The organism is Chromobacterium sp. S0633 (genome assembly GCF_024158805.1).
Lineage (GTDB): Bacteria > Pseudomonadota > Gammaproteobacteria > Burkholderiales > Chromobacteriaceae > Chromobacterium.
In genome coordinates this window covers 166288-221227 of the sequence record NZ_JAMZGH010000001.1, presented here as the reverse complement: position 1 = coordinate 221227, position 54940 = coordinate 166288, and the positions used below count along the sequence as shown (strand labels likewise).

Sequence of the window (54940 nt, the reverse complement as noted above, 5' to 3'; positions counted from 1 at the left end):
CCAGCTCCAGCTACGACACCTCCACCAGCGGCAGCGGCAACTGGGGCAACCCGGTGGCCACCATGTATTACGAGGGCTTGCGTTATCTGGCGGGCAAGAGCGGGCCCAAATTCATCACCGGCACCACCTCGATCGATACCAGTACTTTGGGCCTGCCCAAGATTACCAGCTGGACCAACCCCTATAACGGCAGGGCCTGGTGCACCAAGCCCTTTGTCACCGTGATCAGCGAGGCTTTGACCTCTTACGACAGTCAGATGCCGGGCTCGCCCTGGGGCTTCTCCTACAGCAACGATTTGAGCGGAATGAACGTCAGCCAGCTGGGCAACACCTTGTGGGGCTACCAGTTTGGCAGCGGTAGTAAGAACGTGATGATAGGCGAGGTGTCCGGCGGCACCGCCGACGGTTTGCCGACCAGCAAGCCCGCTTCCAATTTCGATGTCCGCGGCTTGTCGCCGGAGGAGCCGACGCGGCAGGGCAGCTTTTACGCGGCGATGGCCGCTTATTATGCGCGCACCAACATCCTGGTGACGCCGACCAGCCCGCCCAGCGGCGCCACCTTGGCGCCGGTGCGCACTTTCGCGGTGGGGCTGTCTTCGCCCCTGCCCAAGATCACCGTGCCCTTGACCGGCGGCTCGGTGACGCTGGTGCCTTTCGGCAAGGTGGTGATTGGCGCAAGCAATACCTTGACCATTACCAACTTCTTCCTGACCAGCGCGGCCAGCGACGGCAGTTCCTATTCCTTTCAGGTGAACTTCGACGATAGCGAGTTCGGCAGCGACTACGACCTGGATGCTATCGCGACTTATCAGATCAGCAAGGTGGGCAGCAATCAGGTGCAGGTGACGGTCAACTCCACCTATGCGGCCAGCGGCTACGCAAACCATCTGGGTTTCATCATCTCCGGCGTGCAACCCTTGGCCGGGGCCTCCACCGAGAACAAGGCCGGCGCCTACCTGGTGGTGCGCGAGAACGAGTCAAGCAGCGCTACTCAGTGCATAGGCACCAGCAGCGGGCAGTCAGGCTATAACCCGCTGAACTACGGCCTCAGCAGCGGCTCATGCCGTGTGCTGCCCTTGACCTTTACCGCCACCTTCACGCTGGATCCGACCAAGGGCTCGACTACGCTGTTCGAGAGCCCGTTGTGGTATATGGCCAAGTACGGCGGTTTCACCGACAACAAGACCAATCCCAGCAGCCCCAACTCCTTTGACCCGAACAATGTCTGGCAATGGGACGCGGACGGCGACGGCAACCCGGACAATTACTCGCTGGTCAGCAACCCGTCCAAACTGAACGCCCAGCTGGATCAGGCTTTCCAGAACATCAGCAATCAGAACGGCTCGGGTTCGGCCGGGGTGGGCAGCAAGTCCACGATCAGCGGCGACACCTATTACTACGAAGCCTCGGTCAACAGCGCGGACTGGTCCGGGGATTTGAGCGCCCGCAAGATTCTGGTCAGCGGCACCAGCCTATCCCTGAGCAACCCCTTGTGGAACGCCAAGCTGAAGGTGAGCAGCGACACCGGCCGTCAAATCATCACTTCCAGCGGCGGCATCGGCGGCGGGCAAGCCTTCCAGTGGTCCAGCCTGAACACCGTGCAGCAGCAGGCTCTGCGGGCGTCCTCGTCCGAGCTCAGCTCGGTGACGCAAAGCCGGCTGACTTATCTGCGCGGCAGCCCGGCGAACGAGGGCTACGGCAGCACCCAGTTCCGGCCGCGGCCAGCCACCAAGCTGGGAGACATCGTCAACTCCTCGCCGGCTTACATCCCGGCGCCGGCGAACGGCTCCAGCGATCCGAACTACAGCAGCACCAGCTACCAGTCCTTTGTGACGAGCAAGGGCAGCCGTTCCTCCATGGTGTATGTGGGCGCCAACGACGGTATGCTGCATGGCTTTCAGGCTACCACCGGCGCAGAACTGCTGGCCTACATCCCCTCGCCGGTGTTCGGCAACCTGAACCTGCTGGCCAGCAACTCCTATACCCATAACTTCTATGTCGACTCGACCCCGGTCGCCGTCGACGCCCAGATCGGCAGCACCTGGGGCAGCTATCTGGCCGGCGGCCTGGGCGCGGGCGGCAAGGGCTTGTATCTGCTGGATATCACCAATCCGGACGCCTTCAGCGAAAGCAGCGCCGCCTCCATCGCCAAATGGGAGTTCAACGCCACCAACGATCTGGACATGGGCTATGTGTTCGGCGCGCCGCAGATCATCAAACTCAATGACAACAAGTGGTATGTGGTCAGCCACAATGGCTACAACAGCACCAACGGCGACGCCGCCCTGCTGATTCTGTCGCTGGATTCCAGCGTCAGCTGGGTCCTGAACAGCAATTACTACAAGCTGTCCACCTTGTCCGGCACCGCGGTGTCGCCTAACGGCCTCTCCACCATCGAGCCGGTGGATCTGGACGGCAACGGCACGATAGACGTGGTCTACGCCGGGGATCTGAAGGGCAATATGTGGAAGTTCGACCTCAGCTCCGGCACGCCGTCCAACTGGAAGGTGGCCTTGAACCGCGTGCCCTTGTTCAGCGCCAAAGACAGCAGCGGCGTGGCCCAGCCCATCGTGCTGGCGCCGGTGACCGCGCCCATGCCGGTCAGCAACGGCGTCACCTCGGTGAGCAACACCAACCGGATTGTGATGTTCGGCACCGGCAAATACATAGAAAGCTGCGACAAGACCAGTAGCTGCACGCCGGAATCCAACAGCCACAGTGTGTATGGCATTTGGGACTGGGGCGCGCCGGTTTGCGATCGCCGCCTGTTGTTGCAACAAACCCTATCCACCAATGTAATCAGCGGCACCACTTACCGGCAGGCCACCAATACCTCGATCAGCTGGAAAGACTACACGCTGGCCAGCGCGACGGCGAACCAGAGCTGCTCGACGCAGTATGGCTCGATCAGCTCCACCGCCGGCAAGTTGGGCTGGTACGAGGATTTGAACATCAGCGGCGAGCGGGTGGTGGGGATGCTGAACTATTATTCGAAGACGCTGGAATATCAGACCTATATCCCTTCTTCGGATACCAGCGATATTTGCACGCCCAAGGACGCCGCCTATATTCTGCGGGTGCAGTACGATAACGGCGGCGCCGGGATCAAGCCCAAGCTGGCGGACACCGTGGCGCAGACGACGGACTCCTCCGGCAACTACAAGCCCATCATCGGCAAGCAGATGGGCGGCTCGTTGGGCACCACCGATTTTGTCCTGAGCGGCAAGGTCTACTCGCTGTCCAGCAGCACCACGGGCAGCACCTCGATCACGGGCTGGAACTTGGGGCGCAGCTGGAAGCGCGTCACCTGGCGCGAACTGACCAATAACTGAGGATGGGGAATGGGATATCGCAGCAAAGCGGCGCGGCGGACACATCGCGGCTTCACCTTGATAGAGCTGATTGTCGTAGTGGCCATTATCGGCATTTTGGTCAGCATCGCCTTGCCGTCGTACACCAACTACGTGCAACGCACCTATCGGGCCGAAGTGCAGACCGAGCTGCAAGCCATCGCCCAGGCGCAGGAAAAATACTTCACGCTGAATAATGTTTATGCGTCCTCGCTGACCGCGCTGAGCTACGCCTCCTCCAGCATCAGCAGCCAGGACAACCGCTACACCATCACCATGGGCGATCTGAGCGCCTCCGCCACATTGGCCAACGGCCAGGGCTATACCTTGCAGGCAGCCCCGGCCGGCGGGCAGGTGGGAGAGAGCTGCGGCACGCTGAGCCTTAATAGCCTGGGCAGCAAGAGCGCTGCCAGCGGCACCGTCAGCAATTGCTGGCGCTGAGGGCGAAACGAGACAGCCGCGGACCGGAGTCCGCGGCTTGGCTAGCGGCAGCGGTGGGGGGCTGTGGTATCCTTCGCAACTTGATGTCCATGGGGGCGTGGCCGCCCATGGACGATTGCCGAGTTTGAAGGAAGCCGATGTCCTACCCGACACCTTTGTTCGAAAATAAAATCTGCACTCAGGAACAGCTGGCGGACAAGCTGGCGGCCTTGCCGCGCCCCATCGTCTTCACCAATGGCTGCTTCGATATCCTGCACCGCGGGCATGTGACCTATCTCGCGCAGGCGCGCGCCTTGGGCGCCAGCCTGGTGCTGGGTTTGAACACCGACGCCTCGGTGCGCCGTCTGGGCAAGGGCGACGACCGGCCCATCAATCATCAGGACAACCGCGCGGCGGTATTGGCCGCCTTGGAAAGCGTCAGCCTGGTGATCTGTTTCGACGAAGACACCCCGGCGCAGCTGATAGAGCAGGTGCGTCCCGATGTGCTGGTCAAGGGCGGCGACTGGACGCCGGACAAGATCGTCGGCAGCGCCGAGACGCTGGCGCGCGGCGGCCAGGTGCACTCCATTCCCTTCCTGTTCGACACCTCCACCACCTCCACCTTGAATAAGATTCGGGCCAGCGAGGCCGGCCGGTGAGTGAACACGCTTTCGCGGTGCTGCGCCGTCTCGCCGACGGCCGTTTCCATTCCGGCGAAGACATCGCCGGCGAACTGGGCTGTTCCCGCACCCTGGTCTGGCAGGCGGTGCACGCCATCCAGCAAGACCTGGGCGTCACCGTATTCAGCGTGCGCGGGCAGGGCTATCGCTTGGAAGCGCCGTTTGAATGGCTGGACGTGTCGGCCATCCGCGACGGCCTGAGCGAGGCGGCGGCGGATACCTTCACGCTGGCGGTGGCGGAGCGCACCGACTCCACCAATTCCCAGCTGCTGGCGCGAGCCGCCAGCGGCGGCCTGCACGGCCTGGTATTGGCGACGGAGCTGCAAACCGCCGGCCGCGGGCGCTTGGGGCGGCGCTGGCAGGCGCGGCTGGGCTCGGGTCTGACGTTCTCCCTGCTGTGGCGCTTCGACCGCGGCCTGTCCCAATTGGCCGGCCTGTCCCTGGCGGTAGGGGTGGCCTTGGCGCGGACGCTGCGGCGGCTGGGCGCGCCGGTGGCCTTGAAGTGGCCGAACGATGTGTTGTTGAACGAGCGCAAGTTGGCCGGCATCCTGATAGAACTGTCCGGCGACGCGCTGGGCCCGACCGCGGTGGTGATCGGCATCGGCATGAATGTGGGCGAACCGGGCGAAGTGGATCAGCCGGTGGCCTGTTTGGCCGAGGCGGGCGTCAAGCTGGCGCGCAGCGCGTTGCTGGCGGAGCTGCTGAACGAACTGCACCGGGTGCTGAGCGATTTCGACCGTCATGGCTTCGTGCCCTTGCGGCAGGAGTGGATGAGCTTGTCCGCGCATCAGGACGCGCCGGTCTGCCTGAGTTTTTCCCATGGCGAGCCGGTGCAGGGCGTGGCGCGCGGCGTGGCCGAGAGCGGCGCCCTGCTGGTGGACACCGCCGACGGCGTGAAGACGTATCACGCCGGCGAGGTCAGTTTGAGGAAACTGGCATGAAGTTGTTGATCGACGCCGGTAATAGCCGGGTCAAATGGGCGGTGCATGATGGCCGTGACTGGCTGGTGCAGGGCGCGGTGGAGCACGGCGACATCGCCAGCCTGGCTGAAGTCTGGCGACAATGGCCGATCACGGCCGCCTGGGGCGCGTCGGTGGCGCGGGTGGAGGCGGCGCAAGCCTTGGAGGCGGCAACGCCCTGTCCCTTGCGATGGGTGCGGGCGGAAGCCGGTTTCGGCGATGTGCGCAACGCCTACCGCAACCCGGCCGAGCAGGGGGCCGACCGCTGGCTGGCGGTGCTGGCCGCGCGGCAACTGCACCGGGACGATGTGATCGTGGCCTGCGCCGGCACCGCGCTGACCGTGGAGGCCTTGACGGCCGAGGGTGATTATCTGGGCGGGCTGATCGTGCCCGGGCTGAAGCTGATGTTGAGCAGCCTGGCGCGCAACACCGCCAATCTGGACCGTTCCGCCGGCGTGGTGACGCCGTTCCCGCAAGGCACGGAAGACGCTTTGGCCAGCGGCGCGGTGTACGCGCTGACCGGCGCGGTGGAAACGCAACGTCGGCAATTGCAGGCGCATACCGGACGCGCTCCGGTGCGGGTGCTGTTGACCGGCGGCGACGCGGCGCGCTTGGCGCCTTGGCTCGCCGGGCCGGTCGAGATAGTGGATAATCTGGTGTTATTGGGCTTATTAAGAGTGGCCGACGAAAAATGAAGTGGTTTCTAGCCTTGGTCGTGGTGCTGAATTTGCTGGTGGCGATGTATGGCTCGTTCAAACAGCGTCCGCCGGCGGACGTGCGGGCGCAGGAAGTGAGCCCGGAACTGGTCAAGCTGCTGCCGACCAATTGGAAGCCGAACGCCTCCGCGCCGGCCGCGTCCGCCCCGGCGGCGGAGCCGCTGCGCGAATCTTCCGCGCCCAAAGCGGACAAGCCGGCCGCGGCCAAGCCTAAGGCCCAGGAAGCGTCCGCGCCGAAAACAGCGGCCGCCAAGGCGGAGGTCGCCAAAACGGAGACCGCCAAGCCGGAGCCCAAGGCCGAAACGGCCAAGCCGGCGGAAGCCGCCGCGGCCTGCCTGCAATGGGGACCGCTGGACGACAAGCTGCTGGCCAGGGTCAAGGGCGGCGTGCCGCAGCTCAAGCTCAAGGCCGGCCAGCTGAGCGAGGCCAGCAAGGAAGAAACCGCCGGAGGCGGGCGCTTCTGGGTCTATTATCCGCCGCTGGCCACCCAGGCGGAGACGTCGACGCTGTCGTCGGAACTGAAGGGCAAGGGCTTTGACAACTACATCGTCAAGAACGACGACTTCAAAGGCCATCTGTCGCTGGGCCTGTTCGGCAAGGAAGACGCGGCCAAGGGTCTGGCCGCGCGGCTGAAAGCGGCCGGCTACGACAAGGCGCTGGTGCAGCAGAAGGGGCAGAAGGCGAGCAAGACCACGCTCAGCTTCAAGACGCTGGACGCGCAGCAGGCCGACAAGCTTAAGGGGCTGCAAAAGCGGCTGACGCCGGGGATCGGCCTGAAATCCTGCGGATGAGACGGATAGTCTTGATCTGACTGCTTGCCAGCGCCGGCGCGGCGATGCACTATCAAGCATCGCCCCAAGCGGGCGCAGGCGCAGGTCTTCATTTCTCCGATGACGGCGGCCTCTGGCCGCCGTTGTTCATTCTGTCAGCAGGATATGTCCAGACGAAGCAACATCACCCGGCTGTTGGACCGGGGCCGTTTCAATGACCGCACCTTGCGGCATTTGGGATGGTCCATGGCCTTCATCGCCGGCGCGCTCAACGCCGGCGGCTTTCTCGCCGTGCACCGCTACACCTCGCACATGTCCGGCATCGTGTCCGGCATGGCCGACGAGTTCGCGCTGGGCGAGGTGACGCTGGGTCTGTCCTTGCTGGTGATGCTGCTGTGCTTCATCGCCGGCGCCATGCACAGTTCCTGGTTGATCCTGTGGGCGCGCCGGCAGCGTCTGCGCGGCGGTTACGGCGTGTCCATGATGGAAGAGGCCGGCCTGCTGCTGCTGTTTGGCCTGCTGGGGGCCGCGCTGTCCTTGCACAAGGGCTTTTTCACTCCGCTGACCGTGATGCTGCTCTGTTTCATCATGGGCATGCACAACACCATCGTCACCAAGCTGTCCGGCGGCCTGTTGCGCAGCACCCACATGACCGGCATCGCCACCGATATCGGCATCGAGCTGGCCAAGCTCAGCTACTACGGCCGGGAAAGCATGCCCAAGGTCAAGGACGTGCGCGCCAACCGCGTCAAGCTGCGCACCTATCTGCTGATCCTGCTGTCGTTTTTCGGCGGCGGCGTGGTGGGGGCGCTGGGCTTCAAGCATATGGGATACAGCTTCACCCTGCCGCTGGCGCTGCTCTTGTTTCTGCTGGGGCTGCGCCCGGTCTGGTACGACGTGAGACTGCGTTTTCGGCTGTGGCGCATCCAGCTGGAAAGCCATTGATTCGATTGGCTCTTGTGCGTGCGCGCGCATCGCGGCAAACTTCGGGGTTCCGCCCCAAGGGGGGCGGCAGCCTCAAGCCGTCGGCTGTGCAAGATGGACGGTAATCGTCGGGACGCCTGAGCCCGGCGTACTCTCTCGCGGAGAGTATTCATGAGCGAAACCATTTATGGCGACGGCGCGATCCGCCGTCAGGGCCTGTACGGCTCTTCCATTGAAAACACCTATGCCGGCGTGCTGTCCTTCATGCGCCGCAACTATAGCCGAGATCTGACCGGCGCCGACGTGGTGGTGTCCGGCATTCCGCTGGACCTGTCCACCACCTTCCGCTCCGGCGCGCGGCTGGGTCCGCAGGCGATCCGCGCCGCCAGCGTGCAGCTGGCCGAGTTGAGCCCCTTCCCCTGGGGCTTCAACCCCTTCGACGATCTGGCCGTGATCGACTACGGCGATTGCTGGTTCGACGCGCATAATCCGCTGACCATCAAGCCCTCCATCATCGAGCACGCGCGCACCATCCTGGCCTCCGGCGCCAAGATGCTGACCTTCGGCGGCGACCATTTCATCACCTACCCGCTGCTGATCGCGCACGCGGAGAAATACGGCAAGCCGCTGGCGCTGCTGCATTTCGACGCGCACTGCGACACCTGGCCGGACGACGAACCGGACAGCCTGAACCACGGCACCATGTTCTACAAGGCGGTGAAGGATGGCCTGATCGATCCGAAGAAGTCGGTGCAAGTGGGCATCCGCACCTGGAACGACGACTTCATGGGCATGAATGTGCTGAACGCGCCCTGGGTGCACGACAACGGCGTGGACGCCACCATCGCGCGCATCAAGGAAGTGATCGGCGACAGCCCGGTCTACCTGACCTTCGACATCGACTGTCTGGACCCGGCCTTCGCGCCGGGCACCGGCACCCCGGTGCCGGGCGGCCTCAGCAGCGCTCAGGCTTTGAAGATCGTCCGCAATCTGGGCGATCTGAACATCGTCGGCATGGACGTGGTGGAAGTAGCGCCCGCGTACGACAATAGCGAGGTGACCGCCCTCGCCGCCGCGCATCTGGCCTGTGACATGCTGTGCCTGATGCGCAATAAGAAGCTGGCCGGCACGCTTTAAATCGTTGACGCATGCAAGAACGCCGCTCTCATCAAGCGGCGTTTTTATTTGCGCGGAACCAGGACCAGGCGCGCGCCGGCTGTGCTGCCGGCTCGCGCCGCAGCTCCATATAGCGTTCGCTGTCGCGCAGTTCGGCAAAGCCCAGCCGGCGGTAGAACGGGCGCGCGTCGCGGGACACCAGCAGAAAGCGCCGCAGCTGCTGCAGCTCGGGGTGGGCCAGCGCCGCCTCCATCAAGGCGCGGCCGACGCCGAGGCGACGGACCTCGGCCAGCACGAACACATCGGACAAATAGGCGAAGCTGGCGTAGTCGGTGACGATGCGGGCAAAGCCCAGTTGCCGTTGTCCGCGGTAGGCGCCGAACACCAGCGAGTGCGCTATGGCCTTGTCCAGCTGCTCCGGCGTCAGGCCTTGCGCCCAGTGGGTTTGAGACAGGAAGCGCTGAATCATGTCGCGGTCCAGCCGGCCGCGCTCGCAGCTGATCTCCAGATGGGCCATGGCGGCTCCGTGCGATGACGACGCCGCCAGTATCCGCGCTCGGCATCACCGCGGGATGACGAGGAGATGGCGGTATCGTTGCAGCGCTGCTAGAGCGCCGGCCAGCGGACCGCCAAAAGCAGCAAGAGGCCGATTTCGCACAGCTCAATGCCCGCGCCCAGGCAGTCCCCGGTCATGCCGCCCAGCTTGCGCAGCAGGAAGCGCCGCCAGGCCAGCGCCGCCAAAGGCGCCAGCAGCAATGCCGGGGCCAGCCAGGCCGACAGCGCCGCCAGCAGCGCCGCGTTGACCGCCAGGCTGGGGCCGTGCCGCCGCCAGGCGAAGCGTTCGCCGCTGCCGGGCGCGATCGCCGGCAGGCTGGCCGACCAGTACACCGCGAAACAGCGGCACCAGGCGGGGATCAGCAGCAGGCCCCAGGGCGGCGCCGGCTGTTTGGCCAGCAACATCAGCAAGACCAGCTTGGCGATGACGGCCAGGATCAGCGCCAGCGCGCCGAAGCTGCCGACGTGAGGATCTTTCAGCACCTCGAAGAAACGTTCGCGCGAACGGTGGGCGGCGCCCAGCGCGTCGGCGAGATCGCCCAAGCCGTCCAGATGCAGGCCGCCGGTGACCCAGGTCCACATCAAGAGCGCCAGCAGCGCCGCCAGCCAAGGATCGCTCAGGCGGCCCAGGGTCAGCGCCGCCAGCAATAGCGCGCCGATGATCAAGCCCACCGCGGCGAACCAGCGCGCGCTGTCGGCCAACCACTCGGGCTTGAACTCGCGCAGCTGCGGCGTGGGCAGGCGGGTCAGGAACTGCAGCGCCAGAATCAGTCCGCGCACGGCGCTTCCAGCCGCATCAAATAGGCCGGGTGCCCGTCCAGGATGGATAATTGGGCAAAGCCGCCGCGCTGCACCGTCATCAGCTTGGCCACCGCAAAATCGGCGCCCAGCAACTCCGCCAGCAAGGTGGTGATGACGCCGCCGTGGGTGACCAGCACGCGGTGGCTGCCGCTGGCCGTGGTCATCCACTCGGACAGGCCGGCCAGCACTCGGGTGCGGAAGCCATCGTAAGCTTCGCCGCCCGGCGGCGTCAGCTCCCCGGCCGCCAGTTTGGCGCGCCAGTCCGGATAGCGCTGCGCCAGCACCTGCACGTCCATGCCGTCCCAGTCGCCAAAGTCCATTTCCGCGAAGCGCGGGTCCACTTTCAGCGTCAGCGAGCCGTGCAGAGCGTGCTGGACCGCGAACTCGCGGCAACGCTGCAAGGGCGAGCTGGCCATCGCCGTCACCGGCGCCAGCGCGCAAATGCGCTGCCAGCTTTGCGCCATCTGAATGTGTCCGGTGGCGTTCAGCGGCAGATCGCAACTGCCGATCAAGCGGCCCTCATGATCGATTTCGCCGTGACGCAACAGGGTCAGGGTATAGGGGTTCATTCCGCTTTTCCGGTGATGCCCGCCTCGGCGAAGGTGGCCATCTCGTTGTGCAGGCGGATGGCCATTTGCAGCAAGGGCACGCACAAGGCGGCGCCGGATCCCTCGCCCAGATGCATGCCCAGGTCCAGCACCGGCTCCAGCTTCAGCGCGTGCAGCGCCAGCAGGTGCCCTGTTTCTTCCGAGCGGTGGCTGGCCAGCAGCCAATCTCCCACGCGCGGCTCCAGCGCCAGCGCGCAGAGCGCGGCGGCGCTGGAAATGAAGCCGTCCACCAGCGCCGGCGCGCCTTGCGCGGCGCTTTCCAGATAGAAGCCGGCCATGGCGGCGATTTCCAGGCCGCCCAGCTCGGCCAGGATGTCCAGCGCGGACAAATCGCGTCCGGCGACGCGGGCCAGCGCGGTGCGCACCACTTGGCGCTTGGTGTCCAGGCCGGCCTCGTCCAGGCCGGTGCCGCGGCCGACGATGCGCTCCGGCGGCAAGTCCGCCAGCCGGCAGATCAGCGCGGCGGATGCGGTGGTGTTGCCTATGCCCATGTCGCCGGCGATCAGCAAATTGGCGCCGCCGTCCAGCGCGCGGCGCGCGGCCAGGCGGCCCACTTCCAGCGCGGCCTCCGCCTGTGCCGGCGTCATTGCGGCCTCCCTGGCCAGATTGCCGGTGCCGGCCCGTACTTTGGCGTGGACGATGGGCAGCGCGGAGACGTCGCTGAGCACGCCGGCGTCCACCACCTCCAGCCTGGCATCCAGGCTTTGCGCCAACACGCAGATGGCCGCGCCGCCATTGGCGAAATTGCGCACCATTTCGCCGGTCACCACCGAGGGATAGGCGGATACGCCTTCCGCCGTCACGCCGTGATCGCCGGCGAACACCGTGATCGCCGGCCGCAGCGCGTCCGGGCAGACCTTGCCCTGCCAAGCGGCGAAGCGGCAGGCCAGCTCTTCCAGCCTGCCCAGGCTGCCCGCCGGCTTGGTGAGTGTGGCCTGGCGGGCGCGGGCGGCCTGGTAGGCGGCGAAATCGGGTGAGCGAAAGGTATCGATGAATGTCATGAGATGGCCAACTCCAGCCTGGATGAGAGAGTGATTCAGCGGCGACTTTAAGCGATAGCCCGCCACCGGGGCAACCCGCAGCCGGTGGGCGATTTGATCCTAACTAAACATATTTCTTTTGGCGCCATCCCGTCGGGATGCTCTCCGGTATAATCCGGAACCTAGCAGGTGTCCGCGGCTCAAGCGCCGCGGATGAAACGGGAAGCCGGTGCAAGACCGGCGCTGCCCCCGCAACGGTAAGGCCTGGCGTGTGAAGCTGTTCAACCGAGTCGCGCTCGACGCGCGAGACGTTGAACCTCAACGCCCAGGCGATGCAAGGGCCACTGTCCATCGGATGGGAAGGCGCATCGCCGCAAGGCCGAGCCCGGAGACCGGCCTGCTGGCATGCGCGATCATGGAAACCACACTCGCGCCCGCCCAATGGCCGCCCGGAAGGCGGCCGCACTGGAGTATCGCGGGGAGGCGATCCGACAGACGGCCCGGCGCCCTGCCGCGGCGTCCCCCTTTTCATGCCTTCTTCGCACTCTTCCTAACCATGCCGCCCTGGCGGCCAGATTCCATGTGGAGTGTGTTTCATGTTCAAACCCCAACAATGCGCCTTGCTGGTCTCGCTGGCCTGCGCCGGCCAGGCCTATGCCGCCAATGTGCCCGAGTTCGCCGGGGATCCGGTAGTGGTGACGGCGGGCCGTGTGGCGCAACCGCTGTCGCGCACGCTAGCCGATGCGACCGTGATCACGCGCGAGGAAATCGAAGAAAGCGGGGCGCAAACCCTGCAACAAGTGTTGTCGCGTCAAGCGGCTGTTTCTATCGCCAGCAATGGCGGCCCAGGCAGCGCCAGCAGCATCTATATCCGCGGCAACAAGGATAGCCATACGGTGGTGCTGGTGGACGGCGTGCGAATTTATTCCGCCACGCTCGGTACCACGACGATTCAGAATATTCCATTGGCCCAGATCGAGCGCATTGAAATTCTGCGGGGGCCTGCGTCCAGTTTATACGGCGCAGACGCCATCGGCGGGGTGATTCAGATCTTCACTCGTAAAGGCGAGGGCGAGCCGCGATGGAACGCGGGGGTGGAGTTTGGCAGCCGAGGCACCGGCAAGCTAAGCGCCGGCGTAGCGGGGAAGTCGGGAAATACCGCTTATAGCCTGCAGTTGTCGCACGCTCAGTCCGATGGTTTTTCGGCGACGAATTCACGCAACACGGATTACTACAACCCGGACAACGATGGGTATCGCAATGATAGCTATGCCGCTAGCCTGACGCAGACCTTGTTGCCGGGCCATGATTTGACTGTGCGTCTATTCCAGACCTTTGCGGAGGCTGACATTGACTATACCAGTGCGTGGAAGGGGCAGGATCGCTCCAAGTCGCGCCTGGCTGGGCAGAGCGTTGAATCAAAAAATCGTTTCAACGATGTCTGGACAAGCACTCTGCGTTTTGCCCGCAGTCAGGACAAGTCCGAGGAGTTTCATAACGGCAATTTCGATCGACGTGCCAGCTTTTTTCAGACAACGCAGAACGAATGGCAATGGCAGAACGACTTGAATACCAAGGTTGGCGTATTTATTTTGGGCGCCTCCCATTTGGACCAGAAAATCGCTAGCGATGGTATCTATACCAAAAACACCCGCACCACCAATGCCGGATTCGTGAGCTACCAGTTGGAGTTGGGCAAGCATCTTCTGCAAGCTAGCCTTCGAAACGATCATGATGATCAATTCGGGGGGAAGATGACCGGTAAAGCCGGTTATGGCTATCGTTTCGCCGATGGTTGGCTTGCGCGTGTAGGTTATGGCACAGGGTATAAAGCACCGTCCTTTAACGATCTGTACTATCCGGGCAGCGGCAACCCCAATCTAAAGCCGGAAAGTTCAAAGAATACAGAGCTGGCCCTGCAATACCGAAAAGATGGCCGTTCGGCTAGCTTGACCCTATTCCAGAACAAAGTGGAGCAGTTGATTCAGTGGGCGCAAACCGACCCCACGGATTTCAATTCATGGCGCCCGAGCAATGTGGATCGCGCAACGATCCGGGGGCTGTCATTGGAGGCGGGGGCCCAATGGCTCAGTATCGACTGGCAAGGTAACTTGACGCTGATGGATGCGCGAGACGATAAGACAGGCAATTGGTTGGCAAACCGGCCGCGCCAGAGTGCCAGCGTATCCGCCGCCAAGCAGTGGGAAAAATGGACGCTGGGAGCGGAGCAGCAAGTCGCGTCGCGCCGAGCGGGAGATGCGGCTAATTCGGAGGCCAAAGCGCTGCATGGTTACGGCGTGACCAATATTTTTGCCAATTATCGTTTTGCCAAAAATTGGACTGCCACGGCTCGAGCGGACAATCTGTTCAATCGTGAATATGAAACCGCTTATGGGTACAACACCGGCGGACTGGGTGTTTTCCTTGGGGTTCGTTTCAGTCAGTAAGGAATTCCCATGCCCCACCTGATCACCGGCGGCGCGCGCAGCGGCAAGAGCCGCTACGCCGAAACCCTGGCCTTGGCCCACCCGGGTCCGGTCTGCTATCTGGCGACGGCCGAGCTGCGCGGCGGCGACGCCGAGTTCGCCGCTCGCGTCGAACACCATCGTCGACGGCGTCCGGCGGCGTGGTCGCAAGCGGAGGCCGGCCGCGGCTTGGCCGCCGAGCTGCTGCGTCGCGACGCGGCGGGCGGCCTACTCTTGGTCGACTGCCTGGGCATGTGGCTGATGCGCTTTTTCAACGAGGACGGCGGTTTCGACACCGCCGGTTTCGAACAGGAACGCGCCGCGCTGCTGGCGGCGCTGGAACAGGCCCGAGGCGAGGTGCTGCTGGTCAGCAATGAAATCGGCTGGGGCGTGGTGTCGGCCAATGCCCAGACCCGATGCTTCGTCGACGAGCTGGGGCGTGTGAACCAAGCGGTGGCGGCGGTCTGCCAGCGGGTGACGCTGGTGGCCTGCGGCTTGCCGCTGGTGTTGAAAGGCGAGATATGAGACGGTTGCCGGTTCTGGTCTTGCTGCTGGGCGCGCTGCCGGCTTTGGCGGCGGTCAGCGCCCAGGACGGCGGTGGCCAGACCATCACGCTGGCGCAGCCGGCGCAAAGGATTCTGACCCTGGTGCCGCACGCCACGGAAATGCTGTACGCGGTGGGCGCCGGCGACAAGCTGGTGGCCACGGTGGAACATAGCGACCATCCGGACGCCGCCAAGCGTTTGCCGCGGGTGGGCAGCTTCACCGGCTTCAGCCTGGAGGCGGTGATGCGGCAGCGGCCGGATCTGGTGGTGGCCTGGCGCGACGGCGGCGCGCCGCGCGAACTGGAGCGCTTGCGCAGCCTGGGCATTCCCGTCTATCTGAGCCACCCTTTGCAGCCGGACGACGTGGCCAAGGAAATGCTGGCCTTGGGGCGGCTGGCGGGCGTGGACGCCGCCGCCGGCAAGGCGGCCGCGAGTTATCGCCAGCGCCTGGCCGAGTTGCGCCGGCGTTACGGCGCGCGCGCGCCGGTGCGGGTGTTCTATCAAGTCAGCCAAACGCCCATTTTCACCGTCAGCGATCAAAGCTTCATGGGGCCGCTGATCAGCTTGTGCGGCGGCGTCAACGTGTTTGGCGATGTCCGGCAGCCGGCGCCGCAAGTGTCCGCCGCCACCGTGGTGGCCGCGCGTCCGCAGGCCATTCTGGCCGGCGACGAGGCCAGCCTGCGGATGTGGCGTCGTTGGCAAACGCTGCCGGCGGTGGCCAAAGACGCCTTGTTCGCCTTGCCGGGCGACGCCATGGTCGTGCCCGGCCCGCGGCTGGTGGACGGCGCGGCGGCCCTGTGTCTCGCGCTGGACACAGCGCGGCAGCGGCTGGGTTTGACGGCCAAGTGAGCGCCGGCTATCCTCGCCGCCATGGACAAGGAACTGGAATATCTCGAGTCGCGGGTGACGGCGTTGGTGGCGCGCATTCGCGAACTTGAAACACAAAACGGCCGTTTTGCCGAAGCGCTGTCCGAAGCGCTGCGCGACAATGCGGAGCTGAACTTCAGAGTGAACGAAACCCGCGCGCGGGTGGCGGCTCTGGTCGAGCGCCTGCCCAAGGCGTCGGAGGATGCGGAATGAGCGACGTGGCTCAGGTTGAAATCGAACTGCTGGGACGTTCCTTCACCATCGGCACCCCGGCGGAAGAAAAGGAAACGCTGCAAGAGGCGGTGCGTCTGCTGGCCGGCAAGATCGAAATGATCCAGCAGCACGGCAAGGTGATGGACGCCGACAAGATCGCCATCATGGCCGCCTTGAACATCGCCCACGATTTGTTGAAGACAAAAGTGGGAGAGGGCTTGGAGATGGCGGCGTTTCAGCGTAAAATACGCAGTATGAGCGAAGCAGCCGACCAGGCGCTCCGCGAAAGCCAGCAAGCGCTGTTTTAAACCGCAGCCAGCTGGCGAACACCAAGGTCAGTACCCCCTGCGGTGTTTGTGAAGGCACACAATTCCTTTGTACCAATGCGTTCGCTTCAGGCTGCCAGCGTGAGTCATGGGCGTGCCGCGTCCTCTTGAGGATGCGCCCGAAATGACTGGCAGGCGGCCCTCCCTGGAAACAGGGTACAAGCGAATTTTGCCCGAACGACACTCGCGGGGGCTCCCCCCTCTGCCATGACCGCACCCTCTCTTGTTTCCGATCCGTTTCCCGTCGACAAGCCCGCATTGCGCAGGAAAATTCGCCGCGCGCGTCAGGCTCTGAGCGCTTCTTACCGTTTGCAGGCGATGCGGGCGATCGCGCGTCACGCCTCGCGGCTGCTCAAGCGAGGCAAGCGCGTGGGCGCTTATCTGGCCGCCGGTTCGGAGCTGGATCTGGAAATCCTGATGAGCGCAGCGCTGTGGCGCGGCGCGGAAGTCTATCTGCCGCAGATTCCGCGGCGCGGCCGCCGGCTGTGGTTCAGCCGTCTGGGCGCGGCTGACCGCTGGTATCTGCATCCGCGCTACCGGATCGCCGAATACGATGGTCCGGCGCTGCGCGCCGAACGGCTGGACGTGTTGTTTGTGCCGCTGCTGGCCATCGACGACGAGGGCTATCGCATGGGGCAGGGCGGCGGCTTCTACGACACCACGCTGGCCTTCCGCCAGCGCGCGCGCTTGTTCGGCAAGCCCTTGCTGGTGGGCGTGGCCTACGATTGCCAGCGCGTCGAGCGCGTGCCGCGCGAGCCCTGGGACGTCCGGCTGGATTATTTGCTGACCGAATCCGGTTTGCGCCGGCTGCCTTTGAGTCCTCTATGCCGATAGCCATCGTCTTCCTGGCCGTTTTGCCGGCCTTGGCCCTGCTGGGGCGGCTGGAGTGGGCGGTGGCGTGGCTGTATCTTAGCTTGAGCCTGCTCTGCTTCATTCTGTACTGGCGCGACAAGCGGGCGGCGGAGCGCGGCGGGCCGCGCACGCCGGAAGCCCGGCTGCTGTGGCTGGGTGTGCTATGCGGCTGGCCCGGCGGCCTGATGGCGCGCCGGCTGTTTCGCCACAAAACCGTCAAGCAGCCGTTCCGGCTGCTGTTCTGGTGCGGCGCGGCGCTGAATCTGGTCTTGCTGGGCGGCTGGCTGTATCTGCGCGCGGCTTAGCGCCAGGGGCGGCGGCCGTAGTCGCCGTAATAGCCGTAGACGGGCGTCACCACGACGGGCGCCGGGCGCACCACCACCGGCGCGGGTCTGACGACTACCGGCGCCGCCCGGGGCGGCACCACCACGCAGGCGCTCAAGGCGCCGCTCAGCAACAGGCCCATCACCAGCTGTTTTTCATGCGTTTTCATGGTCTTCCCTTTCCATATCGCTTCAGAACCCCCTTTCGGGGCGGTGAAGACAGCCTAAGCCGCAATCTTTCCAGTAAGATTGAGCAAGCGTTAACCCTTTCCCTGACTGATTAACAGACATTGCCCATGCGATACTGGCTGATGAAGTCCGAACCGGACGATACCTCGATCGACGATCTCGCCGCCGAGCCCGAACGCTTGTTCGAGTGGACCGGCGTGCGCAATTACCAGGCGCGCAACTTCATGCGCGACGGCATGCAAGAGGGGGACCGGCTGCTGTTCTGGCACTCGTCCTGCCCGGAGCCGGGCGTGGCCGGCCTGGCGGAAATCGCCGCTGCCGCGCATCCGGACTCCAGCCAGTTCGACCCGGAAAGCCCTTACTACGACCCCAAGTCCTCTCCCGACGCGCCGCGCTGGCTGGCGGTGGACGTACGTTTCCTGCGCAAGACCCGGCTGCTGTCCCCGGCCGAGCTGCGCCGACACCCGCCGCTGGCGGAGATGACGGTGCTCAAGCGCGGCAACCGGCTGTCCATCACTCCGCTGAGCGAGGACGAATGGCGCTATATCACTGAACAGCTGCTGGCATGCTGAGCGTGCCGCTGATTCTGGCGCTGCTGGCCTGCGGCGCGGTGGCCGGCTTTCTGGCCGGCCTGCTCGGCGTCGGCGGCGGCCTGGTCATCGTGCCCGTGGTGTTGGGGGTCTTGTCCGCCGCGCATTTGGGCGGCGACCATGCTCAGCATCTGGCGGTGGGCACCTCGCTGGCGGTAATGGTGTTCACCAGCCTGTCCAGCGTGCGCGCTCATCACAAAAAGGGCGCGGTGGACTGGCGCATTGTGCGGGCGATGGCGCCGGCGATGGTGGTCGGCACCTTGCTGGGCAGCCTGATCGCCGGCGCGATTTCCGGGCTGGCGTTGAAATGGTTCTTCGTCGGCTACGCCTACCTGGTCGCCGTGCAGATGTTCTTCAATCTCAAGCCGCAAGCCAGCCGTGGAATGCCGGGCCAGGCCGGGCAGTGGGGCGCGGGCGGCGCGATAGGCATGATCTCCAGCTGGGTGGGCATAGGCGGCGGTTCGATGAGCGTGCCCTATATGAGCTGGTGCAATGTGCCGGTGCACACCGCCATCGCCACCAGCGCGGCCTTGGGCTGGCCCATCGCCGTGTCCGGCGCCGTCGGCTATCTCTACAGCGGCTGGAGCGTTGCCGGCTTGCCGGCAGGCGCCTTGGGTTTTATCTACCTGCCGGCGATGCTGGCGCTGATGCTGATGACGGTGCTGATGGCGCCGCTGGGCGCGCGCGCCGCGCACAAGCTGCCGGTGGCCCGTTTGAAGCAGGTGTTCGCCGCCTTGATGGCGACGATGGCCAGTGAGATGTTGTATAGCCTGCTGCGCGGCTAAGAACCTGTTCATAGCCTGCGGTGCTTCGGCGATACGGCGTTAAAAACCAGCTCAAAATGCTCAGTACCCCTCGTACATTCCGCTTTTTCGCTAATTTTCGCCTTGTCTCGCTCTGGCTCGCGAGACTTTGAACAGGCTCTAAGAAACCGACTTTTGATGGAGAAGCCATGCTGTATCCGCCGATAGAACCGTTTGCCAGCGGCATGCTGCCGCTGGACGGCTTGCATTCCATGTACTGGGAGCAGTGCGGCCAGCCGCAGGGGTATCCGGTCCTCTATCTGCACGGCGGACCCGGAGACGGCTGCGTGCCGGCCTGCCGCCAGTTGTTCGACCCCGGTTTTTACCGCGCGGTGCTGTTCGATCAGCGCGGCAGCGGCCGCTCCTCGCCGCGCGGCGAGCTGCGCGACAACAGCACCGCCCATCTGGTGGCGGACATCGAGCGGCTGCGCGAGCAACTGGGCATAGAGCGCTGGCTGGTGTTCGGCGGCTCCTGGGGCTGCACGCTGGCGCTGGCTTACGCCCAGGCGCATCCGGAGCGGGTCAGCGGCCTGATTCTGCGCGGCATTTTCCTGGGTGAGCGCCGCGAGATCGACTGGTTTCTGCACGGCATGGGTCAGTTCTTTCCCGAGGAGTGGCAACGCTTCGTCGCGCCCATCCCGGAGGCGGAGCGCGGCGACTTGCTGGCCGCCTATTACCGGCGGCTGACCGACCCGGACCCGGCGGTGCACCTGCCGGCCTGCCGCGCCTGGGGACGTTACGAGGGCGCTTGCGTCGCGCTGCGCCCCAATGCCGACGCCGCTGAGCGCGCCGGCAGCGAATACGTGGCCTTGTCGCTGGCGCGGCTGGAGGCCCATTACTTCGTCAACCGCGTGTTTTTGCCGGAAGGCGCGCTGCTGGACGGGCTGGCGCGCATCCGCCACATTCCCGCCGCCATCGTGCAAGGCCGTTACGACGTGGTCTGCCCGCCCTCCACCGCGCTGAGGCTGGCCCAGGCCTGGCCGCAGGCCCACTACGAACTGGTGGAAGCCGCCGGCCACTCTGTGTGGGAGCCGGGCATACTCGAGGCGCTGCTGCGGCAACTGGAGCGCTTCCGCGACGCCCATCTGGCCGGCCGGGTCTAAGAACGTGTTTACGCTCCCGCGAGCGAAGGCGAGACAAGGCGAAAACGCTTGAAGAAGCGGAATGCACAGGTGGCGCATGAGCATCCTGAAAGCGTTTTCAACGCCGTATCGCCGAAGCGCGGCAGACTTTGAATCGCTTCTAAGCCCGCGCAACTATTTGGCGCGTGGGCCGGTCGAATCTGGTTTTCGACAAGGAAAGACTGGCAATTGAAAACCATCGTTCTCTGCGCCGCGGCCTTACTGGCCGGAATGCCCGCCGCCGCCTCCGCCTATAGCGACGAGACGCGCTTCCCCTTTGCCGGCCAGCCCGGCGAACTGCCGCTGGAAGTGGTGTTGCGCTTCGCCAAGAACCGGCTGGGCGAAGACGGCCAGTTCGAATACCGCAGCCTGAAAGTGATCCAGACCAGCCCGCCGGAAGCCTTCGACAAGGCCAGCATCGCGCTGCTGCGCGAAGGCCTGATGGACGACAGCGTCAAGGGCATGCGCCAGCGCTTCCAGCTCTCCCGCGAAGGCAATGTCTGGACCATACGCTCGGTGAAGGAGGATTTCTCCTGCTGGCGCGGCCGCAAAGGCTGGGGCGTCAAGCCCTGCCCTTGACGGCGACGGGTCAAGGAGCCGGCCAAGCATTTGTTTTTTTGGGGTCTTATCGCGGAAGCGAAGACGCCGTTATAATGGGGGCAACCTTTTTGCGGACGGGCTATCCGGAGCGGAGCGCATCACTGGCGCCTCCGGGCAGCCCGCCTTTTGTATTTCAGAGTCCAGATAAAGATCGCCATGCAAGAACAATACAGCCCGCGCGCGGTGGAAGCCGCCGCCCAGCAGAAATGGCAGAAGACTGCCGCTTTCAAAGCCGTGGAAGACGCGTCGCGTCCCAAATACTACGCGCTGTCGATGTTCCCCTATCCGTCCGGCAAGCTGCACATGGGCCATGTGCGCAACTACACCATCACCGACGTGCTGGCCCGCTTCAAGCGTCTGCAAGGCTTCAACGTGCTGCAGCCCATGGGTTGGGACGCCTTCGGCCTGCCGGCCGAGAACGCCGCGATGAAAAACGGCGGCGCGCCGGCGGCCTGGACCTACGCCAACATCGAATACATGAAGCAGCAGCTGGACAGCCTGGGCTTTGCGCTGGACTGGGACCGCGAGCTGGCCACCTGCAAGCCGGACTACTACCGCTGGGAACAGTGGCTGTTCACCCGTTTGTTTGAAAAAGGCGTGATCTATAAGAAAAACGGCGTGGTCAACTGGGACCCGGTGGATCAGACCGTGCTGGCCAACGAGCAAGTGGTGGACGGCCGCGGCTGGCGTTCCGGCGCGCTGGTGGAAAAGCGCGAAATCCCGATGTACTACTTCCGCATCACCGACTACGCCGAGCAGCTGCTGGCGGATCTGGACAAGCTGGACGGCTGGCCGGAACAGGTCAAGACCATGCAGCGCAACTGGATAGGCAAGAGCTTCGGCTCCGACGTGGCCTTCGCCTACGACGAAGCCAGCATCGGCCACGCCGGCCAGCTCAAGGTCTACACCACCCGTCCCGACACCCTGATGGGCGCCACCTATGTGGCGGTGGCCGCCGAACACCCGCTGGCCAGCCAGGCCGCGGCCGGCAACGCCGAGCTGCAAGCCTTCATCGCCGAATGCAAGGCCGGCTCCGTGGCCGAGGCCGACGTGGCCAAGATGGAAAAGAAGGGCATGGACACCGGCCTGTTCGTCGTTCATCCGCTGACCGGCGCCAAGCTGCCGGTATGGGTGGCCAACTACGTGCTGTGGGGTTACGGCGAAGGCGCGGTGATGGCGGTGCCGGCGCATGACGAGCGCGATTTCGAGTTCGCCAACAAATACCGCTTGCCGATCCAGCAGGTCTACGCGCCGGCCAGCGGCGAAGACAACTTCGATGCCGCCGCCTGGCAGGACTGGTACGCCGCCAAGGACGACAGCATCCGCACCGTGGGCAGCGGCAAATACGACGGCCTGAACTTCGCCGCCGCCTTCGACGCCATCGTCGGCGATCTGGAAGCCAAGGCCTCCGGCCAGAAGAAAACCCAATACCGCCTGCGCGACTGGGGCATCTCCCGCCAGCGCTACTGGGGCTGCCCTATCCCCATCATCCACTGCCAGAGCTGCGGCGATGTGCCGGTGCCGGAAAAAGACCTGCCGGTGACGCTGCCGGAGAACGTGATTCCGGACGGCGCCGGCTCCCCGCTGGCCAAGATGCCGGAATTCTACGAAACCAGCTGCCCAAAATGCGGCGGCGCGGCCAAGCGCGAAACCGACACCATGGACACCTTCGTCGAGTCCAGCTGGTACTACGCGCGCTACGCCTCGCCCAAGTGCGACACCGCGATGGTGGACAAGAAGGCGGCCGACTACTGGCTGCAAGTGGACCAGTACGTGGGCGGCATCGAACACGCCATCCTGCACCTGCTGTACGCGCGCTTCTTCCACAAGCTGATGCGCGACGAGGGCCTGGTGTCCAGCGACGAGCCGTTCAAGAGCCTGCTGACCCAGGGCATGGTGGTGTGCGAAACCTTCTATCGCGAACTGCCCAACGGCGCCACCGACTGGATCGCGCCGCAGGACGTGGTGCTGGAGCGCGACGCCAAGGGCAAGATCGTGGCCGCCAAGCATCGCGTGGACGGCCTGCCGGTCGTGGTGGGCGGCATCGAGAAAATGTCCAAGTCCAAGAACAACGGCGTGGACCCGCAGGAATTCATTGAAAACTACGGCGCGGACACCGCCCGTCTGTTCATGATGTTCGCCGCGCCGCCGGAGCAGAGCCTGGAATGGTCGGACGCCGGCGTGGAAGGCGCGTTCCGCTTCCTCAAGCGCTTGTGGAAGGCGGCGAACGAGCATGTCGCAACCGGCCTGGCGCCGGCTTACAGCGGCGGCGAACTGAGCGCCGGCCTGAAAGACCTGCGCTTCAAGCTGCACGCCACCATCCAGAAAGTGGCCGACGACTACGGCCGCCGCCAGCAATTCAACACCGCCATCGCCGCGGTGATGGAACTGCTGAACACCTACGACAAGACCGACACCTCCGGCGACGCCGGCCGCGCCGTGGCGCAGGAAACGCTGGAAGCCGTGACGCTGTTGCTGTCCCCCATCGTGCCGCATATCTGCGACGCGTTGTGGAACGCCTTGCGTCCGGGCAGCGAATTGCTGCAACAAGCTTGGCCGAAAGTGGACGAGAGCGCGCTGATCAAGAGCGAGATCGAACTGATGGTGCAAGTGGGCGGCAAGCTGCGCGGCAGCGTCACCGTGGCCGCCGACGCGGCCAAGGACGCGATCGAGGCGGCGGCGCTGGCGCATGAAAACGTGCAGAAGTTCATGGAAGGCAAACCGGCCAAGAAAATCATCGTGGTGCCGGGCCGCCTGGTCAACATCGTGGTGTAAACCGGCGTGGCTTAGGCTCCGGGACGCGGATCGCGCCCCGGGCCGGGCCAGGCAAGCATTGTTTCCCGATAAGGAATCGCGAATGAGACTTTCCCTGCAATGGCTGTGGCTGGCGCTGCTGGCCCTTACGCTGAGCGCCTGCGGCTTCCACCTGCGCGGCCTGGGCGGCCCGATGAAGCCGCTGCCGTTCGCCTCGATGTATTTCGATGGCGGCAACACCGCGGTGGCCGGCGACGTGCGCACCGTGCTGGCGCGCGACCCGCGTCTGCAAGTGCTGGGCAATCCCAAGCAGGCCGAGGCGGTGGTGACCATCCTCAGCGAAAATCAGTCCAAGGACATCCTGACCCTGAACGTGGGCGGCAAGATCAACGAGTACCAGCTGACTTACACCGCCGTGGTGCGCACCGTGCTGTTCGGCGTGCCGGTGGAGCCGGACATGACGGTGGTCGTGCGCCGCAGCATGAACTACTCCGACAGCGCCATCCTCGGCAAGGAGCAGGAAGAAGCGCTGATCTGGGCCGACGCCCGCCGCGACGCGGCCGAGCAGATCGTGCGCCGGCTGGCCTATCTGAAAAAGCCGGCCGCCGCGCCGCTGACCGGCCCGCAAAGCCTGAAGCCCGCCGATGCCCAGCCTAAGCCCTGACGCGCTGATCGCGGCGTTGGGCAAGGGCCTGGCGCCGCTTTACCTGATCCACGGCGAGGAAGCGCTGCTGGCGCTGGAAGCCGCCGACGCGCTGCGCCAGGCGGCGCGCGAGCAAGGCTATCAGGAGCGCGAAGTGCTGACGGTGGAGGCTGGTTTCGATTGGTCGCAATTGCGCGACGCGATGAGCAGCGTCTCGCTGTTCGCCGAGCGCAAGCTGCTGGAAATCCGCATCCCCAACGGCAAACCCGGCACCGAAGGCGCGGAAGCGCTGCAACAGCTGGCGGCGCAGCCGCCGCAGGACACGGTGACCTTGATCACCCTGCCCAAGCTGGAGCGCGCGCAGCAGCAGTCCAAATGGTTCCAGGCGCTGGAAAAGCTGGCGGTGACGGCGGAGGCCCGCCTGGTGGGGCGCGCCGAGCTGCCCGGCTGGATCACGCGCCGGCTCAAGGCCCAGGGCCAGGTGCTGGGCGGCGAGGCGCTGGCCTTCTTCGTCGATCGCGTGGAGGGCAATCTGCTGGCCGCGCGCCAGGAAGTGGACAAGCTGGCCTTGTTGTATCCGGCCGGCGAACTGACGCTGGAGCAACTGCGCGCCGCGGTGGCCAATGTGGCCCGCTTCGACGTGTTCCATCTGTCCGAATCCTGGCTGGCCGGCGACGTGCCGCGGGTGCTGCGCATGCTGGACGGCCTGATGGCCGAAGGCGAGGCGCCGGTGCTGGTGTTGTGGTCGCTGACCGAAGACGTGCGCATGTTGCTGCGTCTGCGCCAGGGCCTGAAGGATGGGCGCAACGCGCGCGACATGGCGCGCGAACTGCGTTTGTGGGGCGACAAGCAGCGTCTGGCCGAACCGGCCTTGCGCCGCATCGGCCCGCGCAAGCTGATGACCGCGCTGGACGAATGCGCGCGCATAGACCGTCAGATCAAGGGCGTGGAAGTCGGCGACCCCTGGCAGACCATGCGCGGGCTGGCGGGCCTGCTGGCTGCTTGAGCCAGCGGGACATTCACCAAGATTCGCGCCCCGTGCGCGGCAAACAGGAGAGCACCATGGCTTTATTCGATACCTTGAGCGGTTTGCTGTCCGGCGGCGCGGAAGGCGGCGCCGGCGAAGCCCTGCAAAGCTTGTTGCAACAACAAGGCGGCTTGTCCGGACTGCTGGAACAGTTCCAGCAAGGCGGTCTGGGCGAGCTGGTGTCTTCGTGGGTGGGGCAGGGCGGCAATCTGCCGGTGTCCGCCGAGCAGATCCAGCAAGTACTGGGCGGCGATCAACTCGCCGGCATCGCGGAAAAAGTGGGCCTGGACCAGGGGCAAGTGTCGCAATTGGTGGCCGAACATCTGCCCGGTCTGGTGGACAAGCTGACCCCCAACGGCCAGCTGCCGCAGGGCGATGATTTGCTGTCCCAGGGCGCGGATCTGCTCAAAGGCTTATTCCGCTGATCCCTCCCATCCATGCAACAACGCCGGCCGCGAGAGACTCGCCGCCGGCGTTTTTCATGCCTCTGGCCGGCCCGCTTGCAAGCGGGATCAGGCCGGCGCAAGGAATCCGTTCCGAGAACGTGTTTACGATCTCGCGCGCTAAGGCGAGACAAGGCGAAAACCGCTGAGGAAGCGGAATGTACATAAGGCACATGAGCGTTTCCAAGGTGCACTCACCGAGCCACGTTCCACGACGCGCAGCAGATCGTAAATAGATTCTTAATGATGATGACCGGCCGCGCCGGCGGTCACCGTCAGCTCCGCCGCCGGGCTTTTCAAGTCATGGGCGTCCTGGCCGGGGGCCGGAATGTCCGCCCAATTGGTTTCGCCCTGTTCGCACAGCTGTTTCACCTTGAAGTAGAGCTTGCCCGGCTGGGCGGCGATCTTGGCCTGGAATACGAACTCATCGTAGAAATTGGACGGCAGCTTGCCGCCCTTCCAGGTGATGCGGCTCACATCCTCGCTCACCTTGCGGCCGTAATTGTCGAAAGGCTTGACCGCGCTCTTGCTCACCTCCACCTCCCAGCCGGCTTTCGGCATCGGCTGCGCCAGATGCACGCCCTCCGGCATTTCCACGCTGATGGCGGTGGTGGGGCTGCCGTTGCAGCCATGGCCGATTTTCAGCACGCCCTTGTAATAGCCGCCGCTGGCGGCGGTGGGCGTTTCCAGGGTGACGTGGGCGAGGGCGGAGCCGGAAGCGGCCAGCAAGGCCAGCAGGGCGATCTTTTTCATCGTAGCTCTTTGCGGATCAGGGTTAGCGCGCGTGTCGGCCATTGGCGGCGACAAATGCGAATGAGGATTAGCCGCATCAGTTTAGCGCCTGCTCATCCCCCTAGCATGCGACAAAGTGTCGCAGAGTCGGCATGAGAATAATGCAAATTGCGATGGCTTTGTCATGGCCGCTATACTGGTCGCCCGCCCAATGGTTCAGGAGTCGTCATGATGGTCCGTGCCTTATCCACCGCAGCGTTGATGATGTTGTCCACTCATGACTGTGCCGCCGGCGGCTACAGCGGCCTTGGCGCCGCCAGCGTCAGCGCGGAGGAGGTGGCGCGCTACCGCGCCGCGCCCTTGCCGGCGGAGCTGAGCCGCAAAGTGCAGAATATGCTGGACCTGCGCGCGCCCGGCGCCGGCGTGCTGTCCCCGGACGGCAAGGCCTTGTATTTCAGCTGGCGCGTCACCGGCGTGCCGCAGGTCTGGAGGCTGGACGGTCCGCAACGCTTTCCGGTGCAGCTTACCGGCGGCGAAGACGCCACCCTGATCCAGGACGTCAGTCCGGACGGGCGCTGGCTGGTGCTCAGCCGCGACCGCAAGGGCGAGGAAAATCCCGGCCTCTATCTGCAAGCCGCCGCCGGCGGCGCGCTGCGCGAAGTCCAGCACAAGCCCGGCGTGCAGACCCAGTTCCAGTTTCTCAGCAAGGACGGCCAATGGCTGTACTACCGCAGCAACGACGAGCGGGCCGACAGCTACACCCTGTATCGCTATCGGCTGGCCGACGGCCGCCGCGAGCGTCTGTTCGGCGATCGCGGGGCCTGGAGCATCGCCGATCACCGCGACGACGGCCGTCTATTGCTGCAAAAGACGCTGAGCAACGCCAGCGCGGAATTCTATTTATGGACGCCGGACGGCAAAGCCTTGCAGCCGCTGCTGGGCCAGGGCGAGGCCGTCGACTATCGGATGGACTTCGGCCTGCGCGACGGCGAATACCTGGTGCGCAGCAATAAGTTCGGCGAATACCACCGTCTTTATCTGTGGAGCGCCGGCGTCTTCCAGGCGCTGACGCCGGAAGCGCGCGGCGACGTGGAAAACCTCAACATCGACCATGAGCGGGGCCGCGTCTACTACACGCTGAGCCAGGATGGTTACGGCAAGGCCTTGGCGCTGGACGGCCGCCGCGGCTATCGCGCGCTGAAGCTGCCGGCCTTCCCTGGCGCGGCCCAGGTCAACGTCGTCAACCTCAGCCGCGACGGCCGCTACGTCAACTTCAGCGTGGAAACCGACACCGCGCCGGCCAGCAGCCATGTTTGGGACAGCAAGCGCGGCAAGCTCAGCCAGTGGCTGTTGCCGTCCGCGCCGGAGCTGGATACCCGGGGCTTCGCCAAGGTCAGCCTGGAAAGCTACCCGGCGCGCGACGGCACGCCGATTCCGATGTTCGTGCGCCGGCCGACGCGCTGCGCGGCCACGCCCTGCCCGGTGGTGGTCCACTTTCACGGCGGGCCGGAGAGCCAGAGCCGGGCCGGCTTCTTGCCGCAGGCCCAGTTATTCGTCGACGCCGGCTTCATCTATGTGCAGCCCAATGTGCGCGGCTCCGTCGGCTACGGCAAGAGCTGGCTGGACAGCGACAACGGTCCGCGCCGGCTGCAAGTGCTGTCCGATATCGAAGACGCCGCGCGCTACATCCGCAGCCAGTGGGGCGCGGACGGCGTGGCGCCCAAGATCGGGGTGATGGGCGGCAGCTACGGCGGCTATTCCACACTGGCGGCGATGACCATCTTCGCCGGCGCCTACGACGCCGGCGTGTCCAATGTCGGCATCGCCAACCTGGTCAGCTTCCTGCAAAACACCGCGCCCTACCGCCGCGCGCTGCGGGCCGCCGAATACGGCGACCTGGAGCGCGACCGCGCCGCGCTGGAGCAATTGTCGCCCATCAATCACATCGACAAGCTGCGCGCTCCGCTGCTGATCATCCAGGGCGTTAGCGATCCGCGAGTGCCGGTGGGCGAGGCGCTGCAAATGTACCGCGCGATGGCCGGCAAGGGCGTGGACGGCGGCCTGATCCTGTTCCCGGACGAAGGCCACGGCGCGGCCAAACGGGAAAACCAGGTGCTGCAACTGGGCCATAGCCTGTGGTTTTTCCAGCGCCACCTCTTGGGGCAGAATGAGAGCGGCGGCGCCAAAGCCGGGCGTGCCGAATCGGGAGAACAACATGAGTCCACAGGCGCTTGAAGACTACCTCCATCAACACATCCCGCTGTCCGCCGCGATGGCGGTCAGCGTGGCCGAGGCCAGCGGCGAGCGCGTGATCCTGAGCGCGCCGCTGGCGCCCAATATCAACCACCGCGCCACCGTGTTCGGCGGCAGCGCCTCGGCGGCGGCCATCCTCGCCGCCTGGTGCCTGGTGTTCATGCGCCTGCGCGAGCGCGGCCTGGCCGGCCGCGTCATCATTCACGGCAACGACATGCGCTACGACAAGCCCATCGTCGCCGACTTTCTCGCCCGCGCCGCCGCGCCGGACGCCGCCGATTGGGACAAGCTGGAGCGGGCTTTGCGGCGCGGACGCATGGGGCGCTTGCGGCTTGCCGTGGCGCTGGAGTGCGGCGGCGAAGCGGTGGGCAGCCTGAACGGCGAGTTCGTGGTGCTGCCCGGCGAAGGAGATTCCCAGCACTGAAGCCCCCCCGGCGCAGCGCTATCGCTTATCAAACTTTAAATCCAATCTGAATAGCTTATTTTTTGTGCTAAAAAGAAATATCTTGTGCCGGGTTGGGTTGAGCGATAGCCAAAATAACCGCGCCCCGGCGTTGTCGGCCGCAGCCGCGCCGCAACGCCAGCGGACGCAGGCTGGGGGAGGCCGATGGCTTCAAAAGCGCAAAAAGAGCTGGAACTGGTGCTGCGTTTATTGCAGCGCAAGGGTTTGCACGCAGTGGACCGGCAGTCCTGGCCGCCGCCGCTGCCGGATGTGGGCGCCACCCTCAGCGACGGCCGGCGGATCGCTTTCGAAGTGACGGAAGTGCATGCGGACGAGCACTTGTTCGGCGGCGGCAAGGGCTGTCTGCGCGCCCGCGAAGTGCGCCAGGCGCAGCAGGGCGAGGATGCGGCGATCAGCGTGCCCAACGCGCCCATCGCCGCGATCAAATACCGTATCCAAGCCAAGTGCGTGAAGCGCTACGCGGCCAAGCCCGGCTATGAATTGAGCCTGCTGCTGGCGGCCAATATCCCGCAGTTCGGCGGCGTGGCCGCCACCACCCTGTTTCCCGCCTTCATCCAGGAAGCGGCGCTGACCGCCGCCACCCATCATCTGTTGGAGTCGTCCGCCTTCGAGCGCGTCTACCTGCATCTGATCCAGCCCGGCGTTTTGTACGAGTGGAGCAAGCAAGACGCCTGGGTGGAAATGGCCAAAACAACGGAGGAGGGCGTCCGTCCGCCTTTTTGGGCGGAACCCATGCTCGGCGGCGTCTGTTGGCAAGGCGGCGCGTCCTGAAGGTTAGGACGCGCGTTTTCATTCCGGCTCGTGTTTGCGGGAGCCGTCGTTCCACACACTCCTTAAGCGTGACGCGCAAGGAAAGGCGGCGAGGCTTGGTGGGTATCGCCTATCGGCTCCACCCACCCTACAAATACCCCCGACCAAAGCATCCGCCGTAGGGCGGAGCGCAGCGATACCCACGCGGAAACGCGGTGGGATCGATGCCTGGACCTTGGCGGCGGGGTTTGGTGGGTATCGCCTTTCGGCTCCACCCACCCTACAAATACCTCCGACCAAACTATCCGCCGTAGGGAGGGAGGAGCGCAGCGATACCCACGCGGAAACGCGGTGGGACCGATGCTTGGACCTTGGCGGCGGAGTTTGGCAGGTATCGCCTACGGCTCCACCCACCCTACAAATACCTCCGACCAAACTATCCGCCGTAGGGAGGGAGGAGCGCAGCGGTACCCACGCGGAAACGTGATGGGATCGATTCTTGGGCCTTGGCGGCGGGGTTTGGTGGGTATCGCCTATCGGCTCCACCCTCCCTACAAATACCCCGACAAACCAGCCACCGTAGGGTGGGTGGAGCGTAGCGATACCCACCGCAAGACGCTTAGCGGTTTCGCAGGCGGATGCGGCGGAAGCGCGCTTCCAGGCTGAAGCGCTGTCCCAGCGCCAGGTAGATCTGGTGTTGGCTATCGACATGGCGGTAAACCCGGACCCGGTCGGCGCCCAGCAGCATCATGATTTCCAGATAGTTGAAGAAACCCATCCACTGACCGCGTCCGGCGCGGTCGTCAAAATCAATGTCGCGCGCCACGCGGCTGAGCAGACCTTTGCCGACGTATTCCCGATTGTCCTTCAGCCATTGCAATAGGTGAGCCGCGCATTCGCGGCCATAGGCGTGGTCGGCGAGGAGATCCTTGCTGGGCGTGGGCATTTGCCAGTAATGCGGGTAGGTGCGGCCGGGGCAGAAGCGGACGAAGGGGAGCAGCGCTTCCTGTTGTCCCAGGGCGTTCAATTTGTAGCGACGGCGCGGGGGAAAGTTTTGAGGCTGTTGCATGGTGTTTCTCCTGCTGTGACACAAGATAAACCACCTGCCGGGGAAGGCTGAGGTATTGGGCAGGCGCGTGGCAGGATTGGCGTACCGGACTGTCTCCAAACCGGCGAGTGCCATGGCACTCCCCCACCATGCGCCTGCCAAATGGCGCGGCCATGGTAAAGCAGCCTGCGCAGTTGCTGCGTAGGCCACAAAGATGGAGATGTACCGGGACGCCAATCCCGGGTGCCGCGTGTAGGCGGCAACGTGGGGATTGTTGCCGAGCGGCGGGCGGGGGTCAAGGCGAGGCGGCTTCTTCTTGATCGTTTCAAGATATCCACAGATGGGGCGGAATGGGAAAGTTATCCCCAGTCAACCCATATGGCTAAGCCGCTCGCCATTTTCAAACGGGTCGGCGTTGCGTTAGCGGCCGGGCGCCGGCCCCCATTTCGCCAGAGTCTCGCGCTCTTCCTGGGTCATCTGGGTCAAATTGGCCAGCGGCATGTATTTGGACGCCACCGCCTGCTTGATTCGGTGCGCGTTGATGAGAATCTCCTGCGCATCGTCAAACTTCAGGCCGGCCGGCGGCGCCACGAAGCCGGCCTGACTGGGCGTGGCCGAGTGACAGGAGAGGCAGCGGTTTTGAATGATGGCGTGAATCTGCCGCAGACGGACATCGGCCGCCGTTTGCGCCGCCGCCGGTTCAGCGGCGTCCGCCGCGGCTTGCGGCGCCGCGGGCGCGGTATTGGGCGGGGGCGGCGCGGCCAATAGCGCCACGCCGACCAGCAGCAGGCCGCCCAGCGCCGGCAGCAGCGGCCGCTGGCGGCCGGAGTGGCGCAGCACGAAGTATTGGCGGATCAGCGCGCCGGACAGGATGAACAGCACCATGATCAGCCAGGCGTGGCGGCTGCCGAAGGTGAAGGCGTAGTGATTGCTGATCATCAGGAACACCACCGGCAGCGTGAAATAGGTGTTGTGCACCGAGCGTTGCTTGCCGCGCAGCCCATCCAGCGGATTGGGTTTGTCGCCGGCCTGGATGGCGCGCACCATGCGGCGCTGACCGGGAATGATCCAGAACAGGACATTGGCCGACATGCAGGTGGCCATGACCGCGCCGGTGATCAGGAAGGCGGCGCGGCCCTGGAAGATGTGGCTGCTGGCGTAGGCCGCCAGCGCCATCAGCAGCGCCACGGCCAGGCTGAGCGCGCCGTCGCGGTTCATGTCCGGACTGATGCGGCGGCAGAGCTGATCGTAGGCCAGCCAGCCGCCCAAGAGGAAGGCGACGGCGATTACGGCGGCCGCGCCGCCGGACAAGGCCGCCGCCCAGGCCCAGGGGCTGGCGGGGTTGACCAGGTAGAAGGCGGGATTGAGCAGGTAGAGCAGGGAGAACAGGCCAAAGCCGGACAGCCAGGTGGCGTAGGATTTCCAGAATGACCAGTGCAGTTTGTCGTCCAGCGGGAAGGGCGGTTGGCCCAGGTATTTCTGGTTATGGTAAAAGCCGCCGCCGTGCACGGCGAACATTTCGCCGTGCAGGCCGTGCGGGGCATCGGCGGCGGCGGGCGGCGACAGGCTGTTGTCCAACATGACGAAGTAAATCGATTCGCCTATCCAGGCGATGGCGGCGATCACGTGCAACCAGCGCAGCAGCAGGTTGCCCAGCTCCAGCAGGTAGTTTTCCATGGCGAGGTTTCCGGGTGGGGGACGGGAACAGCGTCAACTGCCGCGGTAGGTGGAGTAGCTCCACGGCGTCAGGACCAGCGGCACATGGAAGTTTTCGTCCGCCTTGGCGACGCCGAAGCGCAGCAGCACCTGATCTAGAAAGCGCGGTTCCGGCAACTTCACGCCTTGGGCGGCGAAATAATCGCCGGCATGGAATAGCAGTTCGTACACGCCGGCGCGCAGCTGCTCGCCTTCCAGCAGCGGGCGTTCACAGCGGCCGTCGTGCGTGGTCGTCGTGTCGGCCTGCAACAGCCGTTGTTCTCCGTCCAGCCGGTACAACTGGCAGCGCACGCCCGCCGCCGGCTTGCCGTGCATGGTGTCCAGCACATGGGTGGTCAATTTGCCCACGGTTGTTTCTCCTTTGTTGTGCGGCCCGATCTGGCGGACCTGTTGTCGATCTTGTTGTTCGCGATGGCGATTTAAAATTGTCGACAATTTGTGTTGACGATAGTGTTTGCCAACGACAATAATTGTCAACAAAATTCTGAAGGCATAGAGCGGGATATGGAAATACCGGGAGAGGACATGTTGCATTCCGCTAACGGAACGCAGGCCGCGGCGCCCAGGGCGTCCACCTTGGTGGGCGACGGCGCGCCGGGCAATGACGCCGATCGCTTGTACTGGGAAATCTTCGACGCGGTGATAGACCAGCGCTTATTGCCGGGGGTCAAGCTGACCGAGGCGGTGCTGTGCGACGCCTTTCAATGTTCGCGCAGCAGCGCCCGCAGCGCGCTGGCCCAGCTGGCGCACGACAAGATCGTCGACATCCTGCCCAACCGCGGCGCTTTCGTCGCCAAGCCGGACGAGAAGGAAACCCGCGATGTGTTCGAGGCGCGGCGCATGGTGGAGGCGGCGATTCTGGACAAGCTGCTGGCCTTGCCCGATCTGGCCGAGCGCCTGCCGCCGATGCGGCGCATGGTGGCCGACGAGCGCGCCGCCTTCGAGCGCGGAGACCGGGTCAGCTGGATCCGTCTGTCCAACGCCTTCCATGTGCAATTGGCGCGGCTGGCCGACAACGAGGTGTTGACCGAGTTGATGCACGGCCTGTGTTCGCGCACTTCGCTGATCATCGCCTTATACGATGTGCCCGGCCGCAGCGCTTGTTCCTTCGACGAGCATGAGGCGATTCTGACGCGGCTGGAGGCGGGGGACCGCGCCGGCGCGGCGGCGGCGATGCACCATCATCTGGAGGATTGCGAGCGGCGGATGAAGGTGGAAACCCACACCCATTTGGACCCGTGGACGGTGTTCAATCTTAAGCGCTGACAGCGGGAAGGATGGCCATGCAGGCGGATTACCCACGCGATTTGATCGGCTACGGCCGCGATCTGCCGGAGGCCAACTGGCCGGGCGCGGCGCGCATCGCCGTGCAGTTCGTGCTCAATTACGAGGAAGGCGGCGAGAGTTGCGTGTTGCACGGCGACGCCGGCTCCGAGCAGTTCTTGTCGGAAATCATCGGCGCGGCGGCCTACCCGGCGCGGCATCTGTCGATGGAGTCGATTTACGAGTACGGCTCGCGCGCCGGGGTGTGGCGCATTCTGCGCGAGTTTGAGCGGCGCGGCCTGCCCTTGACGGTGTTCGGCGTCGGCATGGCTTTGGAGCGGCATCCGGAGCTGGCCGGCGTGCTGGCGGAGCTGGGCCACGAGATCGCCGGCCACGGCTATCGCTGGCTGCATTATCAGCAGGTGGACGAAGCGGTGGAGCGGGAGCACATGCGGCGCTGCGTGGAGGCGATCCGTCGTTTGACCGGCCAGCGTCCGTCCGGCTGGTACACCGGCCGCGACAGCCCCAATACGCGCCGGCTGGTGGCGGACGACGGCGGCTTTCTCTACGACTCCGATTACTACGGCGACGATTTGCCGTTCTGGACCCTGGTGCGGCGCAGCGACGGCGGCGAGCAGCCGCATCTGATCGTGCCTTACGCGCTGGACACCAACGATATGCGCTTCGCCACCGCGCAGGGCTTCAATACCGGCGAGCATTTTTTCAGCTATCTGAAAGACGCGTTCGACGTGCTGTACGCCGAAGGGGCGGACAAGCCGCGCATGTTGTCGGTGGGCCTGCATTGCCGCTTGATCGGCCGGCCCGGCCGCTTTGCCGGCCTGTGTCGTTTTCTCGATTATCTGGAGCGTCATCCGCGGGTATGGATCTGCCGGCGGCTGGACATCGCCCGGCATTGGCGGGAGACGCATCCTTTCACCGGAGAGCGGCCATGTCCTTGACGCTGGAACGCATCAACGCCCTGCCGACGGAGCAGTTCGTCACCGCGCTGGGTGGTGTTTTCGAGCACTCGCCGTGGGTGGCGGCGCAGGCGGCCGGCCTGAGGCCGTTCGCCAGCGTGGCGGACCTGCACGGCTGCATGCGGCGGCAGGTGGAGGAGGCGGGAGCGGAGGCGCAATTGAAACTGATCCGCGCCCACCCGGAGCTGGCCGGCAAGGCCGCGCTGCGCGGGGAGTTGACCGCCGAGTCCGCCGCCGAGCAAGGCGGCGCCGGCCTGGATCAGTGTTCGCCGCAGGAACTGGAGTTGTTGCGGCGGCTGAACGCCGACTACCGGGCCCGTTTCGGTTTTCCCTTCATCCTGGCGGTGCGCGGCTATGGGCGCGCCGGCGTCATCGCCGAGTTCCAGCGGCGGCTGGCTGCCGAGCCGGAGGCGGAACGGCTGGCCTGTTTGCAGCAAATCTATCGGATCGCCGGCCTGCGCTTGGCCGAACTGATTTCTTCCTGATCCCGCGCCAAGACCGGAGCCGCCATGTCCAGCCAGATTCTCGTCATGTACTTGTTGTCCATCCTGGTGGTGATCGCCGTGCCCGGCCCCCTGTCGCTGTTCATGGTCGCCACCAGCGCCGAGCATGGCCTGTTGCGCGCCTGGCCGGCGTTTGCCGGCGGCGTGCTGGCGTCTTTGTCGCTGCTGCTTTTGTCCGCCTTGGGCGTGGGCGCGCTGATCCTGGCCTCTCCCGGTCTGTTCTCCGTCCTGCAGACGCTGGGGGCCGGCTATCTGCTGTGGCTGGGTTTCAAGACCTGGCGCGGCGCCGGCCGGGCCGCGGCGGCTCAGGGCCGCCGAAAGGCGGCGCCGGCGCAATGGTTTTCCCATGCTTTTCTGCTGGGCATCAGCAATCCCAAGGACATCGCTTTTTTCGTGGCGCTGCTGCCGCAGTTCATCAACGCCCAAGCGCCGCTGGCGCCGCAACTGGGCTGGATGGCGGCCGGCTGGGTGGCGATCGATTTATCGTGCAAGACCGCGTACGGCCTGTTGGCGGAGCTGTTCTTCCAGCGTCTGGCGGTGCTGCGGCTCGTCTTCCTCAAGGTTTCGGCCTTGTTTTTTCTCGCCTTGGGGCTGGCGCTGATTTGGAGCCGGCTGGTGGCATGAACGGCGTACGGCGCGCGCGCCGACGTCATTGATAAGGAGAAAGTTTGATGGCGCTTGTCAATCACCCGGCGGGAACGGCGCTGCACGCCCCGGCGGTCGAGGTGCCGGAGTTCGCCCGGCGTTACGCCAATCTGGCCGCGGCGGATTTCGGCGCCAGGGTCCTGGCCTGTTCCGATCAGTGGTTCGCCGCGGCGGAGCGGATGCTGCAAGCGTCCGAGCCGGTGTTCATCGTCGGCGAGTTCGACGATCACGGCAAATGGATGGACGGCTGGGAAACCCGCCGCCGCCGCAACGGCGGCTACGACCACGCGGTGATCAAGCTGGGCCTGCCCGGGGTGATCAAGGGACTGGACATCGATACCAGCCACTTCAGCGGCAACTACCCGCCGGCGGCCTCGGTGGACGCCTGCCGTTCGGCCGGCGATCCGGACGAAGGCAGCGAGTGGGTGGAAATCCTGCCGGCCACCTCCTTGGGCGCCAGCGCCCATCATTTCATCGCCATCGACGATGCGCGCGATTGGACCCATCTGCGTTTGAATATTTACCCGGACGGCGGCGTGGCGCGTTTCCGCGTCTACGGCCAGCCCGCCTGCGACTGGGCGCGACAGGACCCGGCCGCGCTGCATGAGGTGTCGGCGCTGGAAAAGGGCGGCCGCATCGTCGCCTATAACGACGCCCATTTCGGCGTGCCCTTCCGGCTGATCATGCCGGGGCGCGGTGTGAATATGGGCGACGGCTGGGAAACCCGCCGCCGCCGAGAGCCGGGCAACGACTGGTGCATCGTCGAGCTGGGACATGCGGCGCTGGTGGACAGCATCGAAGTCGACACCGCGCATTTCAAGGGCAATTACCCGGATCGGGTCTCGGTGCAGGCGGCTTACGTTCGTCAAGGCACCGATCAATCCATCGTGACCCAAGCCATGTTTTGGGAGCACTTATTGCCGGAGCAGAAAACCGAGATGGACCGGCAGCATTTTTACGACAAGACCATGCTGCGCGATCTGGGCGCGGTCACCCATGTGCGGCTGAACATCTTCCCGGATGGCGGGGTCAGCCGGCTGCGGATTTGGGGACGGCTGGCGGATTGAGCCGCTCGCCCTTGCCGATGGCGTTCTGTTGAGGAGCGAGGCATGAGGATTCTAAGCTTGGAACCGTTGACCAAACAGGCGTTCGCCCCGTTTGGCGATGTGATCGAAATCGACGGCAGCGATTGGTTTCCCATCAATCAGGGCAGCACTCGCCGCTATCACCGGCTGGGCCTGGTGGAGGCCGGCGGCGGCCAGCCCGGCATCAGCATGGCGCGCGGCGACGCGCATGGCCTGCCGTTGGAGATCCGCATGCTGGAACGGCATCCGCTGGGCAGCCAGGCCTTCATTCCCTGCAGCGGCGCCGCCTGCGTGGTGGTGGTGGCGCCGGCAGGCATGGGCGACCGTCCGGACGAAGACCGGATCCGCGCCTTCCTGGCGCGCGGGGATCAGGGGGTCAACTACCACCGCGGCACCTGGCACCACCCGCTGACTTGTCTGGAGCAGGTGGGCGATTTCATTCTGCTGGACCGCATCGGCGCCGGCGACAACTGCGACGAGGCCGTCTTGTCGCGCCCCTGCCTGATCAAACCGGGCGGCGCGGGCTGAGCCTGCGCCGCCTTCCCTTATTTGCTGTCAAGGAGTCGATTGTGTAATACCCGCAAGTCGCCAGGACCGCGTGTTTGAAAAAGCGGCCCGGCATCTACCAAGGAGACGAGCATGGATGGCAAGCAGACGGTGCACCCGGTGGATCAGCCCCTGCCGGCGGGCAAGCTGTTCACCCTGGGCCTGCAGCATGTGTTGGTGATGTACGCCGGCGCGGTGGCGGTGCCGCTGATCATCGGCGGTTCCTTGGGCTTGCCCAAGGAGCAGATCGCGTTCTTGATCAGCGCCGATTTATTCTGTTGCGGGCTGGTGACGCTATTGCAGTGTGTGGGCTTCCGCGGCCTGGGCATCCGGCTGCCGGTCATCATGGCGGTGACTTTCGCCGCCGTGGGCCCGATGGTGGCCATTGGCGGCAACCCGGCGCTGGGCCTGCCCGGCATCTTCGGCGCCACCATCGGCGCCGGGGTGCTCAGCCTGTTGCTGGTGCCGCTGATGGGGCGCTTGATCGGCCTGTTTCCGCCGCTGGTCACTGGGGTGGTGATCACCTCCATCGGCCTGTCCATCATCCGCGTCGGCATAGACTGGGCCGCCGGCGGCAGGGGCAACCCGGATTACGGCCATCCGCTTTATCTGGGGGTGTCGGTGGCGGTGCTGGTGTTCATCCTCTTGATCACCCGCTATCTGAAAGGCTTTTTCTGCAATATCGCGGTGTTGCTGGGTTTGCTGTTCGGCTTTGTCCTGGCCTTGCTGCTGGGCAAGGTCAATTTGGGCGGCCTGGGCGAGGCGGCCTGGTTCGCGCCCATCGCGCCCTTCCGTTTCGGCATGCCGCGCTTTGAGCTGTGGTCCATCCTGACGCTGACCGTGGTGATGCTGATCATCTTCGTGGAGTCCATGGGCATGTTTCTGGCGCTGGGGGAGATCGTGGAACGTCCGGTGGACAGAGCGGCCTTGGTGCGCGGCCTGCGGGTGGACGCGCTGGGCACGGTGATCGGCGGTCTGTTCAATTCCTTCCCGCATACCTCGTTTTCCCAGAACGTCGGCCTGGTGGGCGTCACCGGGGTCAGCAGCCGCTGGGTGTGCGTGATGGCCGGCGGCATCCTGGTGGTGTTTGGCCTGGTGCCCAAGATGTCGCTGATCGTGGCCTCGATTCCGCCCTTTGTGCTGGGAGGGGCCGGCCTGGTGATGTTCGGCATGGTGCTGGCCACCGGCATCAAGATTCTGGGCAAGGTGGACTATCAGACGCAGCGGCATAATCTGCTGGTGGTGGCCATCAGCCTGGGCCTGGGCATGATTCCCACGGTGTCGCCCGGTTTTTTCCGGCAGCTGCCGGAGGTGCTGGCGCCGCTGCTGCACAGCGGCATCCTGTTGGCCACGGTCAGCGCGGTGGCGCTGAATGTCTGGTTCAACGGCCTGGCGCGGCCGCGGGAGACGGCGTCGTCAGGCGTCGCGCTTGGGGAGGCCGCGCATTAGCGGGGGCGGGGTTGCGGCGGCCTGGGATCAGGCCGTCTCGGCGCCCGCCGCTGCGATCTCGCGCTTGTCGCCGTACATTTTGCGGTCCGCCACCGTCAGCAGTTCGTCGATCAACAAGCCGTCCTCCGGGTAATAGGCGATGCCGATGCTGACGCCCACCGTGATCAGGTTATCGTTGACCTCGTAGGGCTGATGAATCACCTGTTTCAGACGATTGACGATTTTGTCCGCCTCGCGGTTGGATTCTATGTCTTCCATCAGCACCACGAACTCGTCGCCGCCCAGCCGCGCCACCGTGTCTTCGCCGCGCAATTCTTCCTTGATGCGGGCGGCGATCAGTTGCAGGATGCGGTCGCCGGTGATGTGGCCGTAGGTGTCGTTCACCGGTTTGAAGCGATCCAGGTCCAGGAACAGCAAGGCCAGCCGCTTGCCGCTGCGGTCCACCCGCGAGATGGCGTGTTGCAGCCGGTCGTAGAACAGATTGCGGTTGGCCAGGCCGGTCAGACGGTCGTGATTGGCCAGGTAGAACAGTTGGTTTTCACGCTGGCGACGTCCGTGCGCCAGTTGCAGATAGTGGTGCGATACCAGCAGCAAGCCGGCCAGCAAGGCCAGCGACAGGAATAGCAGCATGCCCCATTCAAACGCGCCTATCTGCCGCCAGCCCAGTTGCTGGCTGATGGTGAGCAAGAGCGGCTGGCTGGCGCCGCCCAGCGGATGGCGGGCTTCCAGCCGGGGGAAGAGCAGGGTTTCCAGGGCGCTGGCGCGTGCCGCGTCGCGCAGCAGGGTGGGCGGGCCGGGCGGCGGGTCGTTGCGGTGGAACAGGCGCACTTCCACGCCCTCGCGCAGCGCCAGCGGGCTGGGCAGCAGGCTGTCGGCGCGTATCGCCATGGCGGCGAAGTGGGCCGGCGCCAGCGGGGCGGCCAGCGGCTTGCTCAGCATATCGTCCATGGCGCGGATCAGCAGATAGCCGGCCGGCAGGCCGGGCAACTTGATCTGACTGGAGATTTCCATCCGTCCGCTTTCCAGCGCGTTCTGAAGGGCTTGGCGCGCGGCTTGCAGCCGGCCCAGGTCCGCGGCCAGCAGGCCGGGCTGGGGCATGGGTTCGATGAAGGCGAGCGGGAACAGGCCGAAGCGGCCTTCCCAGCCGTCGCCGCTGGCGGCGGGCAGGGGCAGCGCTTGGCCGTACAGCTGCTTCAAGCGTTGTCTGAACATCGGCAATTGGCCGGGACTGATGCGTTCGATATGCCCCAGCCACTGGATCTGTGGATAACGGCGCAGCAGCTGCCGGGCCAGCCTTTTCTCGGACGGCAGGCTCCAGCTGCGGTCCAGCGTGCTGAAGGTGGCGTAGCTGTCCAGCACGGTTTCATGGCTTTGCAGTTTTTGATTGAGCTGTTCGGACAGCAGCAGGGCGTCGCGGTTGAATTGCTGCTCCGCGCCCAGCAGCGCGTGACTGGCGACCGACAGGGCCACTAGCGCACTCAGCACCAGCCATATCGCGATGCATCCTGCATAAACCAGCCGTGTCCGCATGTAGCAACCGTAGGAAGGGGGAAAGAGGGGATGACAGATTTTATAAGAAGGAGCGGCTATTTTTTAGCTTTGACTGATGAAAAAGCGGGTTTTAAGTAGTTGTACGTAAAACAATACTGTGGTTTTTCGGGATGAGATTGAAATCAAACGGCCCGCCAGGGCGGGCCGTTTGGGCGTTGAAGAGACGGGTCTTTGCTCTTTGAAGGCTGTTTTAAAGCGCTGTCTCGCCGTTGCTCAGCGCGCCTGCGCCCAGTCGGCGATCAGGCGTTGCGGCGTGCCGCAGGCTTTGCGCTTGAGCACGAAGTTGCGGCATTTTTCCAGGAACTGGCCGCGGTTTTCCACCATGTCCTGGCGCATCTCCAGCAGCTCGGTCTGGCGGCAGCGCTCCATGCGCTCCAGATCCAGCTCGGCCTTGCGCGCGCGCTGCGGGCGGAAGCGGTCGTCGTTCAGCGCCAGTCCGGCGGCCTGCCGCAGCCAGACGCCGAAGTCGTGCGGGTCGTGCGGGCCAATGTCGTGGACCATGCCCAGACGCCAGGCTTCGCGCGCGCTCAGCGGCAGGCAGGCTTCGGTCAGCTGCTGGGCCTGTTCCTCGCCCACCGCGCGCGGCAGGCTGTAGGTCCAGTATTCCGAGCCGTACAGGCCCATGGTCTTGTAGTGCGGGTTGAGCACCACGCCGCCGCGGGCGAACACCAGATCGGCGGCCAGGGCCAGCATCACGCCGCCGGCGCCGGCGTTGCCGCTCAGGCCGGACACCACCAGCTGCCGCGCAGTCAGCATTTCCTGGCAGACGTCGTCTATGGCCTGGATATTGGCCCAGGCTTCCAGCCCCGGTTCCGGCGCGGCCTGAATCACGTTGAGGTGGACGCCGTTGCTGAAGCTGCCGCGGCCGCCGCGCACCAGCAGCACGCTGGTGTCCTGGGCCTTGGCCCAGCGCAGGGCCTCGCTCAGCCGCCGGCATTGCTCGGTGCTCATCGCGCCGTTGTAGAACTCGAAGGTCAGCTCGCCGACGCGGCCGTATTCGCGGTAGCGGATGGGCTGATAGCTTTCCTCGCAGTGAGGATGGGTGGCGAGGCTCCAGTCCAACCGCGGCACGTCGTCCAGCAAGCCGGCCAGCACATGGCGCGCCGGGCGTTTGAAGGTTTCTTCGCCGGCCTCCGGCTTGCGGCGCAGCGCGCCCAGCCACAGGCTGTGCTCGCCGGCGCCCACCAGCACGGCGTCGTCGTGCACCGCCAGCAGTTGGCCAGGCTGGCCGGCGCGGTAGTCCAGATGGGCGTCGTAGACGTAGTAGTCGCCGCCGGCCAGTTGCGTCAGCACGCCGGGCTGGCCGTCGGCGGCGTCGATGCGGCGCTTGATCTCGGCGGCGGGCTGTTGCCACAGGAAGGCGCGGTCGCTTTGCCGCATATTGGCTTGCAGCCGGCCGCGCACATGCGCTTGGCCGTAGTCCAACGGCGCGGGCTTGAAGCCGGTGCCGAACTTCTCCACCACGTCGCGGATGCAATACAGGGCGGCGTCGCTGACCGGGCCGTTGTAGAGCTCGGATTTGCGTACGTCCGGCGGCATGTCGAATTCGCAGCTGGACCAGATCGGGCCGGCGTCCATTTCCTCCACCGCCTGCAGCGCGGTGACGCCCCAGCGTTTTTCCCGCAGCGTGATGGCCCAGTCCAGCGCCGAGGCGCCGCGGTCGCCGATGATGCCGGGGTGGATGATGACCACCGGCCGGCTGGCGTCGCGCCACAGGGTTTCCGGCACCCGGTCCTTGAGGAAGGGGCAGATGACGAGATCGGCGCCGGATTGCTGGATGTTGGCGCTGACTTCCTGTTCATTGGTGAACAGCTGCACGCTGACTTGGTGGCCGGACTGGCGCAATTCCAGCCAGGCGCGCTGGGTGAGTCCGTTGAACGCCGACGACAACAAGATGATTTTCAATGACCGCATGACCGCTCCTTGCCCAAAAATGAATGTATGGCCGGCGGCGGGAGGCTGCCGCGCGAACCGTGCGCATGGGCGAGGATGATAGTTTTAGTTCTGATAATGACAAATGACTAAAGTCAAGCTTGATGCGATTGAAAATCAGAACGCAGCTTTCTGCCATCAATGATTACAGATGCTTTGGTTTTGTGATCTGTATATATGGCGACGGCGCGCGGGGAGGGAAGGGCGCGCCTAGTCCTGCTGGTGCAGGCATTGCTTGATGCCGGCCAGCTGCCGCCGGCTGACCGGCAGAGGCTGGCCGATATCGGCCAGGCGCACCTGCCATTGTTCCTCGCCGTCCGCGCTGGCGCGGAACAGCTCGCGCAGCGCGTGGCGCATCACCAAGCAATTGCGGTGGATGCGCACGGCGGCGTCGCCCAGCCGCTGTTCCAGTGCGATCAGGGTTTCGTCCAGCAGGTATTCCGCGTCCGGGGTCACCAGGGTGACGTATTTGAGTTCGGCCTTGAGGTAGCGGGCCTGGGAGAAGGGGATGGGCAGCAGGCGGTCGCGCTGGCGCACGGTGAAGCTGGCCTCCGGCTGCGGCGCATCGCCGCGCTGGCGGGCGGCGCGCTCCAGCGCCTGACGCAGGCGTTCGCGCCGCACCGGCTTGAGCAGGTAGTCTATGGCCTCCAGTTCGAAGGCGCTGACCGCGTACTGTTCATGGGCGGTGGTGAAGATCAGCTGCGGCGCCAGCGGCTGGCGCCGCAGTTGCTGAGCCAGTTCCAGGCCGGAAACGCCGGGCATGGAGATGTCGGCCAGCACGATGTCGGCCGGGTTTTGCGCCAGCCAGCTCATGGCCTGGCGGCTGTCGGTCAGGCAGTAAACATGTTGCAGGCCTTGCTCGCGCAGCAGTTGGCGCAGGCGCTCGCAGGCCAGCGGTTCGTCGTCCACCACCAGCGCGCGCCAATCTTGCCAGGGGCTTACAGCACCCATTGCGGCTTGCCCAGCTTTTCCACCAGCATGCGCCAGGCTTGCAGGATTTTCTGGAACTTGTTGTTGGTGGGGGCGAGGTCGCGCACCTTGCTCAGCATGTCGTGGGCGCGGCGCATATGGCTTTCGTGCCAGCCCTGGCGGTGGACGTAGGCCATGGTGGCGTTGATCAGGTTGAGCATGACCTGGATGTTTTGCGGCATTTCCTCGTGGGCTTTGACGAAGCGCTCGATGGCGGAGTCGAATTGCCCGGCCTGGGCTTCGCGCACCGCCTGGTTGTTGAGTTCCAGCACCGATTGCACATTGTCGGCGATCAGCTGGCGGCCGTCCTCGCCCAGGCCCACTTCTTCGAACATGTCGCCGAAGCGCGCCAGCAGTTCCTCGTCGTCGTGATGGTTGCGCACCAGATCGCGCATCACGCTGTTGCCGGCGTCCTTGTGGCCCTGGGCGTAGCAGGCGCGGGCGAACTCCATCTGCGCGTCGCTGCTGAGTTTGGGCGCCAGCTGGCGGAATTTGGTCTCGGCGTCGCTAAACAACTGACGCGCCTTGTCGCGGTTGCCCTTTTTGTTTTGCAGCTGGCTGTCCACCACGCCGGCCATCCATTCGCCTTCTTCGTTGTAGCGGTAGTCGCGGCGCAGATTGGACAGGGTGCGGCCGACGTTGGCGGTGTCACCGCGCGCCAGTTGCACCCGCGCCAGCGCGGCGTAGTGGGTGGGGCTGCGGTGCCAGGTGTATTTGGCGATGTCCAGCGTGGTCTGGCAGGCGCCTTCCGCCACTTCCAGCTGATTATTGAGCAGGGCCACTTCCGCCAGCTGCTGCTGGCGGCGGAACACCACCGGCGAGATGTCGGTGGCCTGTTTCAAGGTGGCCTGGGCTTCGTCCAGATTGTGGTTGCTGCGGTAGAGCTTGGCCAGCCAGTCGTAGGCTTCCATCACCCGGTCGTTGTCGGTGAGCACCTCTTCGAACAGCAGCCGCGCCTCGTCGTAGGCTTTCAGCCCGGTCAGCGATTTGGCCAGGCCCATCTTGGCCCAGGGCACCGGCTTGATGCGCAGCACGTCCATGTACAGGGAACGCGCGCTGTCGAAGTCGCCTATCTTCAGCGCCAGCGAGCCCTTGAGCTTCATGAAGTCCAGCGTGAATTCGCCTCGCTCGCCGATCAGGCGCGTGCAGACTTCGATGGCGCTCAGGTATTCGTGGCGCATGATGGCCTCGTCCACCAGACGGAAGGCTTCGCGGCGGCGCATCGCCTTTTCCAGCCGCTCGCGCAGCACTTCGCCGGTGAAGGGTTTGAGCAGGTAGTCGTCGGGCCCCAGTTCCGCGGCGGAGATCACGCGCTGGGAGCGGCGCTCGCCGGTGACGATCATGAACACGCAGGACTGCTTGATCAGATTGCGTTCCTTGACCTCTTCGAACAGGTAGAGGCCGTCGTAGCCGTTGCCCAGATCGTAGTCGCACAGCACCACGTCGAACTCGTACTTGCCCATCTTGGCCAGCGCGTCGCCGGCCTTGCTGGCGTACTCCACCTTGTCAGCGCCGAAGGAGGAAAGGGTCATCGCCAGCGCGCGCTGCATTTCCGGCAGGCTGTCTATGATCAGGAACAGACGCTTGCTGTACGGATCGTCGTAGCTTTTCCGCGGCGCGGCGCCGGTCTTGCTGGCGGCGGCGACGCTCTGGAAGGTGGTCGAGTTGGTGTTGGCTGTGCTCATCTCGCTATCTTTGACGATTCTCCGCAAACTGTCATCAGTGCGACTTACAAAAATCGCTCAAGCGGCCGCCGCCGCGGCGAGAGGCTTAGCCGGCGCTCAGCTTGGCGTAGCGCAGATCCAGCCACTTCACGCCGTGCTCGGCGAAGTTGATTTGCAGGCGCACATCCTCGCCGCCGCCTTCGGCGTTGATCACCACGCCGCTGCCGAACTTGGCGTGTTCCACCGATTGGCCGATGCGGAAGCCCTGGCTGTTGTCGGCGGCCACGCGGCCCACCTTCGGAACCGCGCGCCAGGATGCATTTGTCGATGCATTTGTCTTGGCCGTCGCTTTCACTTTAGCAGATAGGTCGTGGGTGAGCTCCGCCGGGATTTCGTCGACGAAGCGCGAGCGGATGGGGTAGCGGCTCTGGCCGTGCAGCATGCGGCTTTGCGCGTTGGACAGATAGAGGCGCTGACGCGCGCGGGTGATGGCCACGTACATCAGCCGGCGTTCTTCTTGCAGGCCCTTGCCGTCGTTCATGCTGTTTTCATGCGGGAACAGGCCTTCTTCCAGGCCGGAGACGAAGACGGCGTCGAATTCCAGGCCCTTGGCGGCGTGCACCGTCATCAGTTGCAGCGCGTCGCTGCCGGCTTCGGCCTGGTGTTCGCCGGCTTCCAGGCTGGCGGCGCTGAGGAATTCGGTCAGCGCTTGCGCCGGCTCGTCCGGCATGAAGCCGGCGGCGGCGTTGATCAATTCGTCCAGGTTGGCCAGGCGCTCTTCGCCTTCTTTCTTGTCCTGCTCGTACATCGCGCGCAGGCCGGAGTCGTCTATGGCCAGGCTGACGGCTTCGGCCAGCGGCAGCTCGCGGCCGCGTTCGCGCATGCGTTCCACCAGCAGCACGAACTCGCCCAGTTTGGCCGCGGTGCGGCCGCCGCCGGAGGCGCAGGCGGCCTGCCACAGGGTGACGCCCTGCTCGCGGCTGACCGCTTGCAGGCCTTCCACCGTGCGCGCGCCGATGCCGCGCGCCGGCACATTGATCACGCGCAGCAGCGCGTTGTCGTCTTCCGGGTTGGCGATCAGGCGCAGATAAGCCAGCGCGTGTTTGACTTCCTGGCGTTCGAAGAAGCGCAGGCCGCCGTAAATGCGGTAGGGAATCTGGGCGTTGACCAGCACGTGTTCCAGCAAGCGCGACTGGGCGTTGGAACGGTAGAGAATGGCCATGTCGGACAGATTGAAGCCGTCCCGCTTGAGGCTGCGCACCTCGTCGCTGATGAACTCGGCTTCCTCGCCGTCGGAGTAGGCTTCGAACAGGCGGATCTTTTCGCCCTCGCCGGCGTCGGTCCACAGATTCTTGCCCAGCCGGCCGTCGTTCTGCTCGATCAGCGCGTTGGCGGCGTTGAGGATATTGCCCATCGAACGGTAGTTCTGTTCCAGCCGCACCGGCTCGCTGACCGAGAAGTCGTTGAGCAGGGAGCGCATATTGCCCACTTCCGCGCCGCGGAAGGCGTAGATGCTCTGGTCGTCGTCGCCGACGGCGAACAAGGAGCCGCCGTCGCCGGCCAAGAGCTTGAGCCAGGCGTACTGCAGGCGGTTGGTGTCCTGGAACTCGTCCACCAGGATGTGGCGGAAGCGGCTGCAATAATGCTGGCGCAGCGCCTGGTTGGCGCTCAGCAGCTCGTAGCTGCGCAACAGCAGTTCGGCGAAGTCCACCACGCCTTCGCGGCGGCATTGGGCGTCGTAGGTGGCGTACAGCTCCACCAGCTTGGCTTCGTAGGGATTGAGCGCCGGCGGCAGCTTGTCGGCGCGCAGGCCGGCTTCCTTGCTGCCGTTGATGAAGCTTTGCACCGCGCGCGGCGGGAATTTCTCGTCGGACAGTTCCAGGCTTTTCAGCAGGCGCTTGATCGCCGCCTGTTGGTCGGCGGAGTCCAGAATCTGGAAGGTCTGCGGCAGGCCGGCGTCGCGGTAGTGGGAGCGCAGGAAGCGGTTGCACAGGCCGTGGAAAGTGCCTATCCACATGGTGCGCACGTTGACCGGCACCATGGTCGCCAGCCGGGTCTGCATCTCGCGCGCGGCCTTGTTGGTGAAGGTTACCGCCAGAACGCCGCTGGGACTGGTTTGTCCGGTGGACAACAGCCAGGCGATGCGGGTGGTCAGCACCCGGGTCTTGCCGCTGCCCGCGCCGGCCAGCACCAGCGCGCTCTTGTCGGGCCAGGTGACGGCGCGCAGTTGTTCTGGATTGAGGCCGGCGAGGAGATCTGTCATGGCGAGGTGTCTATCTGGTTCAGGCAAAACGCCATTTTACACCAGGCGTCGGCATCGTCGGCATTGCGTGGGTAAAAGCGAAAATGGCAGCCGGGAGGCTGCCATTTCGAGGAGGGCGGGTTCAGCGTTCGGCGCTTCTCGCCCAGTCGAAGCTGGGGCGGAAACTATCCGTCAAGGTCAGCGCCATGCTGGCGGTGATATGGTCCTTGTCCTGGTAGCGCACTTTGCCGTCGCGGCTGGCGAAGCAGGTCTTGGCGTCGCAGAACGGATCCAGGGGGTCCCACAAGCGGATGTTGGGGTGACGGGCGGCGACGCGTTGCAGCAGCTGGACAATCTGCAGGCGATGGCGCTCAACGTCCGCGCGCGGCGCGTTGCAGGCCGCCGCGCCCAAGTGGGCCACGCATTCCGGCGGCGACTTGCTCATCTCCGCCTCCGGCAGCACCAGGACGATTTTCAGTCCCAGGCCGGCCATGTCTTGCGCGCTGCGGTCCAGCGATTGCTCCAGGACCTGAAGCGAGGAGGCGCGGTCCAGCGGAGCCACGCCGGCCTTCATGCCGCCGGATACGCTGGGGACGCCTTCGAGACCGGCGGCCACCAGACCGGTCATGGCCGGTCTGCCCGGCAGATCTTGGGCGGTATAGCTGTTCCAGCGCGCGTTGAGCAGCACGCCGGTGACGCCTTGGGCCGCCAGCTGCGGCAATTCCGCGCGCACGGCCCGCGCGAAGCTGGGGCACCAACTACGTTTTTTGCCTTCGCCCACCGGCATGGCGTCGGCCAGCGGCGGGCAACCGTGGTAGACCCGGCGCAGGATGGCGATGCCGCGCTCCTTGGCCAGCGCGTCGTACAGCGGCATCAGATGGTCGGTGTGGGAATCGCCCCAGGCCAGCAGTTTAAGCGGCGCGCCGGGCGCGCCGATCAGGCATTGGGCGCGCGGGGACAAGGGGACGCCGGCGGCCGGCATGCCGCAATCGCCGACAAAATGGAAAGCGTCGCGCTTGGCCTGCAGAATGCTTTGCTGTCCCGGCCAAGGAAAGTGCTTGGGCAAATACATGGCGACCGTGCCCAGCAGCCATAGGCCGAGGGTGATGCTGAGGCCGGTTCGCAGCGTGGACCGGGTGTCGCTAAGCTTCCGCCATTGTCCCCGGCGCAGCGGTTGTTCCACATAGCGGTAACTCAGCCAGGCCAGCGCCAGCGCCAAGACGCCGCCCAGAAGCGCGTCGCGGCCCAGATCGCGTTCGCCCAGGCCCCAATAGCGGCCCAGCGCCAGCAAGGGCCAGTGCCACAGATAAAAGCCGTAGGACAGAAGGCCGATGCTGGTCCAGGGACGGGAGCCGATGCAGCGGCTTATCGGATTGGACGGGTCCAGCATGCCGGCCAGAATGAACAGCACGCTGCCGATGACCGGCAGCAATACGATGACGCCGGGAAAGACCATACGTTCATTCAGCAGCGCGATGGACGCCAGCAGCAGCGCCAGACCCAGCGCGGCGATGGGCAAGGCCAGGCGCCGGCCTCCGCGCGGGGGCGGCAGCAAGGCCAGCAGGGCGCCGGCGGCGAATTCCCAGGCGCGGGCGGGCATCAGGTAAAAGGCTTGCGGCGTATCGCGATAGCTTAGCCATAAGCTCAAGCCCAGCGATCCGAGCAAGACCGCGCCCAGGGCCAGACGCATGCGCAGGTCGGTGACATGGCGATCCCCCTTGCTCAGGCGGAAGACGCTCCATAGCAGCAAGGGCCAGACCAGATAATATTGCTCCTCCACCGCCAGCGACCAAGTGTGCAGCAAGACTTTGAGGTCGGCGTCGGAGTCGAAATAATCAAAAGCGTGCTTGAGAAAGTGATGGTTGGCGGACAGCGTGGCGACCGCGCGGACTTCCCGTCCCAGCTTGATCTGGTCGTCCGGCAGCATCACGAAGTAGGCCAGCGCCAGACTGACGGCCAGCACCAGCGCCAGCGCGGGCGCAAGCCTGCGGATGCGGCGAGCGTAGAAAGCCTTGAAGTCGATGTGGCCTTGCGCAAGCAATTCCTGCCGCAGCAGGCCGCTGATCAGGAAGCCGGAAATGACGAAGAATATATCTACGCCGACAAAGCCGCCGCCGAATCCGGGCAGGCCGATGTGGAAAGCGACCACGCTGAGCACGGCCAGCGCGCGCAGGCCGTCGATGTCCGGCCGATAAGCTTTGGCGTCGATACAGGAGTGGGGAGTGAGCGACATAGTGCGGAAGGCTCAAGCCATGATTCTGGCTTGAATAATAAAAAACCAAACATTCTATCCTTATTCCTGCTCAAGCTCCCGGTTTTATCACCATTAGAAAGTATGTCGTAAGCATGGCCAGGAAGGCAGGGTAGCCCAGGCATTCCCAGTAGCGGGCGTAGCGCCAGTAGCGCGCGGGCAGCGGCTGGCCGGCGGCGACGGCGGCGCGCGCCATCGCCGCCATGCGGGTTTGCAGCCGCAGCACCGGCAGCCAGCACAGGCCGGCGAACAGGAACAGGCCGATGGAGGCGAGCAGCCAGTCGCTGGCGAGCGGCCAGCCTGCCTGCCGCGCCAGCCACAGGCCGGACAGCGGTTGGAAGATCACCGCCGGCGTGGTGAACCACCAGTCGGCGCGCACCACCAGCCGCGCCACTTCGGCCTGGGCCGCGGTCTGGCGGCCGCGGTTGGCGAAGAACAGGTAGAAGGCGGAGCCGAAGCCGGTGCCCACCATCAGGGTGGCGGACAGGATGTGCAGGGTTTTGACCACGAGATAGGCGTTCATGCGGAAGTCTCCCGGCGGGCGCCCAGCCACAGCAGCATGGCCAGGATGGGCAGGTTTTTCACTAAGGGGGCGAACGGATGCAGCCAGTTTTCCGGCAGCCAGAGCGCCAGCGTCAGGCTGTAGCCGGCGACGACGGCGGCCTGGGTCCGCCACAAGGCGCGGCAGGGGCGTCCCAGCGTCAGCAGGCCGAAGGCGATATCCAGGCCGCAGGCGGCGAGGAAGAGCGGCGCGGCCCAGTCGGCGGGCAAGGGCAGCCGCTGCAGCATGGCGACGGAGGCGTCCCAGGCGCTGAGCGGCGGCTGCAGGCCGCTCCACAGCCACAGCGCCGCCAACGCGTATTCGATGTTGCGCGTGGAGGGCGTCATGGCGCTTCCCGGAATTGGCTGCTGGCCAGCGGCGCGCGTTGCAGCAGCGCGCCGAGGGCGGACGGGTCGCCGCAGCTGCCGTGGTTCAGCATCTCCAGGGTGTCGCGGCTGATCAGGCTGGACGGCCAGCGTTCGGCCAGCGCCGCCAGCGTCCGGCTGGCCTGGGGCGGCAGGTTGAGGATGTAGGCCGGGGCGTTCAGTCCTTGCAATCGACGCAGCTGGCGCAGGTAGTCGGCCAGGGTCAGCGCCTCGGCGCCGACGAACTCGATGACGCCTTCCGGCGCGTCGTCGGCCAAGGCCAGCCGCGCCAGCCCCTCCACCGCGTCGTCCAGCGCCAGCGGCTGGATGCGCTGATTGCCGCCGTCGGGCAGCAGCCACAGGGGCAGCCGCGCCAGTTGCAGCAATAGCCGGCTGCTGGCGCCTTGCGGGCCGTAGATCAGCGAGGGCCGCGCGATGCGGGCTTCCAGGCCGCTGGCCAGCAGGGCGGCGTCGCCGCGGCCCTTGCCGGCCAGGAACGGGGTGGCGGCCTGCGGATCCGCGCCCAGCGCCGACAGCTGCACCCAGCGGCGCACATCGGCTTGATAGGCCATGCTGGCCAACTGCAGCGGTCCCAAGTGATGAACGGCTTCCAGCGCGCCGGCTGGGCGGTCCAGCAACTGGCCGGCGGCGTTGACCACCGTGTCGACGCCTTCCAGCCATTGACGCCAGTCGGCGCGCGGCTGGCGCAGGTCCAGTTGCCGGCGCGAGGGCGAGCTGACTTGGTGCCCGTCCCGTTCCAGCCGCTGGCGCAGCGGCCGTCCGATGAAGCCGCCGCCGCCCAAGAGCAGTATCTTCATTGCGCGGTCTCCTGAGGCGCGGCGGGCAAGGGCTGGGCCTGCCGCGCGACGGGGCGCGGCGCCACCTGCCGCCAGACCAGGCGCAGCAGCACCAGCAACTGGGCCACCACGCCCAGCAGCGCCCACATCAGGATGGCGCGGATGTCCAGCCATAGAGAGGCGGAAGGGGCGTCCGGCGCGAACAGCAGCACGGCCAGCAGCGGTCCGGCCAGGATCAGGATCAAGAAGGCGCGCTGCCAGAACGGGCCGCCGGCGCCGTGCTCGCACAGGGCCTGGGTCACTTGGCGCAAGGGGCCGGCCAGCAGCCACCAGCACAACAGGCTGCACAGCAGAGGGACGATGATCATGCTGGTGATGAATCCGCTCATGGTGTTCTCCTTTATTTCTGAAATTTCTGTCAAAACAGAAATGTGATGGCAAAAAAAATGCGCGGGGTTTCCGGCGGCGCAAGGCCGCCCGGCGCCGCCCGCGTGCGCGGCGAACTTATTTATCCCGTCCCAGCAGTTTCTGAATGCTGGCGCCCATCTTCAGCACCCGGCTCAGCGTGGCGGTGGACAAGCGCAGCATTTCCCGAGTCCAGGAGGTGAGGGTGTCCATGAACTGCCAGGTGTTGCGGATGCGTTCCTGCGCCAGCGGGCTCTCCTGCTGGAAGTCCGGGCTGTCCATGCATTCCTTCAGCACCAGCAGGGTGGGCTCGATTTCACGGCGCTGCCGCTCTGCCACGATGATGCGGAACAGTTCCCAAACGTCGCCCGAAGTTTCAAAGTGGTCGCGGCGGTCGCCCAGCACGTGCACGATGCGGATCAGTTGCCAGTTCTGCAGCTCTTTCAGGCTGTTGCTGATGTTGGAGCGAGCCACGTTGAGGGTGTCGGCCAGTTCTTCGGCGTTCAGCGGGCGGCCGGTGATGAAGAGCAGCGCGTGTATTTGAGCGACGGTGCGGTTCACGCCCCAGCGGGTGCCCATTTCGCCCCAGTGCAGCACGAAGCGTTGGGATACGGGTGTCAGTTCCATGGTGCTTACGATAGTTGTTTCCGAAATTTCTGTCAATACAGAAATTCATTGGCATGGAGCGGGACGAAGCGCCGCGAAAGCAAGGCCGCGCCCGGACAGGGGCGCGGCGCCGTTGGCGTCAGTGCTGATGGAACAGGGCGTTGTGTCCGGCGGCGCCGGTTTCGGCGGCTTGGGCCTTGCGGCCACGGATGCGGTCCCACACCTTCTCGTGGAAGTAATAGGCCACGGTGTTGACCAGCGGTTCCACCAGGGCCAGCAGGCTGGAGACGCCGATATTGCCGGTCAGCAGATAAGCCACGCTGAAGGCGACGGTGAAGTGGCAGATGGCGAAAGTAATGGTCTTGAGCATGGCAGGGCTCCACGTTGAGTATTTATTGAATGATAGTCATTATCATTTGAGTGGGCCAGTTGAATATTTTGCTCAGAGCGATAGCATTTTACTAATGAACTTTTGGATTTGATTGCGGAGGGCCGCCAGCGGCGGTGGGAAGCCGCCGCTGCGAGGGGTTTGCCGTCAGTTCACGATCGCGCGAGCGCAGACGAGACAAGGCGTTGCGGCAAGGGGACGATGGATGAGGCTGCGAAGCCGCACCCACCGGGTTACGCCGCGCGACGCGCGGCGGTTCTTACATCTTGACGCCCAGTTCGCGCAGGCGCTCGTTCAGATAGCTGTCCGCGGTATAGCGTTCGGACAGCACCACTTCCGGACGCGGATGCAGGAAGAGCGGCAGCGAGATGCGGCTCTTGGTCGTGCCTTCGCCGCTGGGGTTGACCACGCGGTGTTGGGTGGACGGATAGTAGCCGCCGGAGGCCTCTTGCAGCATGTCGCCGATATTGACCACCAGGGTGCCGAAATCACAGGGTACGTCCAGCCATTCGCCTTGCTTGTCCTGCACTTGCAGGCCGGGCTCGTTGGCGGCGGGCAGGATGGTCAGCAGATTGATGTCGCCGTGGGCGGCGGCGCGCAGCGAGCCGGCCGGCTCCTGGCCGGTGAGCGGCGGATAACGCAGCACGCGCAGCAGGGTTTTCTGGCTGTCGGCGATCATGTGGGACAGCGGCTCGGTGTAGCTGGCAGCGATATGGGCCGGTGTGTATTGCTGCACCCAGGACAGCAGCTCCTGCGCCAGCTGGTTGGCGACGGCGTAGTAGTGGTCGGCGTCGGCCTTGAGTTCCGGCGGCACGCGGCCCCAGGGGTAGATGTGGAAGTATTCCTTGATGTCTTTCAGGCTTGCGCCCTTGGCGGTTTCCGATACCTCCGGGGAGAACCAGCCGTCCTGACGTTCCATGGAAAAGGCGTAGTCGTATTTGGTCTGGCTGTTGAAGAAGGCCAGCCAGTCGGCGTAGATCTTTTCCACCAGGCTTTGCGGGATCGGATGGTTGACCAGCACGCCGAAGCCGGTTTCGTGCAGGGAGCGGGTGAATTGTTCCGCCGCGTCCGGCGCGTGGTAGTCGACAACTCTGACATTCATGGGGTGGGGTTCCTGAGGATTGCAGGACGCTGCCATTCAATGGCGGGGCAGGCGCCGAGGGCTGGGATTTTACCCGCGGCTCCCGGCATCACCAAGCGCGGGCCGCGGGGGTGTCGCGTCGCGGCAACGTCGGTTCAGCCGCCGGCGCGGATGAAGGGCGAGGAGCCGCCGCCGGCCATGGTTTCGGCGCGGAGCCGGCCCGCGCGCAGCAACTGCTGGACGCGCCAGAACAGGATGTCGGAGGACAGCAGCGCTTCCCGGATGTGGACGAGGGCGTCGCCGACCAGGCGGGACACCGCGCGCGGCTGCTCGCCGCTCAGTTCCAGCAGCAGCGCGTCGTAGCGGTCCAGCGGCGCTTCGACGACGTCATCGTCTTGCCGGCGGCGCAGGCCTTGGCCGTGTTCGCGCCAGCGGCGCCATTGCGAGGCCAGCGCCTGGCGTTCGCCGGCCGCCAGCGGGCGCTCCCGCCGCCGGCAATCCGCCAGCCGTTCCAGCGGCAGCATGGCCATGCTCCATTCCGCCATCTCGTCGCCGGCCTGCCAGACGGGCTCCGGCGCGGCGCAGACGGTCAACGGGCAGTCCGCCGGCAGCTGCTCGGCCAGCAGCGCCAGCGCCAGGCGGTCGCCGGCGTTGCGGCCTTGCCAGACGGTGAGCGGCCGCGGCCGCTCCAGCAGCCGCAGCAGCGCTTTGCGGCCGGCTTGATGCCGGCGCAGCCAATCGTCCTCGTATTCCGGCAGCCAGGGCTGGGCCTGCAGCAGTTGCTGATGCCAGGCCAGGCGCAGGCCTTGATCGATGGCGTCGGCGTCCAGCAGCGGCCCGGCGCTCAGGTCTTCGATGAAGGGCAGGACCTCGCCGTCCAGCAGGCCGTCGCGCCGCAGCGCGTTCAGCATGCCGGCGGCGGAGTCGCCGACGGCGAGGTGAACCCGCTCCGCGCTCATACGCGCTGGTCCATGTCCAGCGCCGGGGTGCCTTCAGCGCGGGCCACCACGCGGGCGGGCACGCCGACCACGGTGGTGTGGGCCGGCACGTCTTCCAGCACCACGCTGCCGGCGCCTAT

General features: G+C 65.3%; 57 protein-coding genes, 1 other RNA gene and 1 riboswitch (2 of these 59 running past the window's edge). Of the genes, 34 read left to right on the top strand and 24 right to left on the bottom strand.

Going from position 1 to position 54940, the window contains the following annotated elements:
- The 8 genes from NK214_RS01115 to speB all read left to right on the top strand — a co-directional run.
- Nucleotides 1-3332, top strand: the 3' portion of a protein-coding gene (locus NK214_RS01115; RefSeq protein WP_253313571.1) for a pilus assembly protein. Its footprint begins 1042 nt before the window's first position; only the last 3332 of its 4374 coding nucleotides appear in the window; its start codon lies off the left edge, out of view; it ends in the stop codon at nucleotides 3330-3332.
- A 9-nt stretch (nucleotides 3333-3341) separates the two neighbouring features.
- Nucleotides 3342-3791 carry a type IV pilin protein gene (locus tag NK214_RS01105; RefSeq protein ID WP_305883536.1) on the top strand — a complete coding sequence of 150 codons (450 nt, stop codon included), beginning with the start codon at nucleotides 3342-3344 and terminating at the stop codon, nucleotides 3789-3791.
- Between the two features lie 137 nt (nucleotides 3792-3928).
- Nucleotides 3929-4429, top strand: coding sequence for a D-glycero-beta-D-manno-heptose 1-phosphate adenylyltransferase (gene rfaE2, locus NK214_RS01100; protein WP_235085091.1), 501 nt, complete (start codon nucleotides 3929-3931; stop codon nucleotides 4427-4429).
- Nucleotides 4426-5391 carry a biotin--[acetyl-CoA-carboxylase] ligase gene (locus tag NK214_RS01095; protein ID WP_227106353.1) on the top strand — a complete coding sequence of 322 codons (966 nt, stop codon included), beginning with the start codon at nucleotides 4426-4428 and terminating at the stop codon, nucleotides 5389-5391. Before rfaE2 ends, NK214_RS01095 begins: the two co-directional genes overlap by 4 nt.
- Nucleotides 5388-6104 (top strand): type III pantothenate kinase, encoded by a 717-nt coding sequence (locus tag NK214_RS01090; RefSeq protein WP_253313570.1) that lies wholly within the window; start codon nucleotides 5388-5390, stop codon nucleotides 6102-6104. Before NK214_RS01095 ends, NK214_RS01090 begins: the two co-directional genes overlap by 4 nt.
- A complete protein-coding gene (locus NK214_RS01085) occupies nucleotides 6101-6916 on the top strand; it encodes an SPOR domain-containing protein (protein ID WP_253313569.1) in 816 nt (271 codons plus the stop codon). The genes NK214_RS01090 and NK214_RS01085 overlap by 4 nt, the downstream gene beginning before the upstream one ends.
- A gap of 144 nt (nucleotides 6917-7060) precedes the next feature.
- Entirely contained in the window at nucleotides 7061-7840 is a 780-nt protein-coding gene (locus NK214_RS01080) for a YoaK family protein (RefSeq protein ID WP_107801143.1), read from the top strand.
- A 150-nt stretch (nucleotides 7841-7990) separates the two neighbouring features.
- On the top strand, nucleotides 7991-8956 hold the full coding sequence (gene speB, locus NK214_RS01075; RefSeq protein ID WP_107801142.1) for an agmatinase: 966 nt from the start codon (nucleotides 7991-7993) through the stop codon (nucleotides 8954-8956).
- A 31-nt stretch (nucleotides 8957-8987) separates the two neighbouring features.
- Here the strand turns inward: speB and NK214_RS01070 are convergent, their stop codons facing one another.
- The 4 genes from NK214_RS01070 to cobT all read right to left on the bottom strand — a co-directional run bounded on the left by NK214_RS01070 (nucleotide 8988) and on the right by cobT (nucleotide 11900).
- Nucleotides 8988-9452 carry a GNAT family N-acetyltransferase gene (locus NK214_RS01070; RefSeq protein WP_253313568.1) on the bottom strand — a complete coding sequence of 155 codons (465 nt, stop codon included), beginning with the start codon at nucleotides 9450-9452 and terminating at the stop codon, nucleotides 8988-8990.
- A gap of 89 nt (nucleotides 9453-9541) precedes the next feature.
- Nucleotides 9542-10270, bottom strand: a complete 729-nt coding sequence (gene cobS, locus NK214_RS01065) for an adenosylcobinamide-GDP ribazoletransferase (RefSeq protein ID WP_253313567.1) — start codon at nucleotides 10268-10270, stop codon at nucleotides 9542-9544.
- Nucleotides 10258-10860, bottom strand: coding sequence for a histidine phosphatase family protein (locus NK214_RS01060; RefSeq protein WP_107801139.1), 603 nt, complete (start codon nucleotides 10858-10860; stop codon nucleotides 10258-10260). The genes cobS and NK214_RS01060 overlap by 13 nt, the downstream gene beginning before the upstream one ends.
- A complete protein-coding gene (gene cobT / locus NK214_RS01055; protein ID WP_227106363.1) occupies nucleotides 10857-11900 on the bottom strand; it encodes a nicotinate-nucleotide--dimethylbenzimidazole phosphoribosyltransferase in 1044 nt (347 codons plus the stop codon). Before cobT ends, NK214_RS01060 begins: the two co-directional genes overlap by 4 nt.
- A gap of 149 nt (nucleotides 11901-12049) precedes the next feature.
- A riboswitch (cobalamin riboswitch) is annotated at nucleotides 12050-12295 on the top strand.
- Between the two features lie 180 nt (nucleotides 12296-12475).
- On the opposite strand from cobT, the gene NK214_RS01050 reads away from it, so the two are divergent.
- The 8 genes from NK214_RS01050 to NK214_RS01015 all read left to right on the top strand — a co-directional run bounded on the left by NK214_RS01050 (nucleotide 12476) and on the right by NK214_RS01015 (nucleotide 17452).
- Nucleotides 12476-14326, top strand: a complete 1851-nt coding sequence (locus NK214_RS01050) for a TonB-dependent receptor domain-containing protein (protein ID WP_253313566.1) — start codon at nucleotides 12476-12478, stop codon at nucleotides 14324-14326.
- Nucleotides 14327-14335: 9 nt separating this feature from the next.
- Nucleotides 14336-14869: a bifunctional adenosylcobinamide kinase/adenosylcobinamide-phosphate guanylyltransferase gene (cobU, locus tag NK214_RS01045; RefSeq protein WP_107801136.1), complete on the top strand. Its 534-nt coding sequence runs from the start codon at nucleotides 14336-14338 to the stop codon at nucleotides 14867-14869.
- Complete coding sequence (locus tag NK214_RS01040; protein WP_253313565.1) at nucleotides 14866-15738, top strand: cobalamin-binding protein; 873 nt, start codon at nucleotides 14866-14868, stop codon at nucleotides 15736-15738. Before cobU ends, NK214_RS01040 begins: the two co-directional genes overlap by 4 nt.
- 21 nt (nucleotides 15739-15759) lie before the next feature.
- Nucleotides 15760-15969 carry a hypothetical protein gene (locus NK214_RS01035; protein WP_048409989.1) on the top strand — a complete coding sequence of 70 codons (210 nt, stop codon included), beginning with the start codon at nucleotides 15760-15762 and terminating at the stop codon, nucleotides 15967-15969.
- On the top strand, nucleotides 15966-16277 hold the full coding sequence (locus tag NK214_RS01030; RefSeq protein ID WP_019101793.1) for a cell division protein ZapA: 312 nt from the start codon (nucleotides 15966-15968) through the stop codon (nucleotides 16275-16277). The genes NK214_RS01035 and NK214_RS01030 overlap by 4 nt, the downstream gene beginning before the upstream one ends.
- Before the next feature lie 31 nt (nucleotides 16278-16308).
- Nucleotides 16309-16492, top strand: a non-coding RNA gene (gene ssrS, locus NK214_RS01025) — 6S RNA.
- Between the two features lie 61 nt (nucleotides 16493-16553).
- A complete protein-coding gene (locus NK214_RS01020) occupies nucleotides 16554-17129 on the top strand; it encodes a 5-formyltetrahydrofolate cyclo-ligase (RefSeq protein WP_253313564.1) in 576 nt (191 codons plus the stop codon).
- Nucleotides 17120-17452: a DUF1294 domain-containing protein gene (locus tag NK214_RS01015; RefSeq protein WP_253313563.1), complete on the top strand. Its 333-nt coding sequence runs from the start codon at nucleotides 17120-17122 to the stop codon at nucleotides 17450-17452. The genes NK214_RS01020 and NK214_RS01015 overlap by 10 nt, the downstream gene beginning before the upstream one ends.
- Here NK214_RS01015 and NK214_RS01010 read toward each other — a convergent pair.
- Complete coding sequence (locus NK214_RS01010) at nucleotides 17449-17640, bottom strand: hypothetical protein (protein ID WP_235085075.1); 192 nt, start codon at nucleotides 17638-17640, stop codon at nucleotides 17449-17451. The two genes, NK214_RS01015 and NK214_RS01010, sit on opposite strands and share 4 nt — an antisense overlap.
- Before the next feature lie 126 nt (nucleotides 17641-17766).
- On the opposite strand from NK214_RS01010, the gene NK214_RS01005 reads away from it, so the two are divergent.
- From NK214_RS01005 to NK214_RS00970, 8 genes are all read left to right on the top strand, one after another.
- Entirely contained in the window at nucleotides 17767-18231 is a 465-nt protein-coding gene (locus NK214_RS01005; RefSeq protein WP_253313562.1) for an EVE domain-containing protein, read from the top strand.
- Nucleotides 18225-19034 carry a sulfite exporter TauE/SafE family protein gene (locus NK214_RS01000; protein ID WP_107801130.1) on the top strand — a complete coding sequence of 270 codons (810 nt, stop codon included), beginning with the start codon at nucleotides 18225-18227 and terminating at the stop codon, nucleotides 19032-19034. The genes NK214_RS01005 and NK214_RS01000 overlap by 7 nt, the downstream gene beginning before the upstream one ends.
- A gap of 167 nt (nucleotides 19035-19201) precedes the next feature.
- Nucleotides 19202-20155 carry a prolyl aminopeptidase gene (pip, locus tag NK214_RS00995; RefSeq protein ID WP_253313561.1) on the top strand — a complete coding sequence of 318 codons (954 nt, stop codon included), beginning with the start codon at nucleotides 19202-19204 and terminating at the stop codon, nucleotides 20153-20155.
- A 207-nt stretch (nucleotides 20156-20362) separates the two neighbouring features.
- Nucleotides 20363-20752: a hypothetical protein gene (locus NK214_RS00990; protein WP_107801128.1), complete on the top strand. Its 390-nt coding sequence runs from the start codon at nucleotides 20363-20365 to the stop codon at nucleotides 20750-20752.
- 177 nt (nucleotides 20753-20929) lie between these two features.
- Entirely contained in the window at nucleotides 20930-23548 is a 2619-nt protein-coding gene (gene leuS / locus NK214_RS00985; protein WP_253313560.1) for a leucine--tRNA ligase, read from the top strand.
- Between the two features lie 82 nt (nucleotides 23549-23630).
- On the top strand, nucleotides 23631-24191 hold the full coding sequence (gene lptE / locus NK214_RS00980) for an LPS assembly lipoprotein LptE (protein ID WP_107801126.1): 561 nt from the start codon (nucleotides 23631-23633) through the stop codon (nucleotides 24189-24191).
- Nucleotides 24172-25176: a DNA polymerase III subunit delta gene (gene holA, locus NK214_RS00975; protein ID WP_107801125.1), complete on the top strand. Its 1005-nt coding sequence runs from the start codon at nucleotides 24172-24174 to the stop codon at nucleotides 25174-25176. The genes lptE and holA overlap by 20 nt, the downstream gene beginning before the upstream one ends.
- A gap of 56 nt (nucleotides 25177-25232) precedes the next feature.
- A complete protein-coding gene (locus NK214_RS00970) occupies nucleotides 25233-25622 on the top strand; it encodes a YidB family protein (RefSeq protein ID WP_107801124.1) in 390 nt (129 codons plus the stop codon).
- Between the two features lie 258 nt (nucleotides 25623-25880).
- Here the strand turns inward: NK214_RS00970 and NK214_RS00965 are convergent, their stop codons facing one another.
- Complete coding sequence (locus NK214_RS00965; RefSeq protein ID WP_253313559.1) at nucleotides 25881-26393, bottom strand: YcnI family protein; 513 nt, start codon at nucleotides 26391-26393, stop codon at nucleotides 25881-25883.
- 210 nt (nucleotides 26394-26603) lie between these two features.
- Here NK214_RS00965 and NK214_RS00960 point away from each other — a divergent pair, with 210 nt between their 5' ends.
- The 3 genes from NK214_RS00960 (at nucleotide 26604) to NK214_RS00950 (ending at nucleotide 29859) form a co-directional block, all read left to right on the top strand.
- Nucleotides 26604-28607, top strand: a complete 2004-nt coding sequence (locus tag NK214_RS00960; RefSeq protein WP_253313558.1) for a prolyl oligopeptidase family serine peptidase — start codon at nucleotides 26604-26606, stop codon at nucleotides 28605-28607.
- Complete coding sequence (locus tag NK214_RS00955) at nucleotides 28588-29049, top strand: YiiD C-terminal domain-containing protein (RefSeq protein WP_253313557.1); 462 nt, start codon at nucleotides 28588-28590, stop codon at nucleotides 29047-29049. The genes NK214_RS00960 and NK214_RS00955 overlap by 20 nt, the downstream gene beginning before the upstream one ends.
- 183 nt (nucleotides 29050-29232) lie before the next feature.
- Complete coding sequence (locus NK214_RS00950; RefSeq protein WP_107801121.1) at nucleotides 29233-29859, top strand: hypothetical protein; 627 nt, start codon at nucleotides 29233-29235, stop codon at nucleotides 29857-29859.
- Between the two features lie 598 nt (nucleotides 29860-30457).
- Here NK214_RS00950 and NK214_RS00945 read toward each other — a convergent pair.
- The 3 genes from NK214_RS00945 to uraH all read right to left on the bottom strand — a co-directional run bounded on the left by NK214_RS00945 (nucleotide 30458) and on the right by uraH (nucleotide 32950).
- On the bottom strand, nucleotides 30458-30907 hold the full coding sequence (locus NK214_RS00945; RefSeq protein ID WP_253313556.1) for a hypothetical protein: 450 nt from the start codon (nucleotides 30905-30907) through the stop codon (nucleotides 30458-30460).
- 399 nt (nucleotides 30908-31306) lie between these two features.
- Nucleotides 31307-32563, bottom strand: coding sequence for a urate hydroxylase PuuD (locus NK214_RS00940; protein WP_253313555.1), 1257 nt, complete (start codon nucleotides 32561-32563; stop codon nucleotides 31307-31309).
- A gap of 33 nt (nucleotides 32564-32596) precedes the next feature.
- Nucleotides 32597-32950, bottom strand: a complete 354-nt coding sequence (uraH, locus tag NK214_RS00935; RefSeq protein WP_253313554.1) for a hydroxyisourate hydrolase — start codon at nucleotides 32948-32950, stop codon at nucleotides 32597-32599.
- 177 nt (nucleotides 32951-33127) lie between these two features.
- On the opposite strand from uraH, the gene NK214_RS00930 reads away from it, so the two are divergent.
- The 7 genes from NK214_RS00930 (at nucleotide 33128) to NK214_RS00900 (ending at nucleotide 39070) form a co-directional block, all read left to right on the top strand.
- Nucleotides 33128-33868, top strand: coding sequence for a GntR family transcriptional regulator (locus NK214_RS00930; RefSeq protein WP_107797752.1), 741 nt, complete (start codon nucleotides 33128-33130; stop codon nucleotides 33866-33868).
- Nucleotides 33869-33885: 17 nt separating this feature from the next.
- On the top strand, nucleotides 33886-34824 hold the full coding sequence (gene puuE, locus NK214_RS00925) for an allantoinase PuuE (RefSeq protein WP_253313553.1): 939 nt from the start codon (nucleotides 33886-33888) through the stop codon (nucleotides 34822-34824).
- Nucleotides 34815-35327 carry a 2-oxo-4-hydroxy-4-carboxy-5-ureidoimidazoline decarboxylase gene (gene uraD, locus NK214_RS00920; RefSeq protein WP_253313552.1) on the top strand — a complete coding sequence of 171 codons (513 nt, stop codon included), beginning with the start codon at nucleotides 34815-34817 and terminating at the stop codon, nucleotides 35325-35327. Before puuE ends, uraD begins: the two co-directional genes overlap by 10 nt.
- Before the next feature lie 24 nt (nucleotides 35328-35351).
- Nucleotides 35352-35969 carry a LysE family translocator gene (locus NK214_RS00915; RefSeq protein ID WP_253313551.1) on the top strand — a complete coding sequence of 206 codons (618 nt, stop codon included), beginning with the start codon at nucleotides 35352-35354 and terminating at the stop codon, nucleotides 35967-35969.
- Nucleotides 35970-36016: 47 nt separating this feature from the next.
- A complete protein-coding gene (gene alc / locus NK214_RS00910) occupies nucleotides 36017-37057 on the top strand; it encodes an allantoicase (RefSeq protein ID WP_253313550.1) in 1041 nt (346 codons plus the stop codon).
- 42 nt (nucleotides 37058-37099) lie between these two features.
- Nucleotides 37100-37603 carry an ureidoglycolate lyase gene (locus NK214_RS00905; protein WP_107797757.1) on the top strand — a complete coding sequence of 168 codons (504 nt, stop codon included), beginning with the start codon at nucleotides 37100-37102 and terminating at the stop codon, nucleotides 37601-37603.
- 111 nt (nucleotides 37604-37714) lie between these two features.
- Nucleotides 37715-39070: a nucleobase:cation symporter-2 family protein gene (locus NK214_RS00900; protein WP_107797758.1), complete on the top strand. Its 1356-nt coding sequence runs from the start codon at nucleotides 37715-37717 to the stop codon at nucleotides 39068-39070.
- Nucleotides 39071-39097: 27 nt separating this feature from the next.
- Here the strand turns inward: NK214_RS00900 and NK214_RS00895 are convergent, their stop codons facing one another.
- From NK214_RS00895 to cysE, 15 genes are all read right to left on the bottom strand, one after another.
- Nucleotides 39098-40555: a sensor domain-containing diguanylate cyclase gene (locus NK214_RS00895; protein ID WP_158274199.1), complete on the bottom strand. Its 1458-nt coding sequence runs from the start codon at nucleotides 40553-40555 to the stop codon at nucleotides 39098-39100.
- Between the two features lie 279 nt (nucleotides 40556-40834).
- On the bottom strand, nucleotides 40835-42535 hold the full coding sequence (locus tag NK214_RS00890) for a hydrogenase maturation protein (RefSeq protein WP_253313549.1): 1701 nt from the start codon (nucleotides 42533-42535) through the stop codon (nucleotides 40835-40837).
- A 228-nt stretch (nucleotides 42536-42763) separates the two neighbouring features.
- A complete protein-coding gene (locus tag NK214_RS00885) occupies nucleotides 42764-43504 on the bottom strand; it encodes a LytTR family DNA-binding domain-containing protein (RefSeq protein ID WP_227106391.1) in 741 nt (246 codons plus the stop codon).
- On the bottom strand, nucleotides 43492-45207 hold the full coding sequence (locus NK214_RS00880) for a tetratricopeptide repeat-containing response regulator (protein ID WP_107797762.1): 1716 nt from the start codon (nucleotides 45205-45207) through the stop codon (nucleotides 43492-43494). The genes NK214_RS00885 and NK214_RS00880 overlap by 13 nt, the downstream gene beginning before the upstream one ends.
- An 85-nt stretch (nucleotides 45208-45292) precedes the next feature.
- Nucleotides 45293-47449, bottom strand: coding sequence for a UvrD-helicase domain-containing protein (locus NK214_RS00875; RefSeq protein ID WP_107797763.1), 2157 nt, complete (start codon nucleotides 47447-47449; stop codon nucleotides 45293-45295).
- A gap of 121 nt (nucleotides 47450-47570) precedes the next feature.
- A complete protein-coding gene (locus tag NK214_RS00870; RefSeq protein ID WP_253313548.1) occupies nucleotides 47571-49661 on the bottom strand; it encodes an acyltransferase family protein in 2091 nt (696 codons plus the stop codon).
- A gap of 70 nt (nucleotides 49662-49731) precedes the next feature.
- Nucleotides 49732-50202 (bottom strand): DUF2269 domain-containing protein, encoded by a 471-nt coding sequence (locus NK214_RS00865; RefSeq protein WP_253313547.1) that lies wholly within the window; start codon nucleotides 50200-50202, stop codon nucleotides 49732-49734.
- Complete coding sequence (locus NK214_RS00860) at nucleotides 50199-50567, bottom strand: DoxX-like family protein (RefSeq protein ID WP_253313546.1); 369 nt, start codon at nucleotides 50565-50567, stop codon at nucleotides 50199-50201. The genes NK214_RS00865 and NK214_RS00860 overlap by 4 nt, the downstream gene beginning before the upstream one ends.
- A complete protein-coding gene (locus NK214_RS00855) occupies nucleotides 50564-51403 on the bottom strand; it encodes an NAD-dependent epimerase/dehydratase family protein (RefSeq protein WP_253313545.1) in 840 nt (279 codons plus the stop codon). The genes NK214_RS00860 and NK214_RS00855 overlap by 4 nt, the downstream gene beginning before the upstream one ends.
- Nucleotides 51400-51771: a hypothetical protein gene (locus NK214_RS00850; protein ID WP_253313544.1), complete on the bottom strand. Its 372-nt coding sequence runs from the start codon at nucleotides 51769-51771 to the stop codon at nucleotides 51400-51402. Before NK214_RS00850 ends, NK214_RS00855 begins: the two co-directional genes overlap by 4 nt.
- 115 nt (nucleotides 51772-51886) lie before the next feature.
- The gene (locus NK214_RS00845) at nucleotides 51887-52414 is read right to left on the bottom strand and encodes a GbsR/MarR family transcriptional regulator (RefSeq protein WP_107797769.1); all 528 of its coding nucleotides are present in this window, start codon (nucleotides 52412-52414) and stop codon (nucleotides 51887-51889) included.
- A 118-nt stretch (nucleotides 52415-52532) separates the two neighbouring features.
- Nucleotides 52533-52763 carry a DUF2061 domain-containing protein gene (locus NK214_RS00840; RefSeq protein WP_019102374.1) on the bottom strand — a complete coding sequence of 77 codons (231 nt, stop codon included), beginning with the start codon at nucleotides 52761-52763 and terminating at the stop codon, nucleotides 52533-52535.
- A 277-nt stretch (nucleotides 52764-53040) separates the two neighbouring features.
- Entirely contained in the window at nucleotides 53041-53883 is an 843-nt protein-coding gene (locus NK214_RS00835) for an isopenicillin N synthase family oxygenase (RefSeq protein WP_253313543.1), read from the bottom strand.
- Nucleotides 53884-54017: 134 nt separating this feature from the next.
- Nucleotides 54018-54821 (bottom strand): DUF3658 domain-containing protein, encoded by an 804-nt coding sequence (locus NK214_RS00830; RefSeq protein WP_253313542.1) that lies wholly within the window; start codon nucleotides 54819-54821, stop codon nucleotides 54018-54020.
- Nucleotides 54818-54940: the final stretch of a serine O-acetyltransferase gene (gene cysE, locus NK214_RS00825; protein WP_107797772.1), read on the bottom strand. It continues 657 nt past the right edge of the window; 123 of the gene's 780 nt are visible here — the last part of the coding sequence; its start codon lies off the right edge, out of view; its stop codon occupies nucleotides 54818-54820. Before cysE ends, NK214_RS00830 begins: the two co-directional genes overlap by 4 nt.

Coding starts and splice junctions, on each gene's coding strand:
- NK214_RS01105 (WP_305883536.1), top strand. CDS start 3,342: ATGGGATATCGCAGCAAAGCGGCGCGGCGGACACATCGCGGCTTCACC.
- rfaE2 (WP_235085091.1), top strand. CDS start 3,929: ATGTCCTACCCGACACCTTTGTTCGAAAATAAAATCTGCACTCAGGAA.
- NK214_RS01090 (WP_253313570.1), top strand. CDS start 5,388: ATGAAGTTGTTGATCGACGCCGGTAATAGCCGGGTCAAATGGGCGGTG.
- NK214_RS01085 (WP_253313569.1), top strand. CDS start 6,101: ATGAAGTGGTTTCTAGCCTTGGTCGTGGTGCTGAATTTGCTGGTGGCG.
- NK214_RS01080 (WP_107801143.1), top strand. CDS start 7,061: ATGTCCAGACGAAGCAACATCACCCGGCTGTTGGACCGGGGCCGTTTC.
- speB (WP_107801142.1), top strand. CDS start 7,991: ATGAGCGAAACCATTTATGGCGACGGCGCGATCCGCCGTCAGGGCCTG.
- NK214_RS01070 (WP_253313568.1), bottom strand. CDS start 9,452: ATGGCCCATCTGGAGATCAGCTGCGAGCGCGGCCGGCTGGACCGCGAC.
- NK214_RS01060 (WP_107801139.1), bottom strand. CDS start 10,860: ATGAACCCCTATACCCTGACCCTGTTGCGTCACGGCGAAATCGATCAT.
- cobT (WP_227106363.1), bottom strand. CDS start 11,900: ATGACATTCATCGATACCTTTCGCTCACCCGATTTCGCCGCCTACCAG.
- NK214_RS01050 (WP_253313566.1), top strand. CDS start 12,476: ATGTTCAAACCCCAACAATGCGCCTTGCTGGTCTCGCTGGCCTGCGCC.
- cobU (WP_107801136.1), top strand. CDS start 14,336: ATGCCCCACCTGATCACCGGCGGCGCGCGCAGCGGCAAGAGCCGCTAC.
- NK214_RS01040 (WP_253313565.1), top strand. CDS start 14,866: ATGAGACGGTTGCCGGTTCTGGTCTTGCTGCTGGGCGCGCTGCCGGCT.
- NK214_RS01035 (WP_048409989.1), top strand. CDS start 15,760: ATGGACAAGGAACTGGAATATCTCGAGTCGCGGGTGACGGCGTTGGTG.
- NK214_RS01030 (WP_019101793.1), top strand. CDS start 15,966: ATGAGCGACGTGGCTCAGGTTGAAATCGAACTGCTGGGACGTTCCTTC.
- NK214_RS01015 (WP_253313563.1), top strand. CDS start 17,120: ATGCCGATAGCCATCGTCTTCCTGGCCGTTTTGCCGGCCTTGGCCCTG.
- NK214_RS01010 (WP_235085075.1), bottom strand. CDS start 17,640: ATGAAAACGCATGAAAAACAGCTGGTGATGGGCCTGTTGCTGAGCGGC.
- NK214_RS01005 (WP_253313562.1), top strand. CDS start 17,767: ATGCGATACTGGCTGATGAAGTCCGAACCGGACGATACCTCGATCGAC.
- NK214_RS01000 (WP_107801130.1), top strand. CDS start 18,225: ATGCTGAGCGTGCCGCTGATTCTGGCGCTGCTGGCCTGCGGCGCGGTG.
- pip (WP_253313561.1), top strand. CDS start 19,202: ATGCTGTATCCGCCGATAGAACCGTTTGCCAGCGGCATGCTGCCGCTG.
- leuS (WP_253313560.1), top strand. CDS start 20,930: ATGCAAGAACAATACAGCCCGCGCGCGGTGGAAGCCGCCGCCCAGCAG.
- lptE (WP_107801126.1), top strand. CDS start 23,631: ATGAGACTTTCCCTGCAATGGCTGTGGCTGGCGCTGCTGGCCCTTACG.
- holA (WP_107801125.1), top strand. CDS start 24,172: ATGCCCAGCCTAAGCCCTGACGCGCTGATCGCGGCGTTGGGCAAGGGC.
- NK214_RS00970 (WP_107801124.1), top strand. CDS start 25,233: ATGGCTTTATTCGATACCTTGAGCGGTTTGCTGTCCGGCGGCGCGGAA.
- NK214_RS00965 (WP_253313559.1), bottom strand. CDS start 26,393: ATGAAAAAGATCGCCCTGCTGGCCTTGCTGGCCGCTTCCGGCTCCGCC.
- NK214_RS00960 (WP_253313558.1), top strand. CDS start 26,604: ATGGTCCGTGCCTTATCCACCGCAGCGTTGATGATGTTGTCCACTCAT.
- NK214_RS00955 (WP_253313557.1), top strand. CDS start 28,588: ATGAGTCCACAGGCGCTTGAAGACTACCTCCATCAACACATCCCGCTG.
- NK214_RS00950 (WP_107801121.1), top strand. CDS start 29,233: ATGGCTTCAAAAGCGCAAAAAGAGCTGGAACTGGTGCTGCGTTTATTG.
- NK214_RS00945 (WP_253313556.1), bottom strand. CDS start 30,907: ATGCAACAGCCTCAAAACTTTCCCCCGCGCCGTCGCTACAAATTGAAC.
- NK214_RS00940 (WP_253313555.1), bottom strand. CDS start 32,563: ATGGAAAACTACCTGCTGGAGCTGGGCAACCTGCTGCTGCGCTGGTTG.
- NK214_RS00930 (WP_107797752.1), top strand. CDS start 33,128: ATGTTGCATTCCGCTAACGGAACGCAGGCCGCGGCGCCCAGGGCGTCC.
- puuE (WP_253313553.1), top strand. CDS start 33,886: ATGCAGGCGGATTACCCACGCGATTTGATCGGCTACGGCCGCGATCTG.
- uraD (WP_253313552.1), top strand. CDS start 34,815: ATGTCCTTGACGCTGGAACGCATCAACGCCCTGCCGACGGAGCAGTTC.
- NK214_RS00915 (WP_253313551.1), top strand. CDS start 35,352: ATGTCCAGCCAGATTCTCGTCATGTACTTGTTGTCCATCCTGGTGGTG.
- alc (WP_253313550.1), top strand. CDS start 36,017: ATGGCGCTTGTCAATCACCCGGCGGGAACGGCGCTGCACGCCCCGGCG.
- NK214_RS00905 (WP_107797757.1), top strand. CDS start 37,100: ATGAGGATTCTAAGCTTGGAACCGTTGACCAAACAGGCGTTCGCCCCG.
- NK214_RS00900 (WP_107797758.1), top strand. CDS start 37,715: ATGGATGGCAAGCAGACGGTGCACCCGGTGGATCAGCCCCTGCCGGCG.
- NK214_RS00890 (WP_253313549.1), bottom strand. CDS start 42,535: ATGCGGTCATTGAAAATCATCTTGTTGTCGTCGGCGTTCAACGGACTC.
- NK214_RS00885 (WP_227106391.1), bottom strand. CDS start 43,504: ATGGGTGCTGTAAGCCCCTGGCAAGATTGGCGCGCGCTGGTGGTGGAC.
- NK214_RS00880 (WP_107797762.1), bottom strand. CDS start 45,207: ATGAGCACAGCCAACACCAACTCGACCACCTTCCAGAGCGTCGCCGCC.
- NK214_RS00875 (WP_107797763.1), bottom strand. CDS start 47,449: ATGACAGATCTCCTCGCCGGCCTCAATCCAGAACAACTGCGCGCCGTC.
- NK214_RS00870 (WP_253313548.1), bottom strand. CDS start 49,661: ATGTCGCTCACTCCCCACTCCTGTATCGACGCCAAAGCTTATCGGCCG.
- NK214_RS00865 (WP_253313547.1), bottom strand. CDS start 50,202: ATGAACGCCTATCTCGTGGTCAAAACCCTGCACATCCTGTCCGCCACC.
- NK214_RS00860 (WP_253313546.1), bottom strand. CDS start 50,567: ATGACGCCCTCCACGCGCAACATCGAATACGCGTTGGCGGCGCTGTGG.
- NK214_RS00855 (WP_253313545.1), bottom strand. CDS start 51,403: ATGAAGATACTGCTCTTGGGCGGCGGCGGCTTCATCGGACGGCCGCTG.
- NK214_RS00850 (WP_253313544.1), bottom strand. CDS start 51,771: ATGAGCGGATTCATCACCAGCATGATCATCGTCCCTCTGCTGTGCAGC.
- NK214_RS00845 (WP_107797769.1), bottom strand. CDS start 52,414: ATGGAACTGACACCCGTATCCCAACGCTTCGTGCTGCACTGGGGCGAA.
- NK214_RS00840 (WP_019102374.1), bottom strand. CDS start 52,763: ATGCTCAAGACCATTACTTTCGCCATCTGCCACTTCACCGTCGCCTTC.
- NK214_RS00835 (WP_253313543.1), bottom strand. CDS start 53,883: ATGAATGTCAGAGTTGTCGACTACCACGCGCCGGACGCGGCGGAACAA.
- NK214_RS00830 (WP_253313542.1), bottom strand. CDS start 54,821: ATGAGCGCGGAGCGGGTTCACCTCGCCGTCGGCGACTCCGCCGCCGGC.